This window comes from Klebsiella sp. BIGb0399 (assembly GCF_003752615.1).
GTDB classification, from domain to species: Bacteria; Pseudomonadota; Gammaproteobacteria; order Enterobacterales; family Enterobacteriaceae; genus Klebsiella; species Klebsiella lignicola.
Genome location: NZ_RKHT01000006.1, coordinates 661,465 through 719,135, shown reverse-complemented (window position 1 = coordinate 719,135; position 57,671 = coordinate 661,465). Strand labels below are relative to the sequence as shown.

Sequence of the window (57,671 nt, the reverse complement as noted above, 5' to 3'; positions counted from 1 at the left end):
GGTGATGCATCTCGACGTTAATCGCCAGCAGCTCACGGATGTCGTCAGCCACTGGCAGGCATTTTTACAACGCTAAGGAGTCGGCGTGTCGCAACGAATTCTGGTGCTCGGCGCCAGCGGTTATATCGGCCAGCATCTGGTAGAGGCGCTCAGTCAGCAAGGTTACCCGGTCCTGGCGGCGGCACGCCATATCGACAGGTTACAGAGACTAAACCTGCCTGGCGTCAGCTGCTTTTCGCTCGACCTGAATCAGCCGCAGGGGCTCGCTGCCCTGCTGGCGCAGGCGGATACCGTTTACTATCTGGTGCACGGGATGGGCGAAGGCGGCGATTTTATTGCCCATGAGCGCCGGGTGGCGCTGAATGTTCGCGATGCCCTGCGCGCCGCGCCGGTTCGCCAGCTGATTTTTCTCAGCTCCCTGCAGGCGCCAGAAGCGGAACAATCGGATCATCTGCGTGCCCGGCAAATCACCGCCGATATTCTGCGCGAGTCCGGGGTGCCGATCACCGAATTACGCGCCGGTATTATTATCGGTGCCGGCTCCGCCGCGTTCGAAGTCATGCGCGATATGGTTTATAACCTGCCGATCCTGACGCCACCGCGCTGGGTCCGCTCGCGCACGACGCCGATCGCGCTGGAAAATCTGCTCTACTATCTGGTACAGCTGCTCCACCATCCGGCCAGCGAACATCGCGTGCTGGAGGCCGCTGGCCCGGAAATCTTAAGCTACCAACAGCAGTTCAGCCGTTTTATGGCGGTGAGCGGCAAGCACCGTCTGCTGATCCCGATCCCCTTCCCGACCCGCTGGATTTCGGTGTGGTTTCTCAACGTGATCACCTCCGTTCCGCCCACCATCGCCCGGGCCTTAATTCAGGGGCTGAAACACGATTTGCTCGCCGACGATCGCGCCCTGCGCACGCTGATCCCGCAGCCCTTGATCCCTTTCGATGAGGCCGTGCGCCGTACCTTAAAAGAGGAACAGCAGCTCGCGAACTCCAGCGACTGGGGTTATGACGCCCAGGCCTTTGCCCGTTGGCGGCCGGAATATGGCTACTACCCGAAACAGGCGGGCTGTACCGTCCGTACCCACGCCAGTGCGGCAGCCATCTGGCAGGTCGTTAATCAAATCGGCGGCAAAGAGGGCTACTTCTTTGGCAATATCCTGTGGAAGATCCGCGGCGCCATGGACCTGCTGGTGGGCCATCGGCTGGCGAAAGGTCGCCCGGAACGTGCCGAGCTGCGCACCGGCGATGGCGTTGACAGCTGGAAGGTGATTATCGTCGAACCAGAAAAGCAGCTAACCTTATTATTTGGCATGAAAGCGCCGGGGCTGGGCCGTCTGAGCTTTACCCTCAGCGATCAAGGCGATCACCGTACCCTGGATGTGCGGGCCTGGTGGCATCCGCATGGGATGCCTGGGCTGTTCTACTGGCTGCTGATGATCCCTGCCCATCTGTTTATCTTTCGCGGCATGGCACGGCGCATTGCCCGGCTGGCAGAACAAATCACAGACAAATAGGCAGTATGTATTGGATTCTTTCATCATTCTCATTGCATCATGAGGAGAATCACGGAAAAATGCGCACGAAATTCTTTTCTGGGACAGTAGGTTGATATGAAGGTACTGGTTACCGGTGCGACCAGCGGATTAGGCCGCAACGCGGTGGAATATCTGCGTAACAAAGGCATCAGCGTCAGAGCGACCGGGCGTAACGAAGCGATGGGTCGTCTGCTGAGCAAAATGGGCGCCGAGTTTGTACCGGCAGATTTAACCGAGCTGGTCTCTTCTCAGGCCAAAGTGATGCTCGCCGGTATCGACACCCTGTGGCACTGCTCAAGCTTTACCTCGCCCTGGGGTACACAGCAAGCCTTCGACCTCGCGAATGTTCGGGCCACCCGCCGCCTTGGCGAATGGGCCGTTGCCTGGGGAGTACGCAATTTCGTGCATATCTCCTCGCCGTCGCTGTACTTCGACTATCACCATCACCGCGCCGTACAAGAAGACTTTCGTCCCCAGCGTTTTGCCAACGAGTTTGCCCGCAGCAAAGCCGCCAGTGAAGAGGTGATCAACCTGCTGGCGCAGGCCAACCCCAACACCCGATTTACAATTCTGCGCCCGCAAAGCCTGTTTGGCGCCCATGATAAAGTGTTTATTCCGCGCCTGGCGCAGATGATGCAGCACTATGGCAGCGTCCTGCTGCCACGGGGCGGCAATGCGCTGGTGGATATGACCTATTACGAAAATGCCGTGCATGCCATGTGGCTGGCCAGCCAGCCGCACTGCGACCATCTGCCTTCCGCCCGGGCGTGGAACATCACCAACGGCGAGCCGCGTCCGCTGCATACCATCGTGCAAAAGCTGATTGATGAACTGGGGATCAAATGCCGGATTCGCTCGGTGCCCTACCCGATGCTGGATATCATCGCCCGCAGCATGGAGCATTTTGGCAATAAGTCCGCCAAAGAGCCGGCCTTTACCCACTACGGCGTCTCGAAGCTGAACTTTGATTTTACCCTGGATATCACCCGCGCTCAGGAAGAGCTAGGCTATCAGCCGGTGGTGACGTTGGATGACGGGATTGTCCGTACCGCAGCCTGGCTCAAAGACCACGGTAAATTACACCGCTGACCGCGCCCTATCCCTGACCGTATTTCTCCAGCAGCGCTTCGGCGATAGCCTGGGTTTCGGCGTCGGCGACGCCGTCCCAGCGGGCCGGGCGGAAATGCATCTGGAAGACCATAATCACCCGTTGCTGCTGCGCCGGTGTCATCTCCGGCGTCACCTGGTAGCCGTATCGGGCCAGTAAATCCAGCAGTGCGGCGCTATCGACAGGTTCATTTGACGGACGGCCGTGCAGGTAGAAACTCACCCGGTCGGCATCCGGCCAGGCACCGATCCCCTGCTGCGCCAGCTGCCGCCACGGGAACAGCGGCCCGGGATCGTCTTTGCGTTGTGGGGCAATATCGGCATGAGCAACCACATTCTGGGGGCTGATGTGATAGCGAGAAATAATGTCTTTCGCCAGAGGAACGAGCGCATTAATTTGCGCAGGATTAAACGGCGTAAAGCTTTTCACCCCGGCGACCTGTTGCCAGCCGCGGTTTTCCAGCTCAATACCGATTGAAGTATCGTTAATCCGCGTGCTGCCGCGCCAGAAGCTCACTCCCGCATGCCAGGCTAAATCTTCTTCAGGTACCAGCTGCCAGATGCGCGGCTTACCTTGATACAGCGGTGGCTGTTGGGGGATTAAATAATGAGAGCTGACCTGCTCGTCGGTTAAGGTCGCGAGCGAAACGTCAAAATCATCCGCGGTATAATGGATGACCAGCACCTTCACTCGCGGATAAGCGGCCTGTGCCGGGTGGCGCGTATCCAGTTGATAACCATCGCGGTCGATAATTCCTTTCTCAGAGCTGCAGCCGGCGAGCAGCAACAGCAAAAGCGCGATAAGCCCGGAACGTTTCATCAAGAGGCGAACGCCCCGCTTACAGTAGATAAAGCCATCAATCAGATCCTTCATGTCAACAAGCGACCGCCTGATTCAGATTCAGTATGCGGCTTATCGCATAATAGACCATCCCCCCGGCGATGTCTTCCGACACCTTTTTGGTTTTGTATACGGCAATTTATATAAGATAAATTTATACTATCTTTCGTTAAAAACGAGCATAAGTAGAGTCTCAACACCTTTCAGCAGAATTGACAACGTAAATCAATGCCCTGAGCTCATCTTTTCCTTATGAGTTCACAAGTTAGAGGTCATATTTTTGTAGTATTTAGCTTGAAAAAAAAATTCACTTGATTCAATCTGGTGCCGCTCATTGGTTAGTTAAAACAAGAGCATGATGATAGCAAGTTAAACAATGGAGATAAAAAATATGAAATATGCAGCTTTAGTGGCAGGTGCAGCATTGTTTTTAACCGCAAACGCATTCTCTGCAGAAATCTTATCTAAAGAAGATTTCGCGAAAGTGCAAACCCAGTATCAGAAAGTGGGTACCATTTCCTCTACAGGCCAGACTGCTCCTAGCGATGCGCGTGCAGAGCTGCTGAAGAAAGCTGAAGAAAAAGGCGCGGATGTTGTGGTTCTGTCTTCTGGCAACACCGACAAGAAACTTCACGTTTCTGCCAATATTTATAAGAAAAAATAATTAGTTTTGATCTCTGAAGGAGCATTATCATCGACTGGTGATAATGTTCCATCTACGGTTCTGACAAGATTTATTTTTAGATAGCGTTTAAATTTACAAACCCTTCATTTTATTATCAAATAACCACCTCCGCACAATAAACACTCGCATATCCAGGTCATTACTTCTAATCATCTACGAAATTATTCTTATATCGCTGAAGGCAATATTGTTTCGCAAAAGAATTTCTTCCGCAGAAAGAGGTGTTGACTATACTTACCGGGTATAAAAACGAGACATAAATTAACAACATTGCAGGTGGCAAATGAAAAAAGTCGCATTACTTATCTCTGGATTACTCTGTTCCAGTTTTTCGCACGCCAGTGCGCTCTATTTTTATGAAATAGGCACCGAAGATGTCGGTCTTGCAGGCGCAGGACAGGCCGCACGGGCGCAGGATGCTTCCACTATCGTCACCAACCCTGCCGGGATGACCCGTCTGCCGGACCATATGTTCACCGGGGGCATGCAGGTGATGGGCGGCGATATTTCCTATCAGCTAAAAGATGAAGATGGCAGAAGCAGTCCGGGAAATGTGATGAACCTGTTTCCTAATGCCAGTGGTTTCTATTCGCAAAAAATTAATGATGATTTATATGCCGGCATCGGTTTATACGGCAACTACGGCTTAGGTATCGATTTTGGCGACTGGGCCGGCGACCGCCTGATTAAAAAGAGCACCATGGTGGCGATGACCCTGAGTCCGTCGCTGGCCTATAAGCTCAACGACCGTCTGTCTATCGGCGCCTCCGCCAACCTGAACTACGGCTATCTCTCCCTGACCCGCAACGTTGATGGCAGCGATCAGAAAGACAAAGATTACGACTGGGCGATGAGCTATCGCCTCGGTCTGTTGATGCAGTTAACCGATCAAACCCGCGCCGGGATCACCTGGACCAGCAAGACCGACTACGACTTTGATATTGATGGGAAAGCCCGTTTCCCTAACCTACCGAATACCTCTTACGACCTGCCAATATCGGCCCAGGTCCGCGCTCCGCAGCAAATTATGTTAAGCCTGGTGCATGACATCAACAATCAGTGGTCGGTGATGGGTGATTTAGGCTGGCAGGACTGGAGCCAGTTCGGCAGCCCGCAAATTACCGTCGCCGGACAGCAGAGCGACAAGCAGAACCGCCTGAAAGATTCCTGGCACACCGCGCTCGGGGTTCAGTATCGCCCTACGCCGCTCTGGCGTCTGAACGCAGGCGTCGGCTTCGACAGTACGGTCTACAACTCGCAAAGCGATGTGGCACTGTCATTACCGACGGGTGATGAGTGGCGTTTTGCCACCGGGGCGCAGTACCAGATTACCCCATCAAGCAACATTGGCGTGGCGGTATCTTACCTGCATATGCAGTCGGGACATGTGAAAACACCAGAGATTGTTGCCGGTGATTATGACCATCCGTACCTGTGGTTTGCGAGCATGAACTACAGCTATCAGTTTTAATTCACTACAGAGTCTGGGGCGTTCACCGCGCCAGGCTCTGCATTCTTCCTGCTAGATCAATTTAAATAAAAAACGCACCGGCTTAATCTGCAAAATATCCTGCCAGATTTTATGTAAATCAATCACCCCAGCCAGGCCGAGTAATGCCAGGGTAATAAAAACGGTGGCGACGGTGATGACCAGCATCAGACGGATCATATTGCGCTGCATTTTGTCCTGCTGCTGCGAACGGCGCTCATCTTTTTCAAATTCAACCAGGGTAGTGATGGCGTTACCCTGAACGGTATAGCGCTGGTTTTCAACCACCAGATCCCCTGACAGCACCAGGGATTCAATCAGCAGCGTCACTTTATATCTGAACTGCTCATTGCGGATATGCTTGTACCACAGCTTGCCATACAGAAGCTCAATCACTTCATCAATGGTAAGACCTGCAACAGGCCTCGACGGGCGACGCTTCACAAACTCGTTGACGATCAGGCCGAGTAAAAAAACACGTTCCCGGCTTTTTAATTCACGTTCTCTGAAGAAGGTGGAGACCAGCGCGCCTTTCCCGCGCAAGAGAAACGTTTTGATATCGATAAGGTGCAAATAGTGATTAATGGCATAAACAAATATAGAGTTAAGCGTTATTTTGCCATATTTTTTATAGCTGACGATTTCACTTTCCATCTTCAGCAATTGTGACAGCGAAAATTTATTTCGTAGCTCGCAGTCATCTGGCTGGGGATCTAAATATTCGAGGGTAGCGTGACGGCCATTATACCTGACCAGGCGGTAGCGGCATCGATTAACGTCAGCAAAATAGACGGCGTAGTAATCATACGGATCGCCGGCATTATCATCGTTTTTAATGAAATACGGCAAAAACTTTACCCAGAGCTTAGCCTTAGCACTCGCTAGTATATTTTTAATCATTGTCAACCCAACATAAATATGTGTATTGCTATAAACATAGCAAACTTCAATATATATTATTGAGTATTTAAGCCGCACGTACAGTTTACTTTTATGCAAAAAAAAATATTCTGCGATGAACGGTTAAACATGCCGACCATTGCACATCGCGGAGATAAATATCCGTCAACGTTAATGCGCGATCCGTGGTTTACCTTTTCCTGCAAAGACATAACCTGAGCTCTTAGAGTCAAGCACATCCTGGAAGCAGTAAGCTATGCTTGAACAGAAACTAATAACGTAGTGAGCTTATAAGGAAATCATCATGCGCTACAAACTCGTTGCATTTATTCTCCCTTGCGCGCTCGCGCTGAGTGCCTGTACCACCGTGACACCAGCCTATAAAGATAACGGCACCCGTAGCGGCGCCTGCATTGAGGGTGGGCCAGATGCCGTGGCACAGAAATTTTACGATTATCAGATCCAGCACCGTAATAACGATCTGACGGCGTTGCGTCCTTATCTGAGCGACGATCTGGCGAAGCTGCTGGATAGCGCCCGTCAGGACCCGGCGCGCAGTTCCCTGCTCCAGTCTAATCCTTTCTCAAGTTCCGCCACGCCGGCAGATAGCGCTACGGTAGCCAGTGCTTCGACTATTCCTAACCGCGACGCCCGCAATATCCCGCTGCGCGTCGATTTAAAACAGGGTAGCCAAAGCTGGCAGGATGAAGTGCTGATGATTCAGGAAGGACAGTGCTGGGCCGTCGATGACGTGCGCTATCTCGGCATAAACTCGCATGCTCCGGCCGGATCGCTGCAACAGAGTCTGGAAAAACGCGGATAAGGGGGTGGAAGCCACGCCGCTGAAACGATAACCCCGGTAAAATGTCGGTATTTCTCCAGGTTATGCCGACATTTGTTCCTCCCCACCCCACGAACCCCTATTTTGTGCTAAGTTTAGAGGTAAATGTGGTTTACATTTAACTTTTAACGCATAAATATTGCATAACTATTCTGTCAAAGGTAGTATTTGCGGCCTCAATAGCTATTTGTATCAGACAGCCCAGATGAGTATTAAACTAAACGGCATTAACTGCTTCTACGGCGCGCATCAGGCGCTGTTCGACATCACGCTGGATTGCCCGCAGGGGGAAACGCTGGTGCTGCTCGGCCCCAGTGGCGCCGGGAAAAGCTCGCTGCTTCGCGTACTCAACCTGCTGGAAATGCCGCGTTCCGGTACATTACATATCGCCGGTAACCACTTTGACTTTACTAAAGCGCCTTCTGACAAAGCCATCCGTGAGCTGCGCCAGAACGTCGGTATGGTCTTCCAACAGTACAATCTGTGGCCGCACCTGACCGTGCAGCAAAATCTGATCGAAGCCCCCTGCCGCGTGCTGGGCTTAAGCAAAGATCAGGCTCTGGCTCGCGCCGAGAAGCTGCTGGAACGTCTTCGCCTCAAACCTTACAGCGATCGCTACCCGCTGCATCTCTCCGGCGGGCAGCAGCAGCGCGTCGCCATTGCGCGGGCGCTGATGATGGAACCTCAGGTTCTGCTGTTTGACGAACCAACGGCGGCACTCGATCCGGAAATCACCGCCCAGATCGTCAGCATTATTCGTGAGCTGGCCGGCACCGGCATTACCCAGGTTATCGTCACCCACGAAGTGGAAGTGGCGCGTAAGACCGCGAGCCGGGTGGTGTACATGGAAAATGGCCATATCGTTGAACAAGGGGATGCCAGCTGCTTTACGCATCCGCAGACCGACGCGTTTAAAAACTATCTTTCACATTGATGTTTTTCGGGGAAATGACGATGAAAAAAGTACTGATTGCCGCGATCCTGGCAAGCATGAGCCTTTCAGCTACTGCCGCCCAGACCATTCGTTTCGCCACCGAGGCGTCCTACCCTCCGTTTGAATCGATCGATGCCAACAATAAAATTGTCGGCTTTGACGTCGATCTGGCAAACGCGCTGTGTAAAGAAATTGACGCCACCTGTACCTTTACCAACCAGGCGTTCGACAGCCTGATCCCAAGCCTTAAGTTCCGTCGTTTCGACGCGGTCATGGCCGGGATGGATATCACGCCTGAGCGTGAAAAACAGGTGCTGTTCACGACCCCTTACTATGAAAACTCTGCGCTGTTCGTCGGCCAGCAGGGTAAATTTACCAGCATCGACCAGCTGAAAGGCAAGAAAGTCGGCGTGCAGAACGGCACCACCCACCAGAAATTCATTAACGACAAACACCCGGAAATCACCACCGTGCCATACGACAGCTACCAGAATGCCAAGCTGGATCTGCAAAATGGCCGTATTGACGCAGTGTTTGGCGACAACGCCGTCGTCACCGAATGGCTGAAGAGCAATCCGAAGCTGGCCGCGGTGGGTGATAAAGTCACCGATAAAGACTACTTCGGTACCGGCCTCGGCATCGCGCTTCGCCAGGGCAATACCGAGCTGCAGCAGAAATTTAACGCTGCGCTGGAAAAAGTGAAAAAAGATGGGACTTACCAGACCATCTATAGCAAATGGTTTCAGAAGTAACGCTAAATGAATGAAATTTTTCCATTAGCAAGTGCCGCCGGGATGACCGTCGGCCTTGCCGTTTGCGCGCTCATCATCGGCCTTGTGCTGGCGATGCTGTTTGCCGTGCTGGAGTCAGTAAAATGGCGCCCGCTGGCATGGCTCGCAACCGGCGTGGTCACCGTCCTGCGCGGACTACCGGAAATTCTGGTGGTCCTGTTCATCTATTTCGGCTCTTCGCAGCTGCTGCTCACCCTGTCAGACGGTTTTACGATCAATCTCGGGTTCGTGCAGATCCCGGTGCAGATGCAGATTGAGAACTTCGACGTCAGTCCGTTCCTCTGCGGTGCCATTGCCCTCTCCTTGCTGTACGCGGCTTACGCTTCGCAAACCCTGCGCGGCGCGCTGAAAGCGGTCCCTCAGGGACAGTGGGAGTCTGGCCAGGCGCTGGGATTGTCCAAAGGGGCAATCTTCTTCCGTCTGGTGATGCCGCAGATGTGGCGCCATGCGCTGCCGGGTCTGGGCAACCAGTGGCTGGTGCTGCTGAAAGATACCGCGCTGGTGAGCTTAATCAGCGTGAACGATCTGATGCTGCAAACCAAAAGTATCGCCACCCGCACCCAGGAGCCTTTCAACTGGTATATCATCGCGGCGGCCATCTATCTGGTTATCACCCTGCTCAGTCAGTACATTCTCAAACGTATTGACCAACGTGCGACGCGCTTCGAACGGAGACCAGGCTGATGCTTGATTATTTACCCGAACTGCTGAAAGGGCTGCATACCAGCCTGACGCTGACGGTGGCCTCCATCGTCGTTGCGCTGATCCTGTCGCTGATCTTCACCATCGTGCTGACGCTGAAAACGCCGGTGCTCGTGTGGATCGTTCGCGCTTACATCACGTTGTTTACCGGTACGCCGCTGCTGGTGCAGATCTTCCTGATTTACTACGGCCCAGGGCAGTTCCCGTCATTGCAGAACTACCCGGTACTGTGGCATCTGATTTCTGAACCGTGGCTGTGCGCGCTGATTGCTCTGTCCCTCAACAGCGCGGCTTATACCACCCAGCTGTTTTATGGCGCGATTCGCGCGATTCCTGACGGCCAGTGGCAATCCTGCAGCGCGTTGGGCATGAGCAAGAAAGACACCCTGGCGATCCTGCTGCCGTACGCGTTTAAACGCGCGCTGTCCTCGTATTCCAACGAAGTCGTGCTGGTTTTCAAAAGCACCTCGCTGGCGTACACCATTACCTTAATGGAAGTGATGGGCCACGGTCAGCTGCTGTACGGACGAACCTACGATGTGATGGTGTTCGGCGCGGCCGGTATTGTCTATCTCGTCGTCAACGGTCTGCTGACCCTGATGATGCGATTGCTGGAACGCAAAGCGCTGGCCTTTGAACGGCGTAATTAATGCCCGGCGCTAAGGGCATCCGAACGGCGGGCTCACCGCCGTTCATCAATGCATAATTAATATACTTAAAAACGGGCTGGTCTCATCACCGCCCGTTTTTCACATCCCATAAAAAATAATTATACATAATTATTGAATATAAATTCATTTAATGGCATTGTGAAAATCAGCCGCAGACACGGCACAACATCATAAGATTGACCGACGGGAGTTCCACGATGAAAAAGTTAGTTTTGGCTGCACTGCTTTCCTCTTTCGCCTTTGGCGCCGCTGCCGCGGAAAAAATCAGCTTTGGCGTATCCGCCACCTATCCGCCGTTTGAATCCATGGATGCCAATAATCAGATCGTCGGTTTCGATCTCGACCTGGCGAAAGCGCTGTGCAAGCAGATGCAGGCCGACTGCACCTTTACCAACCATGCGTTCGATAGCCTGATCCCGGCGCTGAAATTTAAAAAATATGACGCGGTGATTTCCGGCATGGACATTACCCCGGAGCGTAGCAAGCAGGTGGCGTTTACCGAACCGTACTACGCAAACTCGGCGCTGGTTATCGCCAAAAAAGATGCCTACCACTCCTTTGCTGACCTGAAAGGCAAACGTATTGGTATGGAGAACGGCACCACGCACCAGAAATACCTGCAGGACAAACATCCGGAAGTCAAAACCGTCGCCTATGACAGCTATCAAAATGCGATTATCGACCTGAAAAATGGCCGTATCGATGGGGTGTTCGGTGACACTGCGGTGGTTAATGAGTGGCTGAAGACCAACCCGCAGCTGGGCGTGGCAACGCCAAAAGTGACCGACCCGCAATACTTCGGCACCGGTCTTGGCATTGCGGTACGTCCGGATAACAAAGCCCTGCTGGAGAAACTGAACAGCGCGCTGAAAGCGATTAAAGCCGACGGTACCTATCAGAAAATCAGCAACCAGTGGTTCCCGGAATAATCCTCCGCCGAACGGGCTACTGCTGTAGCCCGTTATGCCGCGCGGGGAAACTTCCCCGCTACTGACGCAGCGGCAGGGTGAAGCGGAAGCTGGCTCCTGTCGTAACCTCCAACAGATGAATATCGCCGCCGTGCAGTTGCAGCATACGCCGGACAATCATCAGCCCTAACCCGCCTCGCGTTCCGCGACTCTGTCCGGGTTCCAGCACCGAAGGCCGTTCAAACAATGTGGCCCGTAGCTCACCGGCAACGCCCGGCCCGCTGTCCGTCACTTCCACCACCATTTCCGTACCCTGCTGGCGCGCCGTCAGGCTGATGCTGCCCCCGTCCGGGGTGTGGCGAATAGCGTTATCCAGCAGGTTGGTCAGCACCCGTTCCATCATCGACAAATCCGCAACCACCGGCGGCAAACCGCTGGCCAGCCCCAGCTGCAGACGAATATTGCGGGTGGCAATCGACAGATCGAACTTCTGCGCCACGTCCTGGACCAGCTCTGCCAGGTAAAATTTCTCCGGCTGCGGTTTAATACCGCCGTGTTCCAGCCGCGCCAGTTCAAACAGCTGCGACGAGAGATAGCGGACTTTATTTCCCTGGCGCAGCGCGATATCAAGGTAACGCCGACGTTCTTCCGCGCTGAGCCGGTCGGCTTTCAGCGTCAGAGTCTCAAGGTATCCCAGCAGCGACGTCAGCGGCGTCCGCAGGTCGTGGGAGATATTAGCCACAAACTCCCGACGCTGGCGATCGCTGTCGGCCAGACGATCCCACTGCCCGGCGATCTGTCGGGCGAGGTCGATAAAGCGGTTATGCAAAATCGCCACTTCATTTCCCGGATGCGGATCGGGAGTTTGCGCCGCCAGTAATTTGATCGCCCCGATGCTGTCTTCTTCAGGGATGACCACCTGGGCGGTCAACTGACGCACCGGACGCGTGACCCAGTACCAGGCAAGCCCGCCGGCCAGCAGGCCAAACAGCGCCACCAGCAGCAAGGTCCAGACCAGCAGGCTGCCCAGCGTCTTCTGCCAGGCGTTAGCCGCCAGTTCATTAAAGGTTTCCCCTTGCAGAATGATATAGAGATAGCCACGAAGCTGACCGTCAACGTTCAGCGGCGCGACGCTGAAGACTTTCTGCTGATCCGGGCTGCGCGGATCGTCGCCGTACACCGGCCAGGTGCCGCCGGACAGAAACGCCTGTATCGGTTCGATCGCCACTCGCTGGCGTTTGATATGGCCGGGAGGCGCGGCATCGGCCAGCAGTTCACCGTCGGCAGAAATCAGGTACAGCTCTACGCTGGGGTTAAAAACCATCAGCCGGTCAAAAAGCGGCTTCAGCGCCTGACGGTTGACCTGCCCCTGCGCATCGAGAAGCGGTTCGCGGGCCACGATTTGCTGGGCCAGTCCGGCGGAAAGCCGCTGCACCATCGCATTACCGTATTGCGCACTGCTGTACAACTGCACTACGCAGACCGCCGCGGCACACAGCAACAGCAGCGAGGTAAAAACCAGTGCCAGACGCTGACTCAGGCTCAGTCGACGCATCATTGCCCCGCTCCTTGACGAGCCGGCGCAAATTTATAGCCCTTGCCCCAGACCGTCAGAATAATTTCCGGCTCGGCCGGATCGTGTTCGATTTTGCTGCGCAGGCGGTTGATGTGGGTATTGACCGTATGCTCATAGCCTTCGTGCTGATAGCCCCATACGTGATCGAGCAGGGCCAGACGGGAAAAGACTTCGCCGGGGTGGCGGGCGAAGTAGTACAGCAGGTCGAATTCGCGCGGGGTTAGGTCTACCGGTTCGCCGCGTAGCCTGACCTCCCGCGCCAGCGGATCGATGCTCAGGCCGTGACACTCAATGCGCCCGGCGTCCATCAGCAGATTCTGTCCCATCGCCTCCTGGCGGCGAAACAGCGCCTTAACCCGCGCCACCAGTTCGATGATTGAAAACGGCTTGGCCAGGTAGTCGTCCGCCCCCATCTCCAGCCCCAGCACGCGGTGGGTCTCACTGGCGCGGGCGCTGATGATAATCACCGGCAGGTAGCGGGTCATCTGGCGAATGCGGCGGCAGATCTCCAGACCGTCGACATGGGGCAGCATCAGGTCAAGGATCACCGCATCCCAGCTGCTCTTTTCGAGCTGCACCAGCGCCTGGGCGCCATCGGCCTCGTGGACAATCTGAAACCCTTCATCCTGCAAATTCAGGCGCAGCAAAGTGGCGATATCGTCGTCATCTTCGACCAACAGAATTTTCTTTGCCATCGTCTCGCTCCGCTCATCTCACTCGTTATTCGCCAAGCTTACTCGATTTACGCCTGCAGGAGAGTTCACATTTTGTTTAAACTTCGCGGACCAGTAGCGTCAGCACTTCATAGTGTGCGGTGTGAGGGAACATATCGAACAGCTGCACCCGCTCAACCCGATAACCGGGCAGCAGCGCGAAATCTTTCGCCATTGTCCGGGCGTTGCAGCTTGAGTAGATAATATACGGGGGCGCCATCCGGCCTAAATAGTCGCACAGCTCGTGGCCGATACCGCGACGTGGTGGGTTCACCAGCACCAGGTCCGGAATATCGCCCTCGGCGGTGGCAAACTGCGTCGAGTCCAGCGCCTGAAAATGGAGGTTCGTCAGCCCCAGTTCAGCGGCAGATTGCCGCGCGCTGGCAATGGCTTCCGGCGCAATTTCAATGCCCGTCAGCCGCATTTGCGCCGTAGCACAGTGCAGGCCAAAGCCGCCTACGCCGCAGAACAGATCCCACATATGCTTCACCGGCAGCTGGCGCACCCAGTCACGGGCGGTGGCATACAGCTGGCTGGCAACGGCCGGGTTGGTTTGAAAGAAGCTCTGCGGGCGGATCCACAGCGGAACGCCGTTAAAGTTTTCCGCCAGCGCGGGCTGCTCGCCGAGCAGAATTTCCTGCTCGCCTTCCATAATGGCCATATGCACCGGCTGAATATTGGCGGTAATCACCTTCAGCTGCGGCAGCTGCGCCTGCAGCCAGGGTAGCGCGGCGCGAAGCTGCTCCAGTTTTGCCGTCGAACGCAGGACAAAACGCAGCATCATTCCGCCATCCAGCTGGCTTTCGGTCAGCAGCAGATACTTCAGCTCGCCACGCTTGCGGGCGACGTTGTAGGGGGTTAACCCGGTCCGGGCAATAAACGGCTTTAATACACTAAACACCGGCGCAAAATGGGGCGGATAGAGCGGGCAGTCGGTCAGGTCTTCGGGGGTGCCGTCGCGGTGCAGCATGCCCAGCAGCGGGCGTTCAACGCTGCCGCTGACTACCATTTTGGCTTTGTTGCGAAAACCAGCCTCCGGGCCGGAAACCGGCATATCCCATTGCGCTACCGGGAAGTCCGCTAACAACGTCCTGAGGTCGGCCATTTTACTGGCGAGTTGTTGTGTTAACGGCAGTTCCAGCCACTGACAGGAGCGACAGCGGCCCGCGTCATAGAGTGCGCAGTGCATAAAAAGACCTTCAAAAAAACAGGGGCGGGGATTGTATCATCGTTATTGTAGTCGGAAAAACCGTCGGCACGAAGTCGGGACAAACAGCAGCAGCAATACCAGGTAATCAGGCAGTTTCTGCATCACCAGAGAACGGAATATTTCCCGCTTTGACTCGCCGGCAATACTGAACAGTTCCGGGTAGCCATACCCCAGCGAAGCCGCCCACAGGTAGCCGGTGACAATGATTTGCGTCAGCAGGAAGATCCAGCGCGCCAGATTGCGCCCCTTCACCAGCGAGAAGGCGCACCATATCTCGATGAACACCAGCAGCAGGCTGGAGAGAAACACCAGCGTCAGGTTCCAGGTCTGGACGCTGCGGCGAATAAACTCTTCGATGCCGCTGACCCCCAACTGGTTGAAGATCATCAGCAGGTCAACGCCACGAATCAAAATAATGGCGAACGCCGCCACCTGCACCAGGGCAGGAACGTTCAGGCGTGCATGAGAGGAACGTGCTTTAGTAAACAATCCCAACGGAAACGTCTTCCATGAAAACGGCGTCGCACTATCACGACGCCGATACCAGTTTTACCGTAGATTTTAGGGGGTTCAGCTGCGTCTTGCACGCTGGATATCGCGTACTCGCTGCTTTTCTGCGCGGGCCATCAAATACCAGGCGATAAAACCAACAACCCCGACCACCGCGAGGATTAACGTCGCCAGGGCGTTGATTTCCGGGTTCACCCCCATCCGCACGCTGGAGAAGACCAGCATTGGTAAGGTGGTGGCGCCCGGGCCGGAGACAAAGCTGGCAATAACCAGATCGTCCAGCGACAAGGTAAAGGCCAGCAGCCAGCCGGAGATCACCGCCGGCATAATCATCGGCAGCGTGATGATGAAAAAGACCTTCAGCGGCGGCGCGCCCAAATCCATCGCCGCTTCTTCAATAGAGTGGTCCAGTTCACGCAGCCGTGACGAAATGACCACCGCCACGTAGGCGGTACAGAAGGTCACGTGCGCCAGCCAGATGGTCAGCATCCCGCGATCCGACGGCCAGCCGATTGCGTGCCCCAACGCCACAAACAGCAGCAGCAGCGACAGCCCGGTGATCACATCAGGCATAACCAGCGGCGCGGTAATCATAAACGCAAAGCCGGTTGATCCGCGGAAGCGGCCAAAACGCACCATCACCACGGCCGCAATGGTCCCCAGCACCACCGCCGCCGTTGCCGCGCAGGTGGCGATGGTCAGACTCAGCCCGACGGCGCTCATCATCGCATCATCATGGAACAGCTCGCTGTACCAGCGCGTTGACCACCCGGCCCACACCGTCACCAGCTTCGAACTGTTGAATGAGTAGATCACCAGCATCAACATCGGGGCATACAAAAACGTAAAGCCGATCACGAGGATTAAAATTCGCCATGGCGAACGTACTACCGGCAAATCATTCATCCGTGTTCCCCTATCTGTTTTTGCTGATGCTTGTGGAACCACATGATCGGCACGATCAACAGCAGCAACATCACAATCGCCACCGCCGAGGCCACCGGCCAGTCGCGGTTATTAAAGAACTCCTGCCACAGGACGCGCCCGATCATAATGCTGTCCGGCCCGCCTAACAGTTCCGGGATCACAAACTCCCCTACCGCCGGGATAAACACCAGCATCGACCCGGCGATAATCCCGCCTTTGGTCAGCGGGACGATCACCTGGAAGAAGGTTTTCAGCGGTCGCGCACCCAGATCCAGCGAAGCCTCCACCAGCGAGTAGTCGATACGCGTCAACGCGGTATAAATAGGCAGCACCATAAACGGCAGATAGGCGTAAACAATGCCGATATACACCGCGAGATTGGTATGCAGGATCTCCAGAGGCTGGTCGATAACCCCAAGCCACAGCAGAAAATTATTCAGCACGCCGTTGCTTTTCAACAGCCCCATCCACGCATACACGCGGATCAGGAATGAGGTCCACGACGGCAGGATCACCAGCAGCAGCAGAATATTTCGCGTGGATGGTTTGCTGTGCGCCACCGCCCATGCCAGCGGATAGCCCAGTAACAGACAGCAGAACGTCGAGATGCCCGCCACCTGCAGCGACTGCAGATAGGCTTCGAAATAGAGCGGATCGTCGGTCAGCTGCAGGAAGTTGCCGAGGTTCAACGTTAACGTCAGCTGGCCTTCCGCCCACTCCCACAGATCGGTGTAGGGCGGGATCGCTCGCGCCATCTCTGCGAGGCTGATTTTAAATACGATCAGGAACGGCAGCAGAAACAGCAGGATCAGCCACAGATACGGCAGCGCGATCACCAGCTTGCGGCCATGGGCCATCTGCAGACGCGCGAGCCAGAGCGCAAAACCGCCCGGTTTTTTGGCCCCGGCCGGTGGTTCTAATGTACTCATCGCCCTCTCCTTACACCGTCAGAACAACGCAGCTGTCGGCATCCCAGCACAAACGAACTTCATCACCCCAGGTCGGCGACCCTTTACGATGACGGTGTTCATTCTGTAACTGCGCGCTGATCATCTGCCCGCTTTTCAGGCGTACGTGGTAGATAGAGAGATCGCCGAGGTAGGCAATATAAATCACCTCCCCCACCGCGAAGTTATAGCCATCCGCCGGCGGCTCATCGCAGAGCATGATTTTTTCCGGACGCAGGGCCACCCACACCGGAACATTATCAATAACCGACGCATCAGGATCGACCTTCAGCGGATGGGTCAGCCCCGGCGAGTTCAACACCAGGCCATCTTCCAGCCGCTCTTTCACCAGTCCTTCAAACACGTTGACCGAACCGATAAACTCCGCGCTATAGCGGGTTGTCGGATGTTCATAGATCTCTTCCGGCTCGCCGATTTGCACGAACTTACCGCGGTTCATAATGGCGATACGCCCGGCCATGGTCATCGCCTCTTCCTGATCGTGAGTCACCATCACGCAGGTCGCGCCGACACGCTCGAGAATATCCACCACTTCCAACTGCATGCGGTCACGCAGTTTTTTATCCAGCGCGCCCATCGGTTCGTCGAGCAGCAGCAGTTTTGGCCGCTTCGCCAGGCTGCGCGCCAGCGCAACACGCTGGCGCTGCCCGCCGGACAGCTGGTGCGGTTTACGTTTGGCAAACTCCTGCATATGCACCAGCGCGAGCATCTCCTGCACTCTGCTGGTGATTTCGGCTTTCGGCAGTTTGTCCTGCTTCAGGCCGAACGCGATGTTCTGCTCCACCGTCATATGGGGGAACAGGGCGTAGGACTGAAACATCATATTGATCGGCCGCTGATAAGGCGGTACGCGAGACAGGTCGACGCCATCAAGCATAATTTGGCCGGCCGTCGGTTCTTCAAAGCCTGCCAGCATGCGCAGCAGCGTTGATTTACCACAGCCAGATGCGCCCAGCAGTGCGAAAATTTCGCCTTTATAAATGGTGAGATTGACGTCATCGACGGCATGTTGGCCATCAAAGGATTTCGTCAGATTACGGATTTCCAGCAGCGGGGTCAGCGCTTTGGGGGTTTTCGCCTGTGGGCGGGAAATTGCGTCATTCACTCGGGTGCTCTCCGGCAAAAAAGCTAACCACCGTATGGCCCGGTTGCCATACATTCTACTTTACAGTGCAGGCGCACCATCCTGGTGCATACATTCGCTGCACGTTGCATCAGCGTTTACACCGACCGGGGAGTGCAATCTCCCGGCCGGGTAAGATCTGTTCAGGCCCGGCGAACCGGGCCATCAGGCTTTATTTGCCGCTTTTCACTTTCGTCCACGCACGGGTACGCACGCGGTCGATTTTCGGATCCTGAACTTTCAGGGTGAACAGCTTGGCAAACACATCCGCCGGCGGGTAGATAGCCGGGTTGTTACGGATCGTTTCGCTCACCAGCGGAGTCGACGCTTTGTTACCGTTCGCGTAGTACACCTGGTCGCTGATTTTGGCGATAACTTCCGGACGCATCAGATAGTTAAGGAACTGATAAGCTTCATCTTTATTCTTGGCGTCCGCAGGCATTGCAAAGACGTCAAAGAAGGCCAGCGCCCCTTCTTTCGGGATAAAGTAGGAGACGTTCACGCCATTCTTCGCCTCTTTCGCCCGGTTTGCCGCCTGCCAGACGTCGCCCGCCCAGCCGATAGCGACGCAGATATCGCCGTTAGCCAGGTCGTTGATGTATTGCGAGGAGTGGAAGTAGCGAATATTCGGCCGCAGCTTAAGCAGCAGGTCGGTTGCCGGCCCGGTGTAGTCATTGGCTTTTGTGCTGTTAGGATCTTTGCCCAGATAGTTCAGGACCGTCGCAAAAATCTCTTCCGGTGCATCGAGGAAGGAGACGCCGCAGCTTTTCAGCTTTTCGAGGTTCTCAGGCTTGAGGACCAGATCCCAGCTATCCAGCGGGGCATCTTTACCCAACACGGCTTTCACTTTATCGACGTTGTAGCCGATCCCGGTTGTCGCCCACAGATACGGCATCGCGTATTTATTTTCCGGGTCGTGCTTAGCCACCAGCTTCAGCACTTCCGGGTCGAGATTTTTCCAGTTCGGCAGCTTACTCTTGTCCAGCGGCTGGAAAACGCCGGCAGCCAGCTGCCGCTCAAGGAAACTCGCCGACGGTACGACCAGGTCAAAACCGGTGCTGCCGGCCATCAGCTTGCCTTCCAACACTTCGTTGGAATCAAAAACGTCATACACCACTTTAATACCGGTCTCTTTTTCGAAATCGGCTACCGTGTCCGGCGCGATATAATCAGACCAGTTATAAACATGTAGGGTTTTCTGTTCCGCTGCGAGTGAACCGGCAGAGACGGCCATCAACGCACCCGTAACCAGACCTGTTAACCATTTTTTACCAAAGGCGGTCATATCTCTTATTCCTTCTCAAATGCCCGTTAACAAGCGGGCTTAATATACGCACTTGTCTGCATGCAATAATCGTGCATGTTTTTTCATTGCCTAAGAAAAGGAGAGAGGACCTCTCCCGGAATGGTTGCCCGCAACTGGAAGCATCGCCAGAATAACTGTAGCCAGAATAAGAGGCTATAGCCCAGGTAAAATAACGCCTTTTATCAATTTTTTATGCAATAACGGTCTACGTGATAAGCCAAAAGCGGCAGAATGGCGGTGAAAAATTCTTTAAGGAAAGGTTAACAGCAGAATAAAAGCGCGTAATACACAGCCACTGTGGTAGTGGCTGCGCTATTCATCGACAGGTTTAGTGAAGAAAATGGTGCTGAACTTCTTCAGCGGGGTACTCTTCTTCTTCGGCTTTAAAGAGCACCTGGTTGGCGGCCGCTTCGAGGATCACCATTGATATTTGCTCTTCGCTCTGGCGGAAGAACCAGCCAAATTGCTCAACGGTAATGCCAACGCCGACGGATAACGCCTGGCACACTACCAGCTTAGGCAGGTTATCATCCTGGATATCGAGGAATGCTTTGACGGTTAACGAACTGGCGTTGATCGCCGACAGATCGGCAGACAGCGGCAGCAGCGCCGACGGCTTCACTTCCGCGAGGGCCGAAAAGAGCACCACGTTGTCTACCAGATCGATTTTGGCATCGAAAATGCCTTCGAAATTCTGCATATGCGGCAGGTGCAAAGCCTGGCAGGAATCACACTCAAAAAAGCTAATGCCTAGCTCATCGAGCCAATGACGTAGCGTATCCAGACCCGGAACGACCAGTGAATCCATATGACCTGTGACCTCTTGCTGTGTAAAAACGACGCCATAGCTTACGCAAAAAATACGCGGCATACCACGAAAGTGTCAGCGCGGACGATTATCCACCCATTTTCAGACAAAATTCAGGCGTGGCCTGGCGCTCGATCCAGGCGATCATCCGCCCGGCAATATCGATGCCGGTGGTCGTTTCAACCCCTTCCAGACCCGGTGAGGCGTTGACCTCCATCACCAGCGGCCCGCGGGTTGCGCGTAAGATATCGACCCCGGCAACGTCCAGACCGAGGGTCTGCGCCGCTTTGATGGCCATCGCCCGCTCCTGCTCGCTGATAATGGCGACCGTTGCCACCCCACCACGGTGCAGGTTAGAGCGGAAATCGCCCTCTTTTGCCCGTCGCTCAATCGCCGCCACCACTTCATTGCCCACCACCAGGCAGCGAATATCCCGCCCTTTTGCCTCGGCAATATACTCCTGAACCAGAATATGCGCGTTCAGACCCCGGAATGCATCAATCACGCTTTCGGCCGCCTGGCGCGTCTCTGCCAGCACCACGCCGATCCCCTGCGTGCCTTCCACCAGTTTGACGACCAGGGGCGCACCGCCCACCATGGCGATCAGGTCACTGGTATCATCCGGGGAGTGGGCGATCCCGGTCAGGGGAAGATCGATCCCCTGGCGTGCCAGCAGCTGTAACGAGCGCAGTTTGTCGCGGGCGCGGGTAATCGCCACCGACTCATTGAGCGGGTAGCTGCCTAACAGTTCAAACTGGCGCAGCGCCGCGGTACCGTAATAGGTAATGGCGGAACCGATCCGTGGGATCACGGCATCGAAATGCGGGAGCTGGCGGCCTTTATAGTGGATCGATGATGCCACCGGACTGACGTTCATATAACAAGAAAGCGGATCGAGGATTTCCACCTGGTGACCGCGCTTCTGCGCGGCTTCACGTAGGCGACGACATGAATAGAGCGTTCCATCCCGGGATAATATGGCAATTTTCACCCTGCACCTCTGCAAAAAGACCCGCTCCGGCGGGCCTTCACTGTATTAATTACGCCACCACCGCCCGGCCTCTGACTCTTGAGGCGCTAAGCAGGCAGCAGTGTACACGCAATCAGCGCGTTGCCCACCCCTGCTTATGCAGGTAATCCAGAATAAACGGGCGGCTTTCTTTAATAATAGTGCGGCGAATATGGTCGCTCCAGGTATCGCGACGCGTATTGCTGCCGCGTGACAGATAATACTGTGCCATCTGCTCATCATATTCTGCCAGCACGGTTTCATCCAACGGCTGCCAGCTATTTTCATGCACCAGCATCGCCGCCGGCATACGCGGCTTCACATCCGGGTTATCGGCAGGCCAGCCGAGGCACAGGCCAAACAGCGGCAGCACGTGCTGCGGCAGGTTCAACAGCTCGGTCACCGCGTCAATACTGTTACGGATCCCGCCAATGTAGACGCCGCCCAGCCCTAACGACTCGGCGGCAACCAGCGCGTTTTGCGCCAGCATCGCGGTATCTACCGCCCCCAGCAGCAGCTGCTCTGCCAGACCTAACTGAGCATCCGGGCAGATCTCCAGGTGACGGCTAAAATCGGCACAAAATACCCAGAATTCCGCTGCACGGGCCACATGCTGCTGGCCGCCGCTTAGGGTCACTAGCTGCTCGCGAAGCTGCGGGTCGGTCACGCGAATAATCGAGCTGCATTGTAAAAAGCTGGAGCTGGATGCCCCCTGTGCGCTGGCGATGATGGCGGCACGCTGTTCGTCGCTGATGGGCGCATCGGTAAAGTGGCGAATGGAGCGGTGGCTCCGCAGCAGATCAATGGTCGGCGTCATCTCGTTTTTCTCTGTCGGGTGAAGAAGGTGGTTTTTGAGTTTGCGTCAGCTGTGGCGCCACGATCCTTGCCATACGCCACATCAGCGCAATGGCCGCAGGCAGCATCAGCAGGATCCCGGCAAAAATCATCAGCAGGGCTGCCGTGGGACTGGAAAACGGCGCCGGCAGTTGCAGATACTGGTTGAGCGAAAGCCAGGCCAGGGTCAACAGCACAATACCGATAATCTCTATCACCAGGACGCTTTTTGGCAAGGCGGCGGGCGATCGCATAACTCTCCTCCGGTCAATGTAGGCTGTTCGGCGTCTGAAGCCGCACAGCGGGGACAGTATAGTCATTTAACAGAACCGACATTTATCAAACATAGCCTTAAACCATCGGAGAAAAAGGCAGAACCTTCTTTTACTCACCGCCGGAACAGGTCATCATAGTCAGTATTCGCCATCCGGCAGAGAGTTAAGGAGAAAAAGCATGTTTACGGTTATTTTTGGTCGTCCCGGTTGCCCTTATTGCGTTCGTGCCAAAGAGCTGGCTGAAAAACTGACCAATGAACGCGATGATTTTAACTATCGCTACGTTGATATTCACGCTGAAGGCATCAGTAAGAGCGATCTGGAAAAGACCGTGGGTAAACCCGTTGAGACCGTTCCGCAGATTTTTGTCGATCAGAAACACATCGGCGGCTGCACTGATTTTGAAGCCTGGGCAAAAGAGAATCTCGGCCTGTTTGCCTGAGCCGACTCATTCTCTTGACGAGTGCTTGCGCCTGGAATCTAACCAGGCGCAGATAAACATAAAGCACAGCGCGCCCAGCGCACACCAGAACACCGCACTAAACAACCACGCCAGCTGTTGCCAGAATGTCCGTTGTGCCACAAAAAAAAGCCGCATTGCCAGCAGACAGACTGGAGCCGCCAGAATAGCGCCCACCACCGGTAGGATCACCCGTCGTCCTGGAGAAAGGCTACTGGCAGCCGCACCGGGCAGCAAAAAGAACAGCAGTCCGACTTCAGAATTGCCGGCAGCACGAAAGACTCCGTTCATATGCAGTAACAGAAATAAACAGACCACGATAAACAGAAAGAACCCGCAAGTAATACCGATCCAGGCGCGCTCAGATTTCACACCATCCTCCTGATTCTGCCTCTAACCCACTTCATTACATCCAGTCAGATAAAGCATTCTGGCAATCCATGCCTTTTTTGCACCCACTCACCTAAAAACGATTGTGACTAGCCGCAGCATCCAGGAAGGATTAAACTAGCGACTCATTTTTAGTGGTTATACCGGGATGCCGGAACAAGGTTCGGAACGTCACGAACACTGGCCAACCTTAGACTAAATAACCATTTCCTTCAACAACTTACTAGTAAATGAGAAGTTGGCTTTCGTGAATATAAACGTCGCAGATTTGTTAAACGGGAATTACATCCTGTTATTATTCGTTGTACTTGCGCTGGGGCTTTGCCTCGGAAAACTGCGCCTGGGTTCGGTACAACTTGGTAATTCTATTGGCGTTTTAGTGGTTTCATTATTATTAGGCCAGCAGCATTTCAGTATTAACACTGATGCGCTGAATCTGGGCTTTATGCTGTTTATTTTTTGCGTTGGCGTGGAAGCAGGCCCCAACTTTTTTTCTATCTTTTTCCGCGACGGGAAAAACTATCTGATGCTCGCCCTGGTGATGGTCGGCAGCGCGATGCTGCTGGCGATGGGGCTGGGTAAACTGTTTGGCTGGGACATCGGCCTGACGGCGGGGATGCTGGCAGGTGCCATGACTTCAACCCCGGTGCTGGTAGGCGCCGGCGATACCCTGCGCCACTTAGGGATGCCCAGCGATCGGCTGGCGCTCTCTCTCGACCACTTGAGCCTCGGCTATGCGCTGACCTACCTGATTGGTCTCGTCAGCCTGATCGTCGGCGCCCGCTATATGCCGAAGCTGCAGCATCAGGATCTGCAGACCAGCGCCCAGCAGATTGCCCGTGAGCGCGGGCTGGATACCGACTCCAAACGTAAAGTCTATCTGCCGGTGATCCGCGCCTACCGCGTCGGCCCGGAGCTGGTGGCCTGGGCCGATGGTAAAAATCTGCGTGAGCTGGGGATCTACCGCCAAACCGGCTGCTATATCGAGCGAATTCGTCGCAACGGCATTCTGGCTAACCCGGACGGCGATGCGGTCCTGCAAATGGGCGATGATATCGCGCTGGTAGGCTACCCGGACGCCCACGCACGTCTGGATCCGAGCTTCCGTAACGGTAAAGAGGTTTTCGACCGTGACCTGCTGGATATGCGCATCGTCACCGAAGAGATCGTGGTTAAAAACCACAATGCCGTAGGTCGCCGTCTGGCGCAGCTGAAGCTGACCGACCACGGCTGTTTCTTAAACCGCGTTATCCGTAGCCAGATTGAAATGCCAATCGACGACAACGTGGTGCTTAACAAGGGCGACGTTTTACAGGTCAGCGGCGATGCGCGACGCGTCAAAACCGTGGCCGATCGTATCGGCTTTATCTCTATTCACAGCCAGGTGACCGACCTGCTGGCCTTCTGCGCCTTCTTTATCGTCGGCCTGATGATCGGGATGATTACCTTCCAGTTCAGCTCTTTCAGCTTCGGGATTGGTAATGCGGCGGGGCTGCTGTTTGCCGGGATTATGCTCGGTTTCCTGCGGGCCAACCATCCGACCTTCGGCTATATCCCGCAGGGCGCGCTGAATATGGTGAAGGAGTTCGGCCTGATGGTCTTTATGGCCGGGGTCGGCCTGAGCGCCGGCGCCGGGATTGGCCACGGCCTGGGCGCCGTTGGCGGCCAGATGCTGGCGGCGGGCCTGATCGTCAGCCTGGTACCGGTGGTGATTTGTTTCCTGTTTGGCGCCTATGTGCTGCGTATGAACCGCGCGATGCTGTTTGGCGCCATGATGGGGGCCCGTACCTGCGCCCCGGCGATGGAGATTATCAGCGACACCGCGCGCAGCAACATTCCGGCGCTGGGCTACGCGGGGACCTACGCCATCGCCAACGTGCTGTTAACCCTGGCAGGGACGCTGATCGTCATCATCTGGCCAGGGCTTCAGTAAAAATTTAAGAAAAAAATGGATAGAGGCAGAACTTTTCTCTCGGGCGTCAGTCATAAGTAGTGCCACTGCTTTTCTTTGATGTCCCCATTTTGTGGAGCCCATCAACCCCGCCACTTCGGTTCAAGGTTGATGGGTTTTTTGTTGCCTGAAATCCGTGTTTTTAAAATCATGGCGTTACGGCCGTTCGGTGAGAGCACACAACATCAACTAGCGTCTTGCTGGGTTTTCCCCATGCCTCAACCAACCATTGTTGTTCTGCCCCCCTCTTCATCGCCTGTTAATTGTCTGTTGAACGACGCAACTGCTCCCGGCGAAACATCCAAATCAGCAAACAATATGGAAACTCGCTAGCTATTTCTGGCGGTTTGCCCGAAAGTCATTTCATACCAACAAGGAATTTTTATCACAGGAGATGTTGATGTCCGATTTCAGCCCTGACTTTGCGATGTTGTCATCCGAGTTCTCCAGTGCACCACTAAGCACGACCGTCGCGATCCTGACCATTATCGCCTTTTTGTCCCGGCCACTGTACAAAGCGATCAACGGTATTTTCAAATATAAGAAAGGCCACAGCATCGTTTTAAAAACTGCGGGCGTTCCGCCATTCGTTTTGAATTTCTTTGCCATCGCCATTCCATTGAAAAAATTGCCCTCGGTAGGCTATCCCGAGAAACTAATCACCGTGCTCTTTGCCATTATTTTTTCATGGTCCTTGTGGTATTCGGTTCCGGCACTAATTCAAATCTTTAACGCACCGCCTGACTCGGCGCTGTTGATTTGGAAAAAGTCTGGCGATCGCTTTTATGTTTCTAAAACCACGGCAATGGAAGCGACGGTATTTTCTTCGCCAAAATGGACTCTTTCAGTACAAGACTGTAAAACCAATAACGCCCTCGCGAACAATGCCAGCGACCGCCTTGGTCGGGAATACCATCACGATCTGTGCCGCCTGCTCACTACATCAGAAGGCAAAGACTATTTGGATGAATCAATTAAAAAGTTTAAAAAAGAGAGAATGTTGATTTATCCCGTCATATTTATTATTGAATTCATGCTGCTGTGGCTGTTGTCAGGATTCATATTAACGATTCACTACACAAATAAAGTCCGGCACTTTATTTTGCTTGAACAGAAAAAAGCCATTCATTGCGTCCTGGGTGATTTCACCGCGACGGGCTGTTACGCTATCTATCAGGAACTGGAAAACAGAGGTAATCGCTAACCCCCCTACACCTCACCCCTCTCCGGCGATTCGTCCGACCATCAGGCGGATCGCCGGTTTAGTAAGCGGCGCACTATCCGTGACGAAATGCAGGGTCATGCCTTCAATAAACGCATCCAGTCCGCGGGCGGTGGGCGGATCAAACCACTGCTCCAGAGTTTGCTGACTGCGCCGCATCCAATGCTGCATCACCGCCTTTAACGCCGGCTGGCTGCTGCAGAACGCATAGAGCTGATACATCAGCTCCATGTTCCGCGCGGTGGTAACCTGGGCGCTGAAAATCAGCTCGGCAATGGCGTCGCAGGCCTCTTCGCGATTGCTGACCGAGGCAAAAAATTGCTGATACTGCTCCGACATATCGCGAGTAAAAATGCGAAATGCCTCTTCAATCAGCGCGTCGATACCGCTGAAATAGTAGGTCAGCGAGCCTAACGGGACCTCCGCGCAGCTGGCGATTTTACGGTGCGTAACCGCATGGATCCCGTGGGTAGCGATAGTCTCCAGCGTCGCCTGCAAAATACGCTCCCGGCGCAGCGGATCGTTCGGTCGACGGGCCATAGTTTTCCTCATTCATCGCGTTTATACATAAGCAGCTATTCCGTTCTCCGAATGCCGGACGTTGTCCTAAACAGACATCCTGAAGAATATGTACAAATGTACACAACCTTGTTACTGTTGTCTTCATCTTCTCATTCACTGGCATGGACGAATGACCGCGCAAACCTCCCGCAGAGCCTTACAGCTTCGGCTGTGGGCACTCTTTATGTTCTTTTTTATTCCCGGATTACTGATGGCGTCATGGGCCACTCGTACGCCGGCGATCCGCGACCTGCTCACGCTGTCGACGGCGGAAATGGGCATCGTGTTATTTGGCCTCTCCATTGGTTCGATGAGCGGCATTCTGTGCTCGGCGTGGCTGGTTAAGCGCTTCGGAACCCGCAAAGTCATTCGGACCACCATGTCCTGTGCGGTCGTGGGCATGATGGTCCTCAGCCTGGCCCTGTGGCTTACCTCGGCCCCCCTGTTTGCCATCGGGCTGGCCATTTTTGGTGCCAGCTTCGGTTCTGCGGAAGTGGCGATTAACGTCGAAGGCGCCGCCGTCGAACGGGAAATGAATAAAACCGTCCTGCCGATGATGCACGGCTTTTACAGCTTCGGTACGCTGTTTGGCGCCGGCGTGGGGATGGCGGTGACCGGTTTTGGTCTGCCTGCCGCACCGCATATTCTGCTGGCAGCGCTGGTGGCTATCGCCCCTATCGCTATCGCGATCCGCGCCATTCCTGACGGCACCGGGCAGAACGCCGCCGAAAGCGCCCATCATGAAGAAAAAGGGTTGCCGGTATGGCGTGACGTGCAGCTGCTGCTGATTGGCGTGGTGGTGCTGGCGATGGCCTTTGCAGAAGGTTCCGCCAACGACTGGCTGCCGCTGCTGATGGTCGATGGTCACGGCTTCAGCCCAACCTCTGGCTCCTTGATTTACGCCGGCTTTACCCTCGGCATGACCATCGGTCGCTTCACCGGCGGCTGGTTCATCGACCGCTACAGCCGGGTCACGGTAGTACGTGCCAGCGCGGTGATGGGCGCCCTGGGTATCGGCCTGATTATTTTCGTCGATAACCCATGGGTGGCCGGAATTTCAGTGCTGCTGTGGGGACTGGGGGCGTCGCTTGGCTTCCCGCTGACGATTTCCGCCGCCAGTGATACCGGTCCCGATGCGCCGAAGCGCGTCAGCGTGGTGGCGATAACCGGCTACCTCGCCTTTCTCGTCGGGCCGCCGCTGCTCGGCTTCCTCGGCGAACATTTCGGCCTGCGCAGCGCCATGATGGTGGTGCTGGGTCTGGTGATGGTGGCGGCGCTGGTTGCGAAAGCGGTGGCAAAACCACAACATGAACCTGTCATGGAGAACAGCTGATGAGTATCAAACTGATTGCGGTAGACATGGACGGCACCTTCTTAAGCGATGCCAAAACCTACAATCGCCAGCGCTTCCTGAGCCAGTATCAGCGGATGCGCGAGCAGAATATTCGTTTTGTGGTAGCCAGCGGCAACCAGTATTACCAGCTGATTTCGTTTTTCCCCGACATCGCCCATGAAATCGCCTTCGTCGCCGAAAATGGCGGCTGGGTGGTCAACGCCGGTGACGACGTCTTTAACTGCCAGATGCCGAAAGATCATTTCCACACGGTGATCGATTATCTGCAGACGCTGCCGGATATTGAGATCATCGCCTGCGGCAAACGCAGCGCCTGGACCCTCAACAGGTATAACGACGAGCTGAAAGCGGTGGCGGCGAAGTATTACCATCGCCTGCAGCTGGTGGATGATTTTAACCATATCGATGACGTTATTCTGAAGTTCGGACTCAACGTCCCCGACAGCCTGATCCCGACCATTCAGCCGCAGCTGCATGCCGCCTTAGGCGACATGGTGACCGCCGTGGCGACCGGTTTCGGCAGCATCGACCTGATTATTCCCGGCATCCATAAAGCCAACGGTCTGCGCATCCTGCAACAGCGCTGGGGTATTGAGGATCACGAAGTGGTGGCGTTTGGCGACAGCGGAAACGACATTGAAATGTTGCAGCATGCTGGATTTGGCTTTGCGATGGCTAACGCGGCGGCCCCGGTGAAGGCCGTGGCGGACTACGATGCCCCGCATAACAACGAAGAAGGTGTGCTGCATATCATCGACAAAGTGCTGAATCGCGAAGCGCCGTTTGCCTGATCTAGTTCCGGGGGCAGCGCCGCGCCCCCGAAATTATCCAGAAACGTCAGGCCTGCGGGTCGCTGGCGTTTCCTACGCTTTTGTCTTTGAGGAAATAGACAATCATCGCCAGCCACAGCACGCCGCTGAGCAGATTAAACAGGCTGAACACGCCGCTGCCGCCCAGCGCATAGGCATGCTTGCTGACTTCAATCCCGACGGTAAAAATCAGCATCTGCAGCATCCCCATCGCCGCTGACACCGTCCCCTTACTCATATCGCTGGCAAACAGCGTCAGACGAACCAGCCCGGCGTTTGCCAGACCAATCCCGAAGGCGTAAACGCTCAGTCCGGCGGTCATCCACAGGTAGGCATGGCTCGACACCACCGTTGCCGCCGCAGCCAGCAGCAGACCGAGCGAAATCGGCCAGCCGCCGAGAATAATCAGCGATCGCACCGTGCGCTTCGACGTCAGCCGCGCCAGCACCAGATTACCGGCAATCAGGGCGCCGAAAATCGGCACCTGCAGCAGCCCGTATTCATAGCTGGTGGCCTGTTCGCCGCTGATAATAATTACCGGTGACTGCGCAATCCATGCCAGCAACGGCAGGCTCACGAAACCAATCGCCAGGGAGCCGGCGACAAAGCGCAGATTCTTCAGCACCAGGGCATAGTCGCGCCCCAGTTCTTTCATCGATAGCTTCTCGCCCATGCGGGTGGCGGTTTCCGGCATCGCCCGCTGAAGACCGAAAAACGCAATGGCCGCCAGCACGGCAAACAGCACGAACATCATCTCCCACGGCAGAATATGCACCCATGCAGCCCCCACCAGCGGGCCGAGCAGCGGCGCAATCAACGCTACGTTAGCCATCAGGGCGGTGATTTTGATACACATCGCCTCCTCAAATGACTCCTGAATCGCGGCGTAGCCCACGGCGCCAATAAAGCACAGGCTGATGCCCTGTAAAAAGCGCAGCAGCGTAAATTGTTCAATGGTTTGCGCCAGCAGGGTAGCCAGGCAGGTCACGATAAACCACACCACCCCGGTGAGCATCACCGGACGACGCCCGATACGATCCGACAGCGGCCCTAACAGCCACTGTAAAAACATGCCGCCGGCGAGATAGGCGGTCATTGAGGTAGGCACCCATTCATTGCCGGCCTGGAACTCTTCCACCACCGACAGCATCCCCGGCTGAATCATATCGTTGCCGATATAGGTGGAGAATTCGTATAACACCAGGCACAACGGGAATAGCAGCGCCTGCCGTCCGAGGCGCCGACCTGAAAGCGAATAATTCTGCATGCAATCTCTTATTTAAAAAAAAATCGCGCAAAGTTTAATGAAAGTCGTGCTGAGGAGATAGTGAATTGTGAGTGACAATGCAAAATAGCGCAAAGCCCCTTCCACGCCGGCCCGCCAGTTTTATCTCAACCTCTCTTTATTTCGTTTATATTTCAATTAGGTTACAGGCGATATACTCATCGCTGCTGCGCGTACGCGAAGAAACGGCCTCACCACTCTTCCTGTAACTTGCTGACAATTAAGACAATACTGCTTTACCTCATCGCCACCGCTGCTTAAGGTGGGCGGCTTATTGCTATCGGATACAAGAGCCTGAACGTATGCTGGAAAATATCAACGACGCGCTGTTCGCCTTAATTAACGCCACGCCTGCCTCCCCGGCATGGGCTATCGAAATAGCGACCTTCATCGCCAAAGAGGTGATTTTGCTGGTGCCATTGCTGGCGGCGGCGCTGTGGCTCTGGGGGCCGAATCAGCGGCAGCTGGTATCTAAAGTGGCGCTGGCGCTGGCAATCAGTCTGAGCCTCTCGTGGATATTTGGCCATCTGTTCCCTCATGACCGTCCGTTTGTTGCCGGTGCCGGCTACCAGTTTTTACATCATGCGCCGAACAACTCCTTCCCCAGCAACCACGGCACCATCAGTTTTACCTTCGCGCTGGCCTTTTTGTTCTGGCATCGCCTGTGGTCTGGCGTCGCGTTAATGGCCACCGCCGTTGCAATCGCCTGGTCACGGGTCTATCTCGGCGTGCACTGGCCGCTGGATATGGTGGGCGGTCTGCTCACCGGGATGTGTGGTTGTCTGGCCGCCGGGCTGCTGTGGCAGGTTGCTGGTCAGGGGCTTTATCGCTACCTCGAGCAGGCATACCGCCTGTGCTTCTCCCTGCCAATTCGTAAAGGCTGGGTACGTGACTAACCCTCTCCCGACAGGTAAAATTGCCCACTAACGCCCTGCCAGTGCAGGGCGATTTCAGCTTAGAGGGTATATGGAAACACGTCGTGATGAACGTATCAGCCAGCTCATTCAGGCGCTCAAGCGCAGCGATAAGCTTCATTTAAAAGAGGCCGCAGCGCTACTGGGCGTGTCAGAGATGACCATTCGTCGCGACCTGAACGGCCATAATGGCCCGGTGGTGTTATTAGGGGGCTATATTGTTCTCGAGCCACGCAGCGCAACCCATTACCTGCTCAGCGACCAGAAAACCCGCCTCGTGGATGAAAAACGCCGCGCCGCCCGCCATGCCGCCGCTCTGCTGAAAGCCCATCAGATGGCCTTTTTTGACTGCGGTACCACGACCCCGTGGATTATCGACGCCATCGATAACGCCCTGCCCTTTACCGGCGTCTGCTATTCGCTGAACACCTTTCTGGCGCTGCAGGAGAAACCGCAGTGCCGGGCGATATTATGTGGCGGGGAATTTCACGCCAGCAACGCGATTTTTAAGCCCCTAAGCCTGCAGGATACCCTCAGCCATCTGTGCCCGGATATCGCCTATTATTCGGCCGCCGGGATCGACTGTGAACAGGGCGCCACCTGCTATAACCTCGAAGAACTGCCGGTAAAGCAATGGGCGATGCGCAGCGCGCGCTATCATGTGCTGGTGGTCGATCACAGTAAGTTTGGTAAGGTCAGGCCGGCGCGGATGGGGGATCTGGCGAGTTTTGACGTCATTGCCAGCGATGTCTGTCCGGATGACGACCTGCTGGCACTGGCAAAAGAAAAACAGATTTCACTGCTGTACTGACCGCGCCCCGCAGGGCGCGGCCTGTCGGTTACGAGAACCAGCTACCGAACCAGCCGTGCAGTTTCATCAGCACGAAGTCCATCATCCGGCTGAAGAAACCGCCTTCATTAACGGCTTCCATCACGATCAGCGGACGCTGTTCGATCGTTTTGTCGTTAAGCTTAAAGTCGATAGTCCCGACCACCTGCCCTTTAGTCAGCGGCGCCGTCAGCTGTGGATCCTTCAGGGTATAGCTGGCCTTCAGGTTTTTCAGCTGGCCTCGTGGCAGCGTAATCGAACCGGCTTCACCGGCTCCCAGCTTGGCTTCACTGCTGTCACCAAACCAGACCCGCTGGGTGATAAAGGTGGCATCCGGTTTAATCGGCGTTACCGTTTCATAGAAGCGGAAGCCCCAGGTCAGCAGCTTTTCCGATTCATTAAAGCGAATACGGTCGGTCTTCGTGCCGAGCACCACGGCAATCAGTCGCATGTCGCCCTGAGTTGCCGAAGAGACCAGGTTATAGCCGGCACCGGCGGTGGTTCCGGTCTTCACGCCATCGGCGTTCAGATTTGAGCTCCACAGCAGACGGTTGCGGTTCGGCTGGCGAATTTTATTGAACGTGAACTCTTTTTCTTTATGGATGGCGTACTCTTCAGGAACGTCATGGATCATCGCTTTGGTCAGCAGCGCCATATCACGCGCGGTACTGAACTGGCCTGGCGCATCGAGGCCGTGGACGGTCATAAAGGTGGTATTGGTCAGCCCCATTTTCTGCGCGTAGCCGTTCATCAGGCTGACAAAGGCGTCCTGGCTCCCCGCCACATAGTCAGCGATCGCGATGCTGGCATCGTTACCGGACTGAATGATGACCCCTTTATTGAGGTCTTCAACCGAGACCTGCATGCCCGGCTTGAGGAACATCACCGACGAACCGCGCAGCGCCGGGTTACCGGTCGCCCAGGCATCACGCCCGACGGTTACCATATCGGTAGACTTAATTTTGCCCGCCTTCAGCGCCTGCCCGACCACATAGCTGGTCATGATCTTGGTCAGACTCGCCGGGTCGAGTTTTTCATCGGCATTGCCTTCGCTGAGCACTTTGCCGCTGGCATAGTCCATCAGAACCCAGGCACGAGCATCAATTGACGGGGCATCAGGGAGTTGTTCCGCAGCCTGCACCGCAGGCGCCACCAGAACGAGGAGAGCGCAGCCTGCCACGAGGCCGCGTAGGGAAAAAGCATCACGCGTCATAAGAACCACCCAAGTATCCTTTCCAAACAAAATATGCCGCAAAACCCTTCCGGCACGGCAGCAGCCGGTGAGTAAAGCGTACAAATGACCTTAAAGAAACAGCGAGTTGGTAAAGTTTTTAAAGTTTACGCAATAACCCCGCTCCCTGCTGAAAACAGCGCATTTTTTTTGATCATGATGGCTAAAAATTATCGTTATTATGCCACGATGATAAATAATTGTATAAAATCAATACAATACCTTACTTCCCATACCATAGCACATCTGACTTTTGTGCCGAAACCGGCATTGTTGCTTATTCAGGCGCCACGTTGGCTTCCGGGCCGCTATTTGCCGCCATATCCCCGCCGTTCCCCTGGCGACTTCCCCACCCGGACGTTTAATAAAAAACGTTTTGGCAGATGCGTTTATTCAGCCGATTCTCTAGTATTTCGTCGTCCACTGTTGGGGACGCGTTTTTTCTGGTTTGGGCAGTAAGCATTCAGCGCTGGTACCCGTCAGCGCTATTTTTAATTTTTTGTGGCCGGGTCATCCCTCACGGCCGTTCGCTTATCTCTGCTGATCAGATGCATCACGGCCCCGGGCGGGGCCGATGGTTATTCTGATGGCGGTTGGTTTTTATTCCAGTTCAAAAAATCCCCCTTAAAGAGAGACTCCTGTTGCGCTTCAGGTCGTAAAACACAGTTATGCAGGATCGTCCGGTCGCGTCGATACAGCGTCGCCTGCTCCCCTTCAGCCCAGTACACATACACCCCATCGGAATAGCGTTTGCCAGAAGCGGATAACCCTTCATCGAGGATCAACGGTTCGCCATCGACCACCAGAGAGACCTGTTTTTTGGTGTCGTTCTCCCACAAAAACAGCGCGGTTTCATCGCACTGATATTCCAGCGTTTTGGTTTGGCCTTGTTCAACTAACTGATGGTAGTAACTGCATCCAGACAGCAAAGCCGGAAGTAAAACACAGATAATCTTTTTCATTTTTTACTCTGGAGTCACCATCTCGGACGAATGGGTCGCTGCGGGTTTCACAATCTGATCAAATACCGTCGTTAACTTGTCAAACACCGCTCTCATTTCTGTTGGATAGGTTAAAGATAACCACGTTGCTAATACTGCCCCGGCCAAAAAACCCAACTTCATACTCTGCCCCTGATTGTTTTGACTTTGCCTCCCGTCAGTGACGAAGAGCCAGTTTTAATGCGTGGTGCTTATGCCCCCTGCGAGCCAACTGACGCAACATGCCGTCGAACATGGGTGTCCACCACAGCGAAAACTAACATAAGATGCCAGACAGACTCAGGCGCTATTATGTTTAAAATTGGAGCGATATCAGGGTGAAATAAATTATCCCTGCAGGCTGGTCGGACGCCTGGGGAAATAAAATCGCGCAGGTTCGCAAGTGTGATATCAAAACAGAGAAATGCTGACGTTCGGGTTCGACAGTCAGATTTGAGGGCGGTGACAACATGGCGGGCTGGCATGGCCGCGGGTGGTTGACGGGCCAGAATTATCCCCGACATCGCTGCCGGGGAAGATCTTAATTTCCGGTCACTGCCGCAGCGGCAACAGGATGGTCAGAATTCGCGACCACGGTGGTACGGGCAATCGGATGGTTACCGTTATCGCCGGTAGCTGCAGCAACAGCAACCGGGTGGTCAGCAGAGGCCACGGCAGCGCCACGTGCAACCGGATGGCTGCCATTACCGCTGGTTGCGGTCGCCACGGCGACGGGGTGATCGGAGGTCGCGACCGCGGTGGTACGAGCAATCGGATGCGAACCAGCAAAGGTAGGGGCCGCGACAATCGCGAGAACTACAGCCAGAATTGTTTTATTCATAAAATCATCTCTTTCATTAATGCCGACCTGATATTTTCAGGCCCCGGCGTTATTTGGATAAGGCGTCGTTTAAATTAACAACCTGAGCGTCATAACGAACAACCTTAATATCCCTGTCAAGTTTCAACGACCAAAAATATTATCCAGGTAATCATAAGCTCAGCAAATATTGTTAAACAAAAAAGTTAAGTGTGAATAGTCGATTTTGATTTTATTTTAAATATTCAAAATTGCGCCTGTTCTTATTGCTTTTGCATTTATTGGCGACATGACGAGATACCCGGATAAATAAAAAGGAGATAAGCCAGTCCCACAGTCATGGCCATACTCGCCATCTCAAGCGAGGTCGTATCGCCCCATACACCCAGGGTTCGCGCGGGTTGCGCCGTGACAGGCAAATAAAAGCACTTGCCGGAATATGCGCTTTATTCCAACATGGCGGTTCACCATGCTGCAATGTTGGCTCAATAACAGACAGGAACCGATATGATTACGCTGTGGGGCAGAAATAATTCGACGAATGTGAAAAAAGTGCGCTGGGTGCTGGCAGAGCTGGAACTTCCTTATCAGCAGATCCCCGCCGGGCTGGAATTTGGTCTCAACCACGACCCTGAGTTTCTGGCGATGAACCCGAATGGCCTGGTGCCGCTCCTGAAAGATGACGCTAACGGCCTGGTACTGTGGGAATCGAATGCCATTATTCGCTATCTGGCGGCGGAATATGGTCAGGAACGTCTGTGGGTCGCCTCTCCCCTGCAGCGTACCCGGAGCGACAAATGGATGGACTGGGCGAACGGTTCGCTTTCTCCGGCCCACCGTCCGGTGCTGATGGGGCTGGTGCGAACGCCGGTGGAGAAACGTGACCCGGCGGCTATCGCTGCCGCCATTGCCGCCTGTGAAGAGCTGTTTGCTATCCTCGATGATGAACTGGCGACCACCGCCTGGCTGTCCGGCGAGCAGTTTGGTCTCGGCGACATTGCCGTGGCCCCCTTTGTCTACAACCTGCTGTCGATCGTCGACAGCTGGCAGCCGCGCCCGCACCTGCAGCGCTGGTACCAGCAGCTGCACGAGCGTCAGGCATGGCGCGATGTGGTGGTGATCCCGGTAACCTGATCCTGGGTGGCCGGACTGACCTTCAGCAGTTCGCCGTTGGACTCGTCGGTTAAAAGATACAGATAGCCGTCGGGTCCGACGCGCACATCGCGAATACGTTTACCGCGATCGCCGAGCAGGCGCGCCTCTTCATGCACCTTTTCGCCGTTCACCCGCAGCACAATCAACGACTGATCCTTCAACGCCCCGATAAACAGCTTATTGCGCCACTGGGGGAAGGTCTGCGCATCGTAAAATGCCATCCCGCTCACCGCCGGGGACTGTTTCCAGACAAACAGCGGCGCTTCGGTGCCGGCAACTGCGGTGCCCTGCGCTTCAGGAATCGCCAGGCCGCTGTAGTTAACCCCGTGCGTCGCCAGCGGCCAGCCGTAATTTTTCCCTTTCTGTGGAATGTTGATCTCATCGCCGCCGCGCGGCCCGTGTTCATTCAGCCACAGGGTATGACTCCACGGGTTCATCGCCATCCCCTGCGGGTTGCGAATACCATAAGACCAGATCTCGGCTCTGGCATCGGCTCTGCCGACAAACGGATTATCGTCCGGCACGCGACCGTCTTCGGTCAGGCGCACCACCTTGCCCTGTAGCTTGTCCAGATCCTGCGCCGTGGCTCGCTGGTTATTTTCCCCCAGTCCAATAAACAGATAGCCCTTGCCGTCAAACACCAACCGTCCGCCAAAATGGTTGCCGGTGGAGAGCTTCGGCTGCTGGCGGAATACCACGCGAAAATTTTCCAGCCGCCGCTCATCGTCACTCAGGCGGCCATACCCGACAGCGGTGCCGGCTTTGCCCTCTTCTCCGGCTTCGGCATAACTGAGCCACACCCGCCGGGATTGGGCAAAATCGGGGGCCAGCGCGACATCCAGCAGTCCGCCCTGGCCGTTGGCCCACACCTGCGGCACTCCGGATATCGCCGCTGAAAGCCCCTCGCCCTGGCGCCAGCGCTTCAGTTCGCCGCCGCGCAGGGTAATGAGCATTCCCCGGTCATCGGGCAGAAATGCCAGCGCCCACGGGTGATCCAGTTGATTTTGCAATACCTCGACGCGGACCTTTTCGGCGAGGGTCACCGCGGGAAAGCAGAGCGTGGCTATCGTCATCAGAATAACGGTCTGGCGCATGGCATACTCCTTTTGTCAGCAATTCGATAAGGGTAGCCAGCGAGGCGCATCAGGAAGGGATTTTTACATAACATTAAACAGGGGGAGCTCAACTCCCCCTGACGATCAGGCGTGGCTTGCTGCCGCCAACTTATTCAGTTTATGAATATTCAGCGACAACGCTGCCAGGTAGCGTTCCAGCATCTCGACGTTCACCGCGATATACGACGGGCAGTCATGGCGCCCGCTCATCAAGCAGATCGCCGCAGAGGCGACGGCTTCACCCGCAGAACGGAAGGCATCCTTCTCTTCCGGCGCGAGGGCATCCCGCAATTGCGCTCCGTATTCACGCATTTCACGGCAGAGTTCAAACAAGTTATCCCGCAGATGCTCATTTTCGCTGACTGACATATAGCCCTTCGCTTTGCGTAGCTGCAAATAAGCATCAAGATCGATACTGGCATTACTCAGCTTATTCAGAAGGTTACGGTAGCGTCTGTCAACGTTCATCATGGTTCCTCCTCTGTTGTTGTCCATGTTCACGATCATAATATGGTTATTTTTTGCGCAGAAAGATGCGCGAGGTCAATCATTCCGGTTAATTAACATCATTTACAATGTTAAAAAGATGGTTATCCTCTGTCGCACGCCACTGCGCCGTTAAGATACGCCAATAAAACAAAAAATGTTATACGTAACACATGCAATCAAGAGGGATGATGACTACGTAAAAATCATTAAAATGCTATTTATTGCCGGTTACATCACAAATTAACACCATAGAAATTGATCAAATTCTTTTCCGGGTGTCATATCAGCATCGCAAATGTATTACGTATAACACTTAATAAAAAACACACCCTACAGCTTAGGGCTGTAACATAACCGCGATCCGCCTGAAGGAACTGAAATCATGACGCCCGGCAAAAGAAACTACGTCTTGTTGAGTCTTTTCGATTTCCTCTATTTATTCGCCTGGTCATCGACCATGGCGTTCTTTGTTATCTGGACCACCCAGCATCTTGGGATCAGCGCCACCAAAACCGGTCTGCTGTACTCCGTTAACGCCTTTATCGCCCTGCTGATGCAGCCGTTTTTCGGCTTTATTGCCGACAAATTTGGCCTGAAAAAGCGGCTTATCTGGATCCTGCTGGCCATGCTGTTGCCGGTCGGGCCGTTCTTTATCTATCTGTACGCTCCGCTGCTGGTCCATAGCTTCTGGCTGGGTGCCTTACTGGGCGGTATCTACCTGGGGATGATTTTTAACTCCGGCTGCGGGGTGATCGATTCGTATATCGACAAAATCTCTCGCCGCTATCACTTTGAATATGGCCGGGTGCGGATGTGGGGGTCGCTGGGCTGGGCCGCCGCCGCCTGGATTGTCGGCAAGTATATCGACAGCAACCCGAACCTCGCCTTCTGGCTGGCCAGTATTGCCATCGTTATTGCCGCCATCTGTTTTATGCTGACCAAAATCGAGCTCACCGAGGAGGAGATCCAAAAAACCAGCGCGCTGAAGGTCTCCCATGCGCTGGAGCTGGCGAAAAATGGTCAGTTCTGGATGCTGCTGATCTTCACCCTGTTCGTCACCCAGATTTACGACACCTACGATCAGCAGTTTGCCCAGTACTTTTCACTCCAGTTCCCTACCCCGGAAGAAGGCAATCGCTGGTACGGTATTCTGGCGTCGATTCAGGTCTGTGGCGAAACGCTCTTTTTATGCCTGATGCCGTGGTTTGTTAACCGCACCGGGGCTAAGTGGGCGCTGATTATTGCCGGACTGATTATGTCTGTGCGCATCGTGGGTTCCGCCATCCCGCTTGGCCCGGTATGGATCGGCGCGGTGAAAATGATGCACGCGCTGGAAAAACCGCTGATCCTGGTGTCGGTATTCAAATTTATCGCCGCCAACTTCGACCATAAACTCTCCTCGACGGTCTATTTGCTGGTGCTTTTCGTGGCCTCTATTGCCACCGCGATTTACTCACCGCTGGCGGGTTACCTGTACGACACCATCGGTTTCGCCCATACCTATTACATTCTCGGCAGCATCGCCGGTCTGTTTACCCTGATCTCGATTTTCACCTTGCGGGACAAGCGCGAGCCCACCGCCCCCGGCGCTGCACCGGCAGGCAACGTCACCTCTTCCTGACTATCAGGCCCCGGGAAACCCTCCCGGGGCCGTTGTTGATAATTTAAAAATATTATTCAATGCGGCTGAAATCGCTCGGCATTTATTAATGACGAAATATTTGATGACAAAAAAATACGCTTATTATAACGCTTCGTTTTCCTGAATTAATTCCAATTCCAGCGTTTATTTTACCCTCCATCCCGCTATAAAAACCCGCCAAATCCGCACAGGACAAGGCCTGAAGCACTTTGGTCTGTTCTCGTCCAGGGGGTAACCGGGGGTCCTGGCATTTTTTATCAATATCAACTTCACTTACAACGTTTGCCCGGACACTAAATAAGATGCCGATTATTTCATGGCTACGTTGGGGTATTGAACTGATTCATCTTAGGCATCCCGGACAGCGTTAAATAATACTCATTATCAAATGCAACTGTGGTGGGGAAAAACATGAATAAAACATATAAGGGTATAGGGGTGCTGGCGTTCGCCGCCGGCTCTCTCTTACCCTATGGCGCTGTGCGGGCCGCCGATCAAAACAGTACGGCCCAAAACGGTGAATCAGCAAAGAAACCTAACATCATTTTGATCGTCTCAGACGATACCGGCTACGGCGATCTCGGCGTGTATGGCGGGGGCGAAGGTCGCGGTATGCCGACCCCCAACCTCGACCGAATGGCCGATGAAGGGATGACCTTCTTTGACTTTTATGGTCAGCCCAGCAGTACCCCTGGCCGTGCCGCCATGCAAACCGGACGGATCCCTAACCGCAGCGGGATGACCACCGTGGCCTTCCAGGGCCAGGGCGGCGGCCTGCCGAAAGAAGAGTGGACCCTGGCATCGGTGCTGAAAACCGGCGGATACAAAACCTTCTTCACCGGTAAATGGCACCTCGGCGAAGCCGACTATGCCCTGCCCAATGCCCAGGGCTACGACGAAATGAAGTATGTCGGCCTGTATCACCTCAATGCTTACACCTACGCCGACCCCACGTGGTTCCCGGATATGGACCCGAAATTGCGTGACATGTTTGCTCGCGTCACCCGCGGTGCCCTCTCAGGGAAAGCCGGTGAAGCCCCGACCGAAGACTTCAAAATCAACGGCCAGTACGTCAACACCCCGGTGATCGATGGCAAAGAAGGGGTGATCGGCATTCCGTTCTACGATCGCTACGTCGAAAAAGCCTCGCTGGATTACCTGACGGCCAATGCCAAATCGACGGAACCGTTCTTTATGAGCATTAACTTCATGAAGAACCACCAGCCGAACATGCCCGATCCTGATTACATTGGTAAATCGATGTCGAAGAGCAAGTATGCGGATTCGATGGTAGAGATGGACGCCCGCGTCGGCCACATCATGGATAAGCTGCGTGAACTGGGCCTCGATAAAGACACCCTCGTGATCTGGACCACTGATAACGGCGCCTGGCAGGATGTCTATCCTGACGCCGGCTACACGCCGTTCCGTGGTACCAAGGGCACCGATCGTGAAGGCGGCAGTCGCGTTCCGGCTATTGCCTGGTGGCCTGGGAAAATTAAAGACCATAGCCGCAACTATGACATCGTCGGGGGCCTGGATCTGATGGCCACCTTTGCTTCCGTAGCCGGTATTAAACTTCCGGACAAGGACCGCGCCGGTCAGCCCATTATCTTTGACAGTTACGACATCTCCCCGGTGCTGTTCGGTACCGGCAAAGATCCACGGACGTCATGGTTCTACTTTACGGAAAACGAACTGACCCCGGGGGCCGCACGCGTCGGGCACTATAAGGCGGTATTTAACCTGCGCGGCGACGACGGCGCCAAAACCGGCGGCCTGGCGGTTGACGCGAACCTCGGATGGAAAGGACCGGAGTCTTATGTCGCCACCGTGCCGCAGATTTTTGACCTCTGGCAGGATCCGCAGGAACGTTACGACATCTTTATGAACAACTATACCGAGCACACCTGGACGCTGGTGACCTTCAATGAGGCCATCTCAAATCTGATGAAAACCTATGTCCAGTATCCGCCGCGTAAAGCGCAGAGCGAAACCTACAATGGCCCGATCACGCTATCTCAGTATGAGCGTTTCAAAAACGTGCGCGATCAGTTGCAGAACGAAGGTTTCCAGCTAAGCATGCCTACCGGTAACTAACATCACGGTCCGGCCCGCGGCGTTCGCTCCCCGGGCCTTTTTTACTTCAGACGCTCCATGACACAGGTTAGGGTTGATGAAAAAAAGCACCGAGATCCCTCTGACGCCGTTACCGAATGAAGGGCGATATCTTCCCGCCTATAAACGACGCTACCACGTGATGGCGAAACCCAGCGGTTCAACCTGTAATCTTGACTGCCAGTACTGCTTTTATCTGCACAAAGAGCAGCTGCTGCACCAGCCGCACGATAAGGGGATGAGCGACGAGGTTCTGGAAAACTTTATCCGCCAGTATATTCAAAGCCAGGATGGCGAGGAGATCATCTTCTCCTGGCAAGGGGGAGAACCGACCCTGATGGGGCTGGATTTTTTCCACAAGGTGGTGGCGCTGCAAAATAAATATCAGCCAAAACATCAGCGTATTGAGAACGATCTGCAGACCAATGGCGTGTTGATCAACGACCAGTGGGCGGCGTTTTTAAAAGCGCATAACTTTCTTGTGGGGGTCTCCATTGATGGCCCGCGCGAGCTCCATGACCGTTTTCGCGTGACCCGCAGCGGTAAGCCCACCTTTGATAAAGTGATGGAAGGCATTGCCGCCCTCAAGCGTCATCAGGTGCCTTTCAACGCGCTGGCGGTGATCAACCGGGTCAATGCCCGTTTTCCCCACGAGGTCTACCGGTTCCTGACTCAGGAACTTGGGGCGACCTATATTCAGTTCACCCCCTGCGTGGAGGCGGCGGAGTTTAAAACCACGGCCCCGCAGTTCTGGCAGGACGACACCATTCCGCTGACCGGCAGCCGGCGGGCTAAACCGGGGGATCTCGACTCCATCGTCACCGACTGGTCCGTTGACCCGGAGGACTGGGGCCATTTTCTGACCGCAACCTTTGATGACTGGGTCACCCACGATTTAGGCCGCGTACAGGTTAATCTGTTTGAAACCGCGGTGGTACAAACCATGGGACTGCCTTCTCAGTTGTGCATCACCGCACCGTTTTGCGGCAAAGCGCTGGCCATTGAGAAAAACGGCGACGTCTATTCCTGCGATCACTACGTCTACCCCGAGTACAAACTGGGGAACATCCGCGCCCACAAACTGGCGCATATGGTCTTTTCTGAACGGCAAAAAGTATTCGGTATGGGCAAAAAAGAGACCCTGCCCGCCTACTGCAAATCCTGCCCGCATCTGAATCTGTGCTGGGGAGAGTGCCCGAAAAATCGCATCGTGCGCGCCCCGGATGGTGAAGAGGGCCTCAACTATCTGTGCCCGGGCTTTCGCCACTTTTACGCGTCGGTCACCCCGACGCTGGAGAAAATCGCCGCCATGCTGAAATAGCTCCCGGCCACCCACGCGGCAGCGATCCCCGCATCGCGCCGCGCTTTTAGCCGCGCGCTGACTATTATTGCAGCGGCTTTCTTGTTATCTGCTGTGAGGTTACGTCTTTATTCGTCTTTTGCCGCTCATAGGGGGCTAGAAACGACAATCAAGGCATAGGTATAATCGCGCCATTCCGAGCAATGAATAGTATAAAAAATGGCCAAAATTGGATTTATCTCATTAGGGTGCCCGAAAAACCTCGTGGACTCCGAGCGCATTCTGACCGAACTGCGTACCGAAGGTTATGAAGTGGTTCCCAGCTACGACAATGCCGATATGGTTATCGTCAACACCTGCGGCTTTATCGACAGCGCGGTCCAGGAATCGCTGGAAACCATCGGTGAAGCGTTAAAAGAAAACGGCAAAGTTATCGTTACCGGTTGCCTGGGCGCTAAAGAAGATCAGATTCGTGAAGTGCATCCGAAAGTGCTTGAGATCACCGGCCCGCACAGCTACGAGCAGGTTCTGGAGCATGTTCACCACTACACGCCTAAGCCAAAGCACAACCCGTTCCTGAGCCTGGTGCCGGAACAGGGCGTGAAGCTGACGCCGCGTCATTACGCCTATCTGAAAATTTCCGAAGGCTGTAACCACCGCTGCACCTTCTGCATTATCCCGTCGATGCGTGGCGACCTGGTCAGCCGTCCGATTGGCGAAGTGCTTGCCGAAGCCAAACGCCTGGCCGATGCCGGCGTTAAAGAGCTGCTGGTCATCTCCCAGGATACGTCTGCTTACGGCGTCGATGTTAAACATCGCACCGGCTTCCACGACGGCATGCCGGTCAAAACCAGCATGGTCAGCCTGTGTGAAGAGCTGGCGAAGCTGGGGATCTGGGTGCGCCTGCACTACGTCTATCCGTACCCGCACGTGGATGACGTGATCCCGTTAATGGCCGCCGGCAAAATTCTGCCGTACCTGGATATCCCGCTGCAGCACGCCAGCCCGCGTATTCTGAAACTGATGAAACGCCCGGGTTCTGCGGACCGTCAGCTGGCGCGCATCAAGCAGTGGCGTGAAATCTGCCCGGACCTGACCCTGCGTTCGACCTTTATCGTCGGCTTCCCGGGTGAAACCGAAGAAGATTTCCAGATGCTGCTCGACTTCCTGAAAGATGCCCGCCTCGATCGCGTCGGCTGCTTCAAATACAGCCCGGTTGAAGGCGCCACCGCCAACGAACTGGCGGATCAGGTCCCGGAAGAGGTAAAAGAAGAGCGCTGGAACCGCTTTATGCAGCTTCAGCAGCAGATTTCCGCCGAACGCCTGCAGGAAAAAGTGGGCCGTGAAGTGATGGTGCTGATCGACGAAGTTGACGAAGAAGGCGCGATTGGCCGCAGCATGGCCGATGCCCCGGAAATCGACGGCGCGGTCTACCTGAACGGCGAAACCAAGGTCAAACCAGGCGACGTGGTGCGTGTGAAAGTTGAACACGCCGACGAATACGACCTGTGGGGCAGCCGGGTTTAAGTCCTCTCTCTGAGCTTATCCCGGATTGCGGCGCTAACGCGCCTGATCCGGGTGTCAGTCTGTAGCCCCGGTAAGCGACAACGCCACCGGGGAATTCTACCTTATCCCTTTATCTTCGGATCCAGCGCATCGCGCAGGCCGTCTCCCAGCAGATTAAACGCCAGCACCGTCAGGAAAATCGCAATCGCCGGAAACAGCGCCACGTGCGGTGCCATTACCATATCCGCGCGCGCTTCGTTGAGCATCGCCCCCCACTCCGGCGTCGGCGGCTGCGCCCCCAGTCCGAGGAAAGAAAGACTGGCGGCAGAGATAATCGATACCCCGATACGCATGGTGAAATAGACCACGATCGACGATACCGTGCCGGGCAAAATATGGCTGAACAGGATCGTCATATCGCTGGCGCCAATGCTGCGTGCCGACTCGATAAAGGTCTGCTGCTTGAGCACCAGGGTATTCCCGCGCACCAGTCGGGCAAAGGCCGGGATCGAGAAGATCGCCACCGCAATGATCACGTTTGACATGCCGCTGCCCATCACCGCCACCACCGCAATCGCCAGCAGGATCCCAGGGAACGCGAACAGCACATCGCAGATGCGCATGATGATGCGGTCCCACCAGCCTTCGTAATACCCGGCCAGTAAACCGAGCACGGTGCCAATCACCGCGCCGATCAGCACCGCCAGCACCCCGGCCGCCAGTGAAATCCGCGCGCCGACCAGCACCCGGCTAAAGATATCCCGCCCTAACGAATCCACGCCAAACCAGTGGATCATCGACGGGCCGTCATTGAGCCGGTCATAATCGAAATAGTTTTCCGCATCGAACGGCGCGATCCACGGCGCCACCAGCGCAAGCACAATCAGCAGCAGGACAAATACCCCCGCCCCCATCGCCACCGGCTGACGACGAAATCGCCGCCAGAACTCGCGCCACGGCGTGCGGATGTGTCCGGGCCTGATGCCCGGCATCGCGTTGATAACCGCCTGCCTTCTCCAGTTGAGCAATCGCACCTTACTTGTACCTGATAGCCGGGTTAATGGCGGCATACAGCACATCCACCACTAAATTGATAAGAATAAACTCCAGCGAAAAGAGGAGAACTTCCGCCTGAATCACCGGATAATCGCGCATCTCCACCGAATCCACCAGCAACCGCCCGAGACCTGGCCAGTTAAAGACCTTCTCGACCACAATCGAACCGCCGAGCAGAAAGCCGAACTGCAGCCCCATCATGGTGACGACCGGGATCATGGCGTTGCGCAGACCATGTTTGAGCACCACCAGCGTCTCGCTCACCCCTTTGGCGCGGGCGGTGCGCATATAGTCTTCATGCAGAACATCGACAAACGAGGCCCGGGTAAACCGCGCCATCACCGCCGCCACCGCCGCCCCCAGCGTCAGCGAAGGCAAAATATAGTGTCGCCAGCTATCGGCGCCTACCGTCGGCAACCAGCCCAGCTCCACCGAGAACACCTGCATCAGCAGCATCCCCAGCGCAAAGGCCGGAAATGAGATCCCGGTGACCGCCAGCGCCATTCCCAGCCGGTCGGGCCAGCGATTCCGCCACACGGCGGCCACAATCCCCGCCGCCATGCCAAAAATCACCGCCCAGCTCATGCTGGCGAGCGTCAGCCACAGCGTCGGCATAAAGCGGCTGGCGATTTCGCTGCTGACCGGGCGACGCGACGCCATCGAGGTGCCAAAATCGCCCTGTAGCACGCTGGTGATATAGTGCCAGAACTGCACATGCAGCGGCTGGTCAAGCCCCAGTTGCTGGCGCACCATCGCCACTACCTGCGCGTCGGCCTCCGGACCGGCAATCAGCCGCGCCGGATCGCCGGGCAGCATATGCACGAACAAAAACACCAGCACCGCCACAATCAGCAGGGTTGGGATCAGGCCCAGCAGGCGCTTAAGCACATAGTTGAGCATCGTCCCCCCTTTGCCTGCAGGTCTGCATCCCTCTCCCGACGTGGGAGAGGGTCAGGGTACATACCATCACTGTGCTAAATCCGCCTGTTCAAAGCTAAATCCGGTATCCGGCTGAATATAGAAACCACTGAGGGTCTTGCTATGGGCCGAGACCAGTTTTTCGACCACCAGCGGTACCCACGGCGACTCTTTCCAGATAGTCTCCTGCGCCGCTTTGTAGAGCCGCGTTTTTTCCTGCACGTCGGTGGTTTTCAGGGCGTCGCTGAGGTCTTTATCCACCTGCGGATTGCCATAGAAGGCGGTGTTGAACAGGGTTGGCGGCCAGTTTTGCGAAGCAAACAGCGGCGACAGCGCCCAGTCGGCTTCGCCCGTTGAGGCGGACCAGCCGGTGTAGAACATCCGCACCCCGCTCTCTTTCTGCCCTTTGCCTTCCACTTCCGCCGCGCGCTGGCCAGCATCCATCGCCGTCAGCTGCGCCTTAATCCCCACCTGCGCCAGCTGCTGTTGGGTAAACTGCAGCACTTTCTGCGCGGTGCTGTGGTTATGCGACGACCACAGGGTGGTGCTGAAACCGTTAGGGTAACCGGCCTCTTTCAGCAGTTCGCGAGCTTTCGCCGGATCGTACGGCCACGGTTTAAAGCTCTCGGCATAGGCAATCGACGGCGGCACAACGCCGGTCGCCGGGGTGGCGTAACCCGCAAAGGCGACTTTCACCAGCGCCTGGCGGTTGATGGCGTAGTTGATCGCTTCCCGCACTTTCGGGTTATCGAACGGCTTTTGCGTGACGTTCATGCTGATGTAGCGCTGCATGATTGACGGGCTGGCCACCAGCTCCAGCTTGCTGTTTTTCTCCAGCAGCGGGGCCTGCTCGTAGGGGATCGGGAAGGCAAACTGCGCCTCGCCGGTTTGCAGCATCGCCGCACGGGTATTGTTATCCACCACCGGACGCCAGGTGATCGAGTCCAGCTTCGGCAGGCCTGGCTGCCAGTAACCGGCAAATTTCGTCACTTTGACAAAATCGGTCTGATTCCAGGTGTCGAGCTTATACGGCCCGGTCCCTACCGGATGGAAGCCAATCTCCTTGCCGTATTTTTTCAGCGCCGCCGGGGAGATCATCGCCGTTGCCGGGTGGGCCAGGATGTTGATGAACGCTGAGAAAGGCTGCTTAAGGGTGATCTTCACCGTCGTCGGGTCAACGACGTCGGTGCTGGCGATATTTTTATACAGGTTGTAGCGTTTGAGGTGGTTGTCCGGGTTGCTGGCGCGGTCGAGGTTGGCCTTCACCGCATCGGCATTAAAATCGCTGCCGTCCTGGAACTTGACGCCCGAATGCAGCTTGATGGTGTAGACCAGGCCGTCCGGCGAAATCGTGTAGCTTTCCGCCAGCACGTTCTGCAGCTTCATCTCCTTATCAAGACCAAACAGGCCTTGATAAAAAGACTTTGCGACCGCCTGTGACAGGGTGTCATTGGCGTCATAAGGATCAAGGGTCGTAAAGTTAGAACCGACCGCCACGACGACATCTTTGGCGGCAAAGGCCGGGCTTGCAGCCAGCGCCGACACGATGCCCAGCGCCAACAACCCTTTGCGTAATACGCGTTGTGTCATGTTGTTCTCCTGAATACTGTTTTGTTAGTGTCGTTGTTATCTTCCCAGCACGTCGGCGACGGGTTCCCTGGCGACATAATGCCCCGGTCCCACCTGTTGTAACGGCGTGCTGATGACCTCTTCCCCGCGCTTGTAAATATTGCCCGGCAGTTCGTCAGACAGCAGCACGCGCTGCGGATGACGATGCGCCGGGTCGGCCACCGGTACGGCGGCCATCAGTTTGCGGGTATAAGGATGCTGCGGGTTTTCAAACACGGCGCGACGTGGGCCAATCTCAACGATGCGCCCACGATACATCACCGCTACGCGGTGGCTGATGCGTTCAACCACCGCCATATCGTGCGAAATAAACAGGAAGGCGATGCCCATTTCGCGCTGTAAATCGAGCATCAGATTAATAATCTGCGCGCGGATCGACACATCAAGCGCCGAGACTGCTTCATCGGCAATCACCACTTTCGGGTTGAGCGCCAGCGCGCGGGCGATGCAAACCCGCTGACGCTGGCCGCCGGAAAACTCATGCGGATAACGCCAGGCGTGTTCCGGCTGCAGGCCAACGCGCTCCAGCAGCCAGCTGACGCGCTGACGTGCGGCCTCGCCCTCAAGCATGCCGTGGATCCGCAGCGGCTCCATAATCGAATAGCCGATGGTTTGTCGCGGGTCGAGCGAGGCGAACGGATCCTGGAAAATAAACTGGATATCGCGGCGCAGCGCCTGCAGCTTGCTGTTGGCCAGGGTATCGATGCGCTCACCGTTAAAGACGATCGAACCGCCCTGCGTCGCCACCAGCCGCAATAACGCGCGCCCGGTGGTTGACTTGCCGCAGCCGGACTCGCCGACCAACGACAGGGTTTCCCCCGGCCACAAATCGAAGCTGACCTTTTCCACCGCGTGAACTTCCCGGGTGATGCGGTTCAGAATGCCGCTGCGCAGCGGAAAGCGCGCCACCAGGTCGCGCACTTTGAGAATCGGCTCGCCGCTCCCCACCGTGTTCTGTTGTTCCTCTTCCGACGGTTCTTGCGCGAGCAGCGGGAAACGGCGCGGCAGCACGCTGCCGCGCATCGCCCCCAACCGCGGTACCGCCGCCAGCAGCGCCTGGGTATACGGATGCTGCGGCGCGCGGAAAATCTCCTCCACGCTGCCGCTCTCTACCGCTTCACCGCGGTACATCACCAGCACCCGGTCGGCGATATCGGCCACCACGCCCATATCGTGGGTGATAAAAATTACCCCCATCGCCATCTCTTTTTGCAGTACGGCGATGAGCTGCAGAATCTGTGCCTGGATGGTGACATCCAGCGCGGTGGTCGGTTCATCGGCGATCAGCACCGCCGGGCGGCACGACAGCGCCATCGCGATCATCACCCGCTGGCGCATCCCGCCGGATAGCTGATGCGGATAGCGCGAGAGCATCGTTTCTGCTTCGGGAATGCGTACCTGATCGAGCATTTTCTTCGCTTCCCGCAGCGCCGCCTCACGCCCTAATCCCTGGTGTAGTCGCAGGGATTCGGCGATCTGCTCCCCGACGGTAAACACCGGGTTCAGCGAGGTCATTGGCTCCTGGAAAATCATCGCCATGTCGGCCCCGCGCACGCTGCGCATCCCGGCGTCGGACAGCGAGTCGAGGGCGATGACCTGGCCGTTGCGACGACGCAGCCTCAGCGCCTCGCTGCTGACCTGGCTCGCCGCCTGGTCGAGCAGACGCATCAGCGCCAGCGCGGTCACCGATTTGCCTGAACCAGACTCCCCGACGATGGCTAAGGTCTCGCCGCGCCGCAGGGTGAACGAAAGGTGTTGCACCGCAGCAAAGGTCGCCTGCTCCTGGCGAAACGCCACGTTCAGATCGCGTACCACCAGAACGTCACTGGCGTCGATATCTTGACTATGCGGCAACGCGCGTCCTCCTTATTCCCGATAGATCCCAATTGTCGGCGTATCGCCGGCATAGCACCAGGCCCGATACATGCCTTCGCTGTTAAACGGCAGCACCACGTTGCCTTCTCTGTCGATGGCAATCAGCCCGCCGCTGCCGCCAAGCGCCGGCAGTTTTTCCATCACCACCCGCTCGCAGGCGTCGAACAGGCTGAGGTTGCCATACTCCATCAGCGCGGCGATATCGTAGGCCGCCATCGCGCGGATAAACACCTCGCCGGTGCCGGTACAGGAGACCGCCACGCTGGCGTTATTGGCATAGCACCCGGCCCCCGGCAGCGGGCTGTCGCCAACGCGGCCGGGCAGTTTATTGGTCATGCCGCCGGTCGAGGTCGCGGCGGCCAGATTACCGTTCAGATCCAACGCCACGGCACCGACGGTGCCCATTTTTTGCCGCTCATCCAGCGGCGCGGCGTGGTGATCGAGCACGATGACATCGTCACTCTGGGCCTGCTGGAGCTGCAGCCGCCGCTCTGTGGTCGAAAACAGATCGTTGTCGACCTGCGCCATTCCGTGGGAGGCGGCAAACGCCTCGGCCCCTTCGCCAATCAGCAGCACGTGCGGGCTACGCTCAAGCACCAGACGCGCCGCCAGCACCGGGTTACGCAGATGTTTGACCCCGGCGACCGCCCCAACCTGCAACTGGTTGCCGTCCATCACGCAGGCGTCCAGTTCGTGGGTGGCGTCGCGGGTAAAGACCGAGCCGATCCCGGCATTAAACAGCGGACACTCTTCCAGCAGCCGCACCGCTTCGGTCACCGTATCCAGCGCGCTGGCCCCTGCTGCCAGCATTTTTTGCCCGCTGTCGACAATCTCTGAGAGCGCCGCCACATACTGCCGCTCGCGCTCCGGTGTCATGGTCGCGCGCGTCAATGCGCCCGCTCCGCCATGAATTGCTATCACCGCCTTGCCCATTCAGCGATCCCTTAACGATGTGTGTCTTAACCTGACATCCTGTAAACCACCACTGAGTGGCAAAGAGTGTCCATGGATAATTTTATGTATAAATATCATTATCGTGCTGACAGTCCTATACAATTTTGGAATATAGAAAGCGCATCCGCAGGTGTTAGCACAAACGGTGAAGCCGTATGGACGGCAACGCTTTTCTGGCATAATGCCCCTTTCGTAGTTTTACCCGCAGGAGAGCCCCATGGATTTTAACGCCGGACTGATGCCCCTCGACACAGCCCTGACAGAAATGCTCAATCGAATTACGCCGCTGAGTGCGGTGGAAACCGTACCGCTGTTGCAGGCCTTTTCCCGCGTGACTGCCCATGATCTTAGCTCGCCGCTGGACGTTCCTGGCTTTGATAACTCGGCGATGGATGGCTATGCCGTGCGACTGGCCGACCTCGCCGACGGCGCCGCGCTACCGGTGGCGGGTAAAGCCTTCGCCGGGCAGCCTTTTCACACGCAGTGGCCTGCCGGAAGCTGCATCCGCATTATGACCGGCGCGCCGATCCCGCCAGGCTGCGATGCGGTGGTGATGCAGGAAGAAACCGAACAGACCGACGACGGCGTGCGTTTCCTTGCACCGGTGAAAGCCGGACAGAACATTCGCCTGCGCGGGGAAGACATCGCCGCCGGCGCCGTGGTGTTCCCGGCGGGGACCCGTTTAACCGTCGCCGAACTGCCGGTCCTGGCGTCACTGGGGATTGCGCAAGTCGAAGTGGTACGCCAAGTGCGCGTCGCGGTGTTCTCAACCGGGGACGAACTCCAGCTGCCGGGCCAGCCGCTTGGCGACGGGCAAATCTACGATACCAACCGCCTGGCCGTGCACCTGATGCTGCAACAGCTGGGGTGTGAGGTCATTAACCTTGGCATTATCCCTGACGATCCGGACAAGCTGCGCGCCGCCTTTATCGAGGCGGACCAGCAGGCCGACGTGGTGATTAGCTCCGGCGGCGTCTCCGTCGGGGAAGCGGATTACACCAAAACCATCCTTGAAGAGCTGGGTGAAATTGGCTTCTGGAAGCTGGCTATCAAACCGGGCAAACCTTTTGCCTTCGGTAAACTGAACACCAGCTGGTTCTGCGGTCTGCCTGGAAACCCGGTTTCCGCGACCCTGACCTTCTACCAGCTGGTGCAGCCGCTGCTGGCGAAGCTGAGCGGCAATCACGGCCAGGTTCAGCCTACCCGCCTGCGCGTACGCGCCGCCGCCCGCTTGAAAAAATCACCGGGACGCCTCGACTTCCAGCGCGGCGTGCTCCAGCGCACTCCGGATGGTGAACTGGTGGTCAGCTCTACCGGTCACCAGGGTTCGCATATTTTCAGCTCTTTCAGCCTCGGCAACTGTTTTATTGTGCTCGAACGTGAACGCGGCCATGTTGAAGCCGGGGAATGGGTGGAAGTCGAGCCCTTCAACCATCTGTTCGGGGGACTGTAATGGGCGTCGAGCTGAGCGATGAGGAGATGCTGCGCTACAACCGACAAATCATCCTGCGCGGGTTTGATTTTGACGGTCAGGAGCAGCTGAAGGCCTCGCGGGTGCTGGTGGTCGGCCTCGGCGGACTCGGCTGCGCCGCCGCGCAGTATCTGGCCGCAGCGGGCGTCGGCCAGCTGACGCTGCTGGATTTCGATACCGTCGCGCTCTCCAATTTACAGCGCCAGACGCTGCACAGCGATGCCACCATCGGCCAGCCGAAAGTCGATTCCGCGCGCGACGCGCTGGCGCGTATTAACCCCCATGTTCAGCTCACCCCACTGAATGCCCTGCTGGACGAAGAGAGCTTGCGGGCGCAGATCGCCGCCCACGACCTGGTGCTCGACTGCACCGATAATGTCGCTATTCGTAACCAGCTGAACGCCGGCTGTTTCCTGCACAAAACGCCGCTGGTGTCCGGTGCTGCCATCCGCATGGAAGGCCAGATCAGCGTCTTTACCTGGCAGGAGGACGAGCCGTGCTATCGCTGCCTGAGCCGCCTGTTTGGTGAAAACGCCCTCACCTGCGTTGAGGCAGGGGTGATGGCGCCGCTGGTCGGGGTTATCGGCACGCTACAGGCGATGGAAGCAATCAAAGTGCTCACCCACTATGGCACTCCGGCGGCGGGTAAAATCGTGATGTACGATGCAATGACCTGCCAATTTCGCGAAATGAAGCTGCTGCGTGACCCGCAGTGCGAAGTGTGCGCTCGCCACTAATCTGCTAACCGGCGGCGCCCGCCGCCGGATAATCTGTGACCGGATCCGCCTTTCCCTCTTCTTCCTGATGAGATCTCTTCTGCTTGTTGATTTGCATCAATGTCACTTTCATTCGAAAGTAATTTAATCTTCATATGCAAAAAGAGGGTAAATCATGATCTTCAACATTCAGCGCTATTCTACCCATGACGGTCCAGGGATTCGCACCGTCGTCTTCCTGAAAGGCTGTTCGTTGGGTTGCCGCTGGTGCCAGAATCCGGAAAGCCGCGCCCGCAGCGCCGACCTGCTGTACGACGCGCGCTTGTGCCTCGACGGCTGCGACCTGTGCCAGCAGGCCGCGCCGGAAGTGATTACCCGCACTCTCGACGGTCTGATTATCCATCGCGAAAAGCTCACCGATGAACATTATACCCGGCTGCGCGAATGCTGCCCGACCACCGCCCTCAGCGTCTGCGGCGAAGAGAAGAGCGTGGCGGAGATTATGGCAACCGTGCTGCGCGATAAACCCTTTTACGATCGCAGCGGCGGCGGGATCACCCTCTCCGGCGGCGAACCGTTTATGAATCCTGAACTGGCGCAGCAGCTGTTGCAGACCAGCCATGAAGCCGGGATCCATACCGCAGTTGAAACCTGCCTGCACGTGCCGTGGAAATACATTGCCCCTTCGCTGCCGTGGACCGATCTGTTTCTCGCTGACCTGAAACATGTCAACGAAGCCATCTTCAACCAGTGGACCGACGGCAGCGCGCGGCGGGTGCTGGATAACCTGCAACGGGTGGCGCAGGCCGGCAAGAAAATTATCATTCGCGTCCCGCTGATTCAGGGGTTCAACGCCGATGAAGCCGCCATTACCGCCATCACCGATTTTGCCGCCGACCGTCTGCAGGTCGCGGAGATTCATTTCCTGCCGTACCACACGCTGGGGATGAACAAATATCAGTTACTCAACCAGCCCTATACCGCTCCGGATAAACCGCTTGCTGACCCCGAGCTGCTCGCCTTCGCGCAGCACTATGCTCAGAGCAAAGGTTTAACGGCTACTTTACGAGGATAACCCCATGACCACCCTGAAACTTGATACGCTGAGCGCACGCATTCAGGCGCACAAAATGGCACTGGTACATATCGTTAAGCCGCCGGTGTGCACCGAGCGGGCGCAGCATTACACCACCGCTTATCAGCAGCATCTGGATAAGCCGATCCCGGTGCGTCGCGCGCTGGCGCTGGCCCATCACCTGGCCGAGCGCACTATCTGGATCAAGCACGACGAACTGATCGTTGGCAACCAGGCCAGCGAAGTCCGCGCCGCGCCAATCTTCCCGGAATATACCGTCAGCTGGATCGAAAAAGAGATCGATGACCTCGCCGATCGTCCCGGTGCCGGTTTTGCGGTCAGTGAAGAGAACAAGCGGGTACTGCATGAAATCTGCCCGTGGTGGCGAGGACAAACCGTCCAGGATCGCTGCTACGGAATGTTTACCGATGAGCAAAAAGCGCTGCTGGCGACCGGCATTATTAAAGCCGAAGGCAATATGACCTCCGGCGATGCGCACCTGGCGGTTAACTATGCGCTGCTGCTGGAAAAAGGCCTCGACGGGATGCGCGCCAAGGTGGCCGAGCGCCGTTCACGCATCAACCTCACCGTGCTGGAAGATTTGCACGGCGAACAGTTCCTGAAAGCCATTGATATCGTGCTGGAGGCGGTAAGCCAGCACAGCAAGCGCTTTGCCGAACTGGCGCGGACGATGGCGGCGACCGAGACGCGCGCCACCCGCCGGGACGAGCTGCTGGCGATGGCGGAAAACTGCGACCATATCGCCCACGAGCCGCCGAAAACGTTCTGGCAGGCGCTGCAGCTGTGCTACTTCATCCAGCTGATCCTGCAGATTGAATCCAACGGCCACTCGGTCTCCTTTGGCCGTATGGACCAGTATCTCTATCCGTTCTACCGTCGCGACGTCGAGCTGCAGCAATCGCTGGAGCGCGAGCAGGCCATTGAACTGCTGCATAGCTGCTGGCTGAAGCTGCTGGAAGTGAACAAAATCCGCTCCGGCTCGCACTCGAAAGCCTCGGCGGGCAGCCCGCTGTATCAGAACGTCACCATCGGCGGACAAAACCTGATTAACGGTGCCCCGCAGGACGCGGTGAACCCGCTCTCCTATGCGATTCTGGAATCCTGCGGTCGCCTGCGTTCCACTCAGCCGAACCTCAGCGTGCGCTATCACGCCGGGATGAGTAACGACTTCCTCGACGCCTGCGTCCAGGTAATTCGCTGCGGCTTCGGGATGCCGGCGTTTAATAACGACGAAATCGTGATCCCGGAATTCATCAAGCTCGGCATCGAGCCGCAGGACGCCTACGACTACGCGGCCATCGGCTGCATCGAAACCGCGGTCGGCGGCAAGTGGGGCTATCGCTGCACCGGCATGAGCTTTATCAACTTCGCCCGGGTGATGCTGGCGGCGATGGAAGGCGGTCGCGACGCCACCAGCGGCGAGGTGTTCCTGCCGCAGGCGAAAGCCCTGTCCGCAGGCAACTTCACTGACTTCGACGAAGTGATGGCGGCATGGGATACGCAAATTCGTTACTACACCCGCAAATCGATCGAAATTGAGTATGTCGTGGATACCATGCTGGAAGAGAACGTCCATGACATTCTCTGCTCGGCGCTGGTGGATGACTGCATCGAGCGGGCGAAAAGCATTAAGCAGGGCGGCGCGAAATACGACTGGGTTTCCGGCCTGCAGGTCGGGATCGCCAACCTCGGCAACAGTCTGGTGGCGGTCAAGAAACTGGTGTTCGAGCAGGGAGCCATCGGCCAACAGCAGCTGGCGAAAGCGCTGGCGGAAGATTTCGACGGCCTGACCCACGAGCAGCTGCGTCAGCGTTTAATTAACGGCGCACCAAAATACGGTAACGATGATGACAGCGTGGACACCCTGCTGGCGCGCGCCTACCAGACCTACATCGATGAGCTGAAGCAGTATCACAACCCGCGTTATGGCCGGGGGCCGATTGGCGGCACCTACTATGCCGGGACGTCGTCTATCTCTGCTAACGTGCCGTTTGGTGCCCAGACCATGGCGACGCCGGACGGGCGTAAGGCGCATTCACCGCTGGCGGAAGGGGCCAGCCCGGCGTCCGGGACCGACCATTTGGGGCCAACGGCAGTAATCAGCTCGGTCGGCAAGCTGCCTACCGGTTCGATCCTCGGCGGCGTGCTGCTTAACCAGAAGCTGAACCCCGCGACGCTGGAGAACGAGTCCGATAAGCAGAAGCTGATGGTGCTGCTGCGCACCTTCTTCGAGGTGCATAAAGGCTGGCATATCCAGTACAACATCGTGTCGCGCGAAACGCTGCTGGAAGCGAAGAAACACCCCGACCAGTATCGCGATTTAGTGGTCCGCGTCGCCGGGTATTCTGCCTTCTTCACCGCCCTGTCGCCGGATGCCCAGGACGATATCATCGCCCGCACCGAGCATACGCTGTAAGGCACCTTCCCGGAGGCGGCGCGCTGCGCCTTGTCCGGGCTACACCCAGGCACAAGCCCCGTAGCCCGGAGAGGTGCTCAGCACCGCCTCCGGGAATAACCCCCGCACCCAACCCCATCACCCCACTCCGCCGTAGCCCGGACAGGCGGTCACGCCGCCTCCGGGATTAACCCCGCACCCAGCCCCAATCGCCCCGCTCCGTCGTAGCCCGGACAGGCGGTCACGCCGCCTCCGGGATTAACCCCCCGCACCAGCCCCATTGCCCCGCTCCGTCGTAGCCCGGACCGGCGGTCACGCTGCCTCCGGAATTACCCCCCGCACCCAGCCCTCATTGCCCGCTCCGTCGTAGCCCGGACCGGCGGTCACGCCGCCTCCGGGATTACCCCCCGCACCCAGCCCTCATTGCCCGCTCCGTCGTAGCCCGGACCGGCGGTCACGCCGCCTCCGGAATTACCCCCCGCACCCAAAACCCCATTGCTCCGCTCCGTCGTAGCCCGGCCAGGCGGTCACGCCGCCTCCGGGAATAACCCCCACACCCAGCCCCCATTGCCCGCTCCGTCGTAGCCCGGACAGGCGGTCACGCCGCCTCCGGGATTAACCCCCGCACCCAAGCCCCATTGCCCCGCTCCGTCGTAGCCCGGACAGGCGGTCACGCCGCCTCCGGGATTAACCCCCGCACCCAAGCCCCATTGCCCCGCTCCGTCGTAGCCCGGACCGGCGGTCACGCCGCCTCCGGGATTA

At 56.3% G+C, this 57,671-nt stretch carries 55 protein-coding genes and 1 pseudogene (1 of these 56 running past the window's edge); 28 read left to right on the top strand and 28 right to left on the bottom strand.

The genetic code is table 11. The features are described 5' to 3' along the window. From ltaE to EDF82_RS14060, 3 genes are all read left to right on the top strand, one after another. Positions 1-76, top strand: partial view of a low-specificity L-threonine aldolase gene (gene ltaE, locus EDF82_RS14070; RefSeq protein WP_123756134.1) — the final stretch only. 926 nt of this gene lie to the left of the window's left edge; 76 of the gene's 1,002 nt are visible here — the last part of the coding sequence; its start codon lies off the left edge, out of view; it ends in the stop codon at positions 74-76. A 9-nt stretch (positions 77-85) separates the two neighbouring features. Then, complete coding sequence (locus EDF82_RS14065; protein WP_123756133.1) at positions 86-1,519, top strand: SDR family oxidoreductase; 1,434 nt, start codon at positions 86-88, stop codon at positions 1,517-1,519. Between the two features lie 96 nt (positions 1,520-1,615). Continuing rightward, positions 1,616-2,629 carry an NAD(P)-dependent oxidoreductase gene (locus EDF82_RS14060; protein ID WP_123756132.1) on the top strand — a complete coding sequence of 338 codons (1,014 nt, stop codon included), beginning with the start codon at positions 1,616-1,618 and terminating at the stop codon, positions 2,627-2,629. A gap of 7 nt (positions 2,630-2,636) precedes the next feature. On the opposite strand, the gene EDF82_RS14055 is transcribed toward EDF82_RS14060, so the two are convergent. Continuing rightward, positions 2,637-3,467, bottom strand: a complete 831-nt coding sequence (locus tag EDF82_RS14055; protein WP_123756248.1) for an N-acetylmuramoyl-L-alanine amidase — start codon at positions 3,465-3,467, stop codon at positions 2,637-2,639. A gap of 412 nt (positions 3,468-3,879) precedes the next feature. Here EDF82_RS14055 and yahO point away from each other — a divergent pair, with 412 nt between their 5' ends. Next, positions 3,880-4,152 (top strand): DUF1471 family periplasmic protein YahO, encoded by a 273-nt coding sequence (gene yahO, locus EDF82_RS14050; RefSeq protein WP_004859987.1) that lies wholly within the window; start codon positions 3,880-3,882, stop codon positions 4,150-4,152. Between the two features lie 304 nt (positions 4,153-4,456). Beyond that, positions 4,457-5,644, top strand: coding sequence for an OmpP1/FadL family transporter (locus EDF82_RS14045; RefSeq protein ID WP_123756131.1), 1,188 nt, complete (start codon positions 4,457-4,459; stop codon positions 5,642-5,644). Positions 5,645-5,695: 51 nt separating this feature from the next. Here EDF82_RS14045 and EDF82_RS14040 read toward each other — a convergent pair whose 3' ends face one another. Next, complete coding sequence (locus EDF82_RS14040; protein ID WP_227540127.1) at positions 5,696-6,640, bottom strand: hypothetical protein; 945 nt, start codon at positions 6,638-6,640, stop codon at positions 5,696-5,698. Between the two features lie 226 nt (positions 6,641-6,866). On the opposite strand from EDF82_RS14040, the gene EDF82_RS14035 reads away from it, so the two are divergent. The 6 genes from EDF82_RS14035 to artJ all read left to right on the top strand — a co-directional run bounded on the left by EDF82_RS14035 (position 6,867) and on the right by artJ (position 11,430). After that, on the top strand, positions 6,867-7,385 hold the full coding sequence (locus EDF82_RS14035) for a lipoprotein (RefSeq protein ID WP_123756130.1): 519 nt from the start codon (positions 6,867-6,869) through the stop codon (positions 7,383-7,385). 223 nt (positions 7,386-7,608) lie between these two features. After that, on the top strand, positions 7,609-8,337 hold the full coding sequence (gene artP, locus EDF82_RS14030; RefSeq protein ID WP_123756129.1) for an arginine ABC transporter ATP-binding protein ArtP: 729 nt from the start codon (positions 7,609-7,611) through the stop codon (positions 8,335-8,337). Between the two features lie 20 nt (positions 8,338-8,357). Next, positions 8,358-9,089, top strand: coding sequence for an arginine ABC transporter substrate-binding protein ArtI (gene artI / locus EDF82_RS14025; RefSeq protein ID WP_123756246.1), 732 nt, complete (start codon positions 8,358-8,360; stop codon positions 9,087-9,089). A gap of 6 nt (positions 9,090-9,095) precedes the next feature. Then, positions 9,096-9,812 (top strand): arginine ABC transporter permease ArtQ, encoded by a 717-nt coding sequence (gene artQ / locus EDF82_RS14020; RefSeq protein WP_032688654.1) that lies wholly within the window; start codon positions 9,096-9,098, stop codon positions 9,810-9,812. Then, on the top strand, positions 9,812-10,480 hold the full coding sequence (artM, locus tag EDF82_RS14015) for an arginine ABC transporter permease ArtM (RefSeq protein ID WP_123756128.1): 669 nt from the start codon (positions 9,812-9,814) through the stop codon (positions 10,478-10,480). The genes artQ and artM overlap by 1 nt, the downstream gene beginning before the upstream one ends. 218 nt (positions 10,481-10,698) lie before the next feature. Further along, positions 10,699-11,430 (top strand): arginine ABC transporter substrate-binding protein ArtJ, encoded by a 732-nt coding sequence (gene artJ, locus EDF82_RS14010; protein WP_123756127.1) that lies wholly within the window; start codon positions 10,699-10,701, stop codon positions 11,428-11,430. Positions 11,431-11,488: 58 nt separating this feature from the next. Here artJ and EDF82_RS14005 read toward each other — a convergent pair whose 3' ends face one another. From EDF82_RS14005 to EDF82_RS13950, 12 genes are all read right to left on the bottom strand, one after another. Beyond that, positions 11,489-12,967: a sensor histidine kinase gene (locus EDF82_RS14005; RefSeq protein ID WP_123756126.1), complete on the bottom strand. Its 1,479-nt coding sequence runs from the start codon at positions 12,965-12,967 to the stop codon at positions 11,489-11,491. Then, positions 12,964-13,680, bottom strand: coding sequence for a response regulator transcription factor (locus EDF82_RS14000; RefSeq protein WP_123756125.1), 717 nt, complete (start codon positions 13,678-13,680; stop codon positions 12,964-12,966). The genes EDF82_RS14005 and EDF82_RS14000 overlap by 4 nt, the downstream gene beginning before the upstream one ends. A gap of 76 nt (positions 13,681-13,756) precedes the next feature. Next, the gene (rlmC, locus tag EDF82_RS13995; protein ID WP_123756124.1) at positions 13,757-14,887 is read right to left on the bottom strand and encodes a 23S rRNA (uracil(747)-C(5))-methyltransferase RlmC; all 1,131 of its coding nucleotides are present in this window, start codon (positions 14,885-14,887) and stop codon (positions 13,757-13,759) included. Positions 14,888-14,929: 42 nt separating this feature from the next. Next, entirely contained in the window at positions 14,930-15,403 is a 474-nt protein-coding gene (locus EDF82_RS13990) for a YbjO family protein (RefSeq protein ID WP_123756123.1), read from the bottom strand. A 75-nt stretch (positions 15,404-15,478) separates the two neighbouring features. Further along, complete coding sequence (gene potI / locus EDF82_RS13985; protein WP_123756122.1) at positions 15,479-16,324, bottom strand: putrescine ABC transporter permease PotI; 846 nt, start codon at positions 16,322-16,324, stop codon at positions 15,479-15,481. After that, positions 16,321-17,274 carry a putrescine ABC transporter permease PotH gene (potH, locus tag EDF82_RS13980; RefSeq protein WP_123756121.1) on the bottom strand — a complete coding sequence of 318 codons (954 nt, stop codon included), beginning with the start codon at positions 17,272-17,274 and terminating at the stop codon, positions 16,321-16,323. The genes potI and potH overlap by 4 nt, the downstream gene beginning before the upstream one ends. Positions 17,275-17,284: 10 nt before the next feature. Continuing rightward, entirely contained in the window at positions 17,285-18,418 is a 1,134-nt protein-coding gene (gene potG, locus EDF82_RS13975; protein WP_123756120.1) for a putrescine ABC transporter ATP-binding subunit PotG, read from the bottom strand. Positions 18,419-18,608: 190 nt separating this feature from the next. Continuing rightward, the gene (gene potF / locus EDF82_RS13970) at positions 18,609-19,721 is read right to left on the bottom strand and encodes a spermidine/putrescine ABC transporter substrate-binding protein PotF (protein WP_123756119.1); all 1,113 of its coding nucleotides are present in this window, start codon (positions 19,719-19,721) and stop codon (positions 18,609-18,611) included. Between the two features lie 349 nt (positions 19,722-20,070). Further along, positions 20,071-20,550 carry a YbjN domain-containing protein gene (locus tag EDF82_RS13965; RefSeq protein ID WP_123756245.1) on the bottom strand — a complete coding sequence of 160 codons (480 nt, stop codon included), beginning with the start codon at positions 20,548-20,550 and terminating at the stop codon, positions 20,071-20,073. 88 nt (positions 20,551-20,638) lie between these two features. Further along, positions 20,639-21,541 carry a 30S ribosomal protein S6--L-glutamate ligase gene (gene rimK, locus EDF82_RS13960; protein ID WP_123756118.1) on the bottom strand — a complete coding sequence of 301 codons (903 nt, stop codon included), beginning with the start codon at positions 21,539-21,541 and terminating at the stop codon, positions 20,639-20,641. Positions 21,542-21,653: 112 nt separating this feature from the next. Beyond that, positions 21,654-22,376, bottom strand: a complete 723-nt coding sequence (gene nfsA, locus EDF82_RS13955; RefSeq protein ID WP_123756117.1) for a nitroreductase NfsA — start codon at positions 22,374-22,376, stop codon at positions 21,654-21,656. Then, entirely contained in the window at positions 22,360-22,647 is a 288-nt protein-coding gene (locus EDF82_RS13950) for a YbjC family protein (RefSeq protein WP_123756116.1), read from the bottom strand. The genes nfsA and EDF82_RS13950 overlap by 17 nt, the downstream gene beginning before the upstream one ends. Positions 22,648-22,846: 199 nt before the next feature. Between EDF82_RS13950 and EDF82_RS13945 the strand changes: the two genes are divergently transcribed. Further along, complete coding sequence (locus tag EDF82_RS13945) at positions 22,847-23,110, top strand: GrxA family glutaredoxin (RefSeq protein ID WP_004859945.1); 264 nt, start codon at positions 22,847-22,849, stop codon at positions 23,108-23,110. A gap of 6 nt (positions 23,111-23,116) precedes the next feature. Here the strand turns inward: EDF82_RS13945 and EDF82_RS13940 are convergent, their stop codons facing one another. After that, positions 23,117-23,500: an inner membrane protein YbjM gene (locus EDF82_RS13940; RefSeq protein WP_123756115.1), complete on the bottom strand. Its 384-nt coding sequence runs from the start codon at positions 23,498-23,500 to the stop codon at positions 23,117-23,119. 265 nt (positions 23,501-23,765) lie between these two features. Here EDF82_RS13940 and EDF82_RS13935 point away from each other — a divergent pair, with 265 nt between their 5' ends. Both EDF82_RS13935 and EDF82_RS13930 read left to right on the top strand, forming a co-directional pair. Beyond that, positions 23,766-25,451, top strand: a complete 1,686-nt coding sequence (locus tag EDF82_RS13935; protein ID WP_123756244.1) for an aspartate:alanine antiporter — start codon at positions 23,766-23,768, stop codon at positions 25,449-25,451. A 418-nt stretch (positions 25,452-25,869) separates the two neighbouring features. Then, positions 25,870-26,673: a DUF6216 family protein gene (locus tag EDF82_RS13930; RefSeq protein WP_123756114.1), complete on the top strand. Its 804-nt coding sequence runs from the start codon at positions 25,870-25,872 to the stop codon at positions 26,671-26,673. 12 nt (positions 26,674-26,685) lie between these two features. On the opposite strand, the gene EDF82_RS13925 is transcribed toward EDF82_RS13930, so the two are convergent. After that, entirely contained in the window at positions 26,686-27,231 is a 546-nt protein-coding gene (locus EDF82_RS13925) for a TetR/AcrR family transcriptional regulator (RefSeq protein ID WP_123756113.1), read from the bottom strand. A 151-nt stretch (positions 27,232-27,382) separates the two neighbouring features. Here EDF82_RS13925 and EDF82_RS13920 point away from each other — a divergent pair, with 151 nt between their 5' ends. Both EDF82_RS13920 and EDF82_RS13915 read left to right on the top strand, forming a co-directional pair. Then, positions 27,383-28,585 (top strand): MFS transporter, encoded by a 1,203-nt coding sequence (locus tag EDF82_RS13920; RefSeq protein WP_123756112.1) that lies wholly within the window; start codon positions 27,383-27,385, stop codon positions 28,583-28,585. Then, the gene (locus EDF82_RS13915) at positions 28,585-29,397 is read left to right on the top strand and encodes a Cof-type HAD-IIB family hydrolase (RefSeq protein ID WP_123756111.1); all 813 of its coding nucleotides are present in this window, start codon (positions 28,585-28,587) and stop codon (positions 29,395-29,397) included. The genes EDF82_RS13920 and EDF82_RS13915 overlap by 1 nt, the downstream gene beginning before the upstream one ends. 46 nt (positions 29,398-29,443) lie before the next feature. Here the strand turns inward: EDF82_RS13915 and EDF82_RS13910 are convergent, their stop codons facing one another. Further along, positions 29,444-30,682: an MFS transporter gene (locus EDF82_RS13910; RefSeq protein ID WP_123756110.1), complete on the bottom strand. Its 1,239-nt coding sequence runs from the start codon at positions 30,680-30,682 to the stop codon at positions 29,444-29,446. A 320-nt stretch (positions 30,683-31,002) separates the two neighbouring features. On the opposite strand from EDF82_RS13910, the gene ybjG reads away from it, so the two are divergent. Both ybjG and deoR read left to right on the top strand, forming a co-directional pair. Then, entirely contained in the window at positions 31,003-31,596 is a 594-nt protein-coding gene (ybjG, locus tag EDF82_RS13905) for an undecaprenyl-diphosphate phosphatase (protein WP_123756109.1), read from the top strand. Between the two features lie 70 nt (positions 31,597-31,666). Then, positions 31,667-32,425 carry a DNA-binding transcriptional repressor DeoR gene (deoR, locus tag EDF82_RS13900; RefSeq protein WP_123756108.1) on the top strand — a complete coding sequence of 253 codons (759 nt, stop codon included), beginning with the start codon at positions 31,667-31,669 and terminating at the stop codon, positions 32,423-32,425. 28 nt (positions 32,426-32,453) lie between these two features. Here the strand turns inward: deoR and dacC are convergent, their stop codons facing one another. Continuing rightward, on the bottom strand, positions 32,454-33,656 hold the full coding sequence (dacC, locus tag EDF82_RS13895; protein WP_123756107.1) for a serine-type D-Ala-D-Ala carboxypeptidase: 1,203 nt from the start codon (positions 33,654-33,656) through the stop codon (positions 32,454-32,456). 84 nt (positions 33,657-33,740) lie between these two features. Between dacC and EDF82_RS25170 the strand changes: the two genes are divergently transcribed. Further along, positions 33,741-34,133: a hypothetical protein gene (locus EDF82_RS25170; protein WP_148060394.1), complete on the top strand. Its 393-nt coding sequence runs from the start codon at positions 33,741-33,743 to the stop codon at positions 34,131-34,133. A 194-nt stretch (positions 34,134-34,327) separates the two neighbouring features. Here EDF82_RS25170 and EDF82_RS13890 read toward each other — a convergent pair. The 3 genes and pseudogenes from EDF82_RS13890 to EDF82_RS13885 form a co-directional block, all read right to left on the bottom strand. Beyond that, a pseudogene (locus tag EDF82_RS13890) lies at positions 34,328-34,636 on the bottom strand (MliC family protein); the annotation flags it as partial. 3 nt (positions 34,637-34,639) lie between these two features. After that, on the bottom strand, positions 34,640-34,798 hold the full coding sequence (locus EDF82_RS25220; protein ID WP_154143414.1) for a hypothetical protein: 159 nt from the start codon (positions 34,796-34,798) through the stop codon (positions 34,640-34,642). A 397-nt stretch (positions 34,799-35,195) separates the two neighbouring features. Next, entirely contained in the window at positions 35,196-35,495 is a 300-nt protein-coding gene (locus EDF82_RS13885; RefSeq protein WP_123756105.1) for a hypothetical protein, read from the bottom strand. Positions 35,496-35,981: 486 nt separating this feature from the next. Between EDF82_RS13885 and EDF82_RS13880 the strand changes: the two genes are divergently transcribed. Further along, positions 35,982-36,608, top strand: a complete 627-nt coding sequence (locus EDF82_RS13880) for a glutathione S-transferase family protein (RefSeq protein WP_123756104.1) — start codon at positions 35,982-35,984, stop codon at positions 36,606-36,608. Here the strand turns inward: EDF82_RS13880 and EDF82_RS13875 are convergent. After that, positions 36,569-37,702, bottom strand: a complete 1,134-nt coding sequence (locus EDF82_RS13875) for a PQQ-dependent sugar dehydrogenase (RefSeq protein ID WP_370453887.1) — start codon at positions 37,700-37,702, stop codon at positions 36,569-36,571. The two genes, EDF82_RS13880 and EDF82_RS13875, sit on opposite strands and share 40 nt — an antisense overlap. A 126-nt stretch (positions 37,703-37,828) precedes the next feature. After that, complete coding sequence (locus EDF82_RS13870; protein ID WP_123756243.1) at positions 37,829-38,212, bottom strand: biofilm formation regulator BssR; 384 nt, start codon at positions 38,210-38,212, stop codon at positions 37,829-37,831. 403 nt (positions 38,213-38,615) lie between these two features. Between EDF82_RS13870 and EDF82_RS13865 the strand changes: the two genes are divergently transcribed. The 4 genes from EDF82_RS13865 to rimO all read left to right on the top strand — a co-directional run bounded on the left by EDF82_RS13865 (position 38,616) and on the right by rimO (position 44,820). Next, complete coding sequence (locus tag EDF82_RS13865; RefSeq protein ID WP_123756102.1) at positions 38,616-39,854, top strand: oligosaccharide MFS transporter; 1,239 nt, start codon at positions 38,616-38,618, stop codon at positions 39,852-39,854. Between the two features lie 432 nt (positions 39,855-40,286). Further along, complete coding sequence (locus EDF82_RS13860; protein WP_123756101.1) at positions 40,287-41,975, top strand: arylsulfatase; 1,689 nt, start codon at positions 40,287-40,289, stop codon at positions 41,973-41,975. A gap of 76 nt (positions 41,976-42,051) precedes the next feature. Further along, positions 42,052-43,314: an anaerobic sulfatase maturase gene (locus tag EDF82_RS13855; protein WP_123756100.1), complete on the top strand. Its 1,263-nt coding sequence runs from the start codon at positions 42,052-42,054 to the stop codon at positions 43,312-43,314. 198 nt (positions 43,315-43,512) lie between these two features. Beyond that, the gene (gene rimO, locus EDF82_RS13850) at positions 43,513-44,820 is read left to right on the top strand and encodes a 30S ribosomal protein S12 methylthiotransferase RimO (RefSeq protein ID WP_123756099.1); all 1,308 of its coding nucleotides are present in this window, start codon (positions 43,513-43,515) and stop codon (positions 44,818-44,820) included. A gap of 101 nt (positions 44,821-44,921) precedes the next feature. On the opposite strand, the gene gsiD is transcribed toward rimO, so the two are convergent. The 5 genes from gsiD to iaaA all read right to left on the bottom strand — a co-directional run bounded on the left by gsiD (position 44,922) and on the right by iaaA (position 51,210). Continuing rightward, a complete protein-coding gene (gene gsiD / locus EDF82_RS13845; protein WP_123756098.1) occupies positions 44,922-45,833 on the bottom strand; it encodes a glutathione ABC transporter permease GsiD in 912 nt (303 codons plus the stop codon). Position 45,834: 1 nt separating this feature from the next. Further along, positions 45,835-46,755 (bottom strand): glutathione ABC transporter permease GsiC, encoded by a 921-nt coding sequence (gsiC, locus tag EDF82_RS13840; RefSeq protein WP_123756097.1) that lies wholly within the window; start codon positions 46,753-46,755, stop codon positions 45,835-45,837. A gap of 66 nt (positions 46,756-46,821) precedes the next feature. After that, positions 46,822-48,363: a glutathione ABC transporter substrate-binding protein GsiB gene (gene gsiB / locus EDF82_RS13835; protein WP_123756096.1), complete on the bottom strand. Its 1,542-nt coding sequence runs from the start codon at positions 48,361-48,363 to the stop codon at positions 46,822-46,824. Between the two features lie 36 nt (positions 48,364-48,399). Further along, on the bottom strand, positions 48,400-50,256 hold the full coding sequence (gene gsiA / locus EDF82_RS13830) for a glutathione ABC transporter ATP-binding protein GsiA (protein WP_123756095.1): 1,857 nt from the start codon (positions 50,254-50,256) through the stop codon (positions 48,400-48,402). A 12-nt stretch (positions 50,257-50,268) separates the two neighbouring features. Then, positions 50,269-51,210, bottom strand: coding sequence for a beta-aspartyl-peptidase (gene iaaA, locus EDF82_RS13825; RefSeq protein WP_123756094.1), 942 nt, complete (start codon positions 51,208-51,210; stop codon positions 50,269-50,271). Positions 51,211-51,448: 238 nt separating this feature from the next. Here iaaA and moeA point away from each other — a divergent pair, with 238 nt between their 5' ends. From moeA to EDF82_RS13805, 4 genes are all read left to right on the top strand, one after another. After that, a complete protein-coding gene (gene moeA, locus EDF82_RS13820; RefSeq protein WP_123756093.1) occupies positions 51,449-52,684 on the top strand; it encodes a molybdopterin molybdotransferase MoeA in 1,236 nt (411 codons plus the stop codon). Continuing rightward, positions 52,684-53,439: a molybdopterin-synthase adenylyltransferase MoeB gene (moeB, locus tag EDF82_RS13815; RefSeq protein ID WP_123756092.1), complete on the top strand. Its 756-nt coding sequence runs from the start codon at positions 52,684-52,686 to the stop codon at positions 53,437-53,439. Before moeA ends, moeB begins: the two co-directional genes overlap by 1 nt. 154 nt (positions 53,440-53,593) lie before the next feature. Then, positions 53,594-54,493, top strand: coding sequence for a glycyl-radical enzyme activating protein (locus tag EDF82_RS13810; protein ID WP_123756091.1), 900 nt, complete (start codon positions 53,594-53,596; stop codon positions 54,491-54,493). A 4-nt stretch (positions 54,494-54,497) separates the two neighbouring features. Further along, positions 54,498-56,930 carry a formate C-acetyltransferase/glycerol dehydratase family glycyl radical enzyme gene (locus EDF82_RS13805; protein WP_123756090.1) on the top strand — a complete coding sequence of 811 codons (2,433 nt, stop codon included), beginning with the start codon at positions 54,498-54,500 and terminating at the stop codon, positions 56,928-56,930. The last annotated feature ends 741 nt before the right edge of the window (positions 56,931-57,671 follow it).

Bases quoted from the DNA above. Each gene is read 5' to 3' on its own strand.
- EDF82_RS13910 (WP_123756110.1), bottom strand. From the start codon at position 30,682: ATGCAGAATTATTCGCTTTCAGGTCGGCGCCTCGGACGGCAGGCGCTG.
- ybjG (WP_123756109.1), top strand. From the start codon at position 31,003: ATGCTGGAAAATATCAACGACGCGCTGTTCGCCTTAATTAACGCCACG.
- EDF82_RS13965 (WP_123756245.1), bottom strand. From the start codon at position 20,550: ATGGATTCACTGGTCGTTCCGGGTCTGGATACGCTACGTCATTGGCTC.
- iaaA (WP_123756094.1), bottom strand. From the start codon at position 51,210: ATGGGCAAGGCGGTGATAGCAATTCATGGCGGAGCGGGCGCATTGACG.
- EDF82_RS13950 (WP_123756116.1), bottom strand. From the start codon at position 22,647: ATGCGATCGCCCGCCGCCTTGCCAAAAAGCGTCCTGGTGATAGAGATT.
- EDF82_RS14000 (WP_123756125.1), bottom strand. From the start codon at position 13,680: ATGGCAAAGAAAATTCTGTTGGTCGAAGATGACGACGATATCGCCACT.
- yahO (WP_004859987.1), top strand. From the start codon at position 3,880: ATGAAATATGCAGCTTTAGTGGCAGGTGCAGCATTGTTTTTAACCGCA.
- moeB (WP_123756092.1), top strand. From the start codon at position 52,684: ATGGGCGTCGAGCTGAGCGATGAGGAGATGCTGCGCTACAACCGACAA.
- EDF82_RS13865 (WP_123756102.1), top strand. From the start codon at position 38,616: ATGACGCCCGGCAAAAGAAACTACGTCTTGTTGAGTCTTTTCGATTTC.
- rlmC (WP_123756124.1), bottom strand. From the start codon at position 14,887: ATGCACTGCGCACTCTATGACGCGGGCCGCTGTCGCTCCTGTCAGTGG.
- potH (WP_123756121.1), bottom strand. From the start codon at position 17,274: ATGAGTACATTAGAACCACCGGCCGGGGCCAAAAAACCGGGCGGTTTT.
- EDF82_RS13860 (WP_123756101.1), top strand. From the start codon at position 40,287: ATGAATAAAACATATAAGGGTATAGGGGTGCTGGCGTTCGCCGCCGGC.
- EDF82_RS13805 (WP_123756090.1), top strand. From the start codon at position 54,498: ATGACCACCCTGAAACTTGATACGCTGAGCGCACGCATTCAGGCGCAC.
- gsiC (WP_123756097.1), bottom strand. From the start codon at position 46,755: ATGCTCAACTATGTGCTTAAGCGCCTGCTGGGCCTGATCCCAACCCTG.
- EDF82_RS13920 (WP_123756112.1), top strand. From the start codon at position 27,383: ATGACCGCGCAAACCTCCCGCAGAGCCTTACAGCTTCGGCTGTGGGCA.
- EDF82_RS13945 (WP_004859945.1), top strand. From the start codon at position 22,847: ATGTTTACGGTTATTTTTGGTCGTCCCGGTTGCCCTTATTGCGTTCGT.
- EDF82_RS13925 (WP_123756113.1), bottom strand. From the start codon at position 27,231: ATGGCCCGTCGACCGAACGATCCGCTGCGCCGGGAGCGTATTTTGCAG.
- potF (WP_123756119.1), bottom strand. From the start codon at position 19,721: ATGACCGCCTTTGGTAAAAAATGGTTAACAGGTCTGGTTACGGGTGCG.
- EDF82_RS13915 (WP_123756111.1), top strand. From the start codon at position 28,585: ATGAGTATCAAACTGATTGCGGTAGACATGGACGGCACCTTCTTAAGC.
- artM (WP_123756128.1), top strand. From the start codon at position 9,812: ATGCTTGATTATTTACCCGAACTGCTGAAAGGGCTGCATACCAGCCTG.
- EDF82_RS14060 (WP_123756132.1), top strand. From the start codon at position 1,616: ATGAAGGTACTGGTTACCGGTGCGACCAGCGGATTAGGCCGCAACGCG.
- EDF82_RS14035 (WP_123756130.1), top strand. From the start codon at position 6,867: ATGCGCTACAAACTCGTTGCATTTATTCTCCCTTGCGCGCTCGCGCTG.
- EDF82_RS13930 (WP_123756114.1), top strand. From the start codon at position 25,870: ATGTCCGATTTCAGCCCTGACTTTGCGATGTTGTCATCCGAGTTCTCC.
- EDF82_RS14045 (WP_123756131.1), top strand. From the start codon at position 4,457: ATGAAAAAAGTCGCATTACTTATCTCTGGATTACTCTGTTCCAGTTTT.
- artJ (WP_123756127.1), top strand. From the start codon at position 10,699: ATGAAAAAGTTAGTTTTGGCTGCACTGCTTTCCTCTTTCGCCTTTGGC.
- EDF82_RS13875 (WP_370453887.1), bottom strand. From the start codon at position 37,702: ATGACGATAGCCACGCTCTGCTTTCCCGCGGTGACCCTCGCCGAAAAG.
- EDF82_RS13885 (WP_123756105.1), bottom strand. From the start codon at position 35,495: ATGAATAAAACAATTCTGGCTGTAGTTCTCGCGATTGTCGCGGCCCCT.
- dacC (WP_123756107.1), bottom strand. From the start codon at position 33,656: ATGACGCGTGATGCTTTTTCCCTACGCGGCCTCGTGGCAGGCTGCGCT.
- gsiB (WP_123756096.1), bottom strand. From the start codon at position 48,363: ATGACACAACGCGTATTACGCAAAGGGTTGTTGGCGCTGGGCATCGTG.
- artQ (WP_032688654.1), top strand. From the start codon at position 9,096: ATGAATGAAATTTTTCCATTAGCAAGTGCCGCCGGGATGACCGTCGGC.
- deoR (WP_123756108.1), top strand. From the start codon at position 31,667: ATGGAAACACGTCGTGATGAACGTATCAGCCAGCTCATTCAGGCGCTC.
- EDF82_RS14055 (WP_123756248.1), bottom strand. From the start codon at position 3,467: ATGAAACGTTCCGGGCTTATCGCGCTTTTGCTGTTGCTGCTCGCCGGC.
- potI (WP_123756122.1), bottom strand. From the start codon at position 16,324: ATGAATGATTTGCCGGTAGTACGTTCGCCATGGCGAATTTTAATCCTC.
- EDF82_RS14005 (WP_123756126.1), bottom strand. From the start codon at position 12,967: ATGATGCGTCGACTGAGCCTGAGTCAGCGTCTGGCACTGGTTTTTACC.
- EDF82_RS25170 (WP_148060394.1), top strand. From the start codon at position 33,741: ATGACCTTAAAGAAACAGCGAGTTGGTAAAGTTTTTAAAGTTTACGCA.
- EDF82_RS25220 (WP_154143414.1), bottom strand. From the start codon at position 34,798: ATGAAGTTGGGTTTTTTGGCCGGGGCAGTATTAGCAACGTGGTTATCT.
- EDF82_RS13870 (WP_123756243.1), bottom strand. From the start codon at position 38,212: ATGAACGTTGACAGACGCTACCGTAACCTTCTGAATAAGCTGAGTAAT.
- nfsA (WP_123756117.1), bottom strand. From the start codon at position 22,376: ATGACGCCGACCATTGATCTGCTGCGGAGCCACCGCTCCATTCGCCAC.
- EDF82_RS13855 (WP_123756100.1), top strand. From the start codon at position 42,052: ATGAAAAAAAGCACCGAGATCCCTCTGACGCCGTTACCGAATGAAGGG.
- EDF82_RS13880 (WP_123756104.1), top strand. From the start codon at position 35,982: ATGATTACGCTGTGGGGCAGAAATAATTCGACGAATGTGAAAAAAGTG.
- EDF82_RS13810 (WP_123756091.1), top strand. From the start codon at position 53,594: ATGATCTTCAACATTCAGCGCTATTCTACCCATGACGGTCCAGGGATT.
- artP (WP_123756129.1), top strand. From the start codon at position 7,609: ATGAGTATTAAACTAAACGGCATTAACTGCTTCTACGGCGCGCATCAG.
- moeA (WP_123756093.1), top strand. From the start codon at position 51,449: ATGGATTTTAACGCCGGACTGATGCCCCTCGACACAGCCCTGACAGAA.
- artI (WP_123756246.1), top strand. From the start codon at position 8,358: ATGAAAAAAGTACTGATTGCCGCGATCCTGGCAAGCATGAGCCTTTCA.
- rimO (WP_123756099.1), top strand. From the start codon at position 43,513: ATGGCCAAAATTGGATTTATCTCATTAGGGTGCCCGAAAAACCTCGTG.